Below are 57,671 nucleotides of genomic sequence, written 5' to 3'. Positions count from 1 at the left end.
AGAGCGCCATGCTCGTGGATGTCGCGACTTGGCTCGCACCTTTGCCCGGAGGCGATTTCGTGGCGGTCGGGCCACTCCTGCCGCTGGACGAGACGGCGCTAGCGGAAGCGCTATCTTTCGTTCGGCCGGGCAAGGGACTCGTCAATCCCCGGCGCTGCGCCGCCGCGGTCTACCGCCATGTCGTGCGTCACGGCGGGCTGCGCGTGGAGGGCCTCAACGTCTTTTCGGAGCCGCCCGCGGAGGCCGAGGCTTTCGTGGAGGAGCGGGACGCGCTCGACGCGCTCGCCGCCGCCTTCCTGGCGGCAGAGGGCGAGACGACGCCCGCGCTCGTCCAGGAAGCGCGCGAATTGGCGAGCGTCGACATCATCGTCCACGCGCTGTCGCGTAGCGTGATATCGCAACGGGCCGGCCGCGCCAATGTCGCCGACATCTTCTCCACGCTGGCCTATCTGATGCTGGAGACGCTCGACCGGCGCGACGTCGCCGGCTTCGGCGGCGGACGCATGCTGGAAGAGGTGGAGGCGGACGTCGAGCGCGCCGTCGCGCATGAGCGCGCACATGCCGGAGTCCGCACCCTATTCGAGGAGCTGCGGCGCCGATTGCTCGCGGCGCGCCGGCCGAAGTCGACCGACAGCGAGGCCGACGCCGAGCTCGCACGCGTTCTGCAACGCATACAGGCGCTGCGCGCCAAGACGGTCGAGCAAGGCTGCACCGAGCAGGAGGCGCTGGCCTCGGCGCGCAAAGTGGCCGAGCTGCTCGATCGCTACGGCCTCACGTTGTGCGAGATCGAGATGCGCGAGCGCCCCTGCGAGGGCGTCGGCGTCGACACCGGCCGCAAACGTCGCGCGCCGATCGACGAATGCGCGCCGACTGTCGCGCATTTCTGCGATTGCAAAATGTGGTTCGAGAAGAGCGCCTCCGGCTCGCTGCGCTTCGTGTTCTTCGGCCTGCCCGCGGATGTCGCCGCGGCGCATGTCCTCCACGATCTGATCGTCCTCGCATTCGAGGCCGAGACCGCCGCCTACAAGAAACGCGAGCCGGGCGCATCGGCCCGCTCCTTTCAGATCGGGCTGGCGCATGGGATTTGCCACAAGCTCCATACGATGGAGGCGGAGCGTGACGCCGCCAACCAGGCCTCCGGCGCCCGCGCGCTCGTGCCGATCAAGCGCAGCGTCATAGACGAGGAAATGGAAAAGCTCGGGCTCTCCTTTCATGCGAAACCGCAAGGGCGCCGCCGCAAGGTGACGATCGACGACTATGAGGCGGGCGTCGCCGCCGGACGCCATTTCGAGCCGCATCGGAGCGTCGAAGGAGCGTGAGTCACGCCGTCACAACTCTTCTTGCTCGCCGTCGAGCGGCAGGCGACACGCAATCCATTGCGCTCGTCCGGCGCCACGAGCAGACCGGACGAAGACGCATCCGTCTCATCCGTCGTGAAAGCGCAAATGGTGACGGAGTCCGTTGCGTCGAAACTGTCATCTTGCATGATGAGCACATGGCGCGGCTCGCCTGCGTAGTCCTTGCCTCCGGCAACGGTCCCGGACGTCGGAAGTAGTGGCGCCCACCATGAGCCGAACCTCCAAGGCTTCGCTGCCGGCGCCAATAGTTCGAGCGAATTCGATTCATCTCGGATTGCGATTTCGCTCCGTCGGCCTAATTCAAGGTATGATCCGGTTCGTGAAATCTCCAAAAATTGCTTTAAGGGAGTAGGCCAATGAACATCAGCATCGCGCACCTCCAGCCGATCGTCTCGCTGCTCGCCGGCGTTCTCATTCTGATCATCCCTCGGCTTCTCAACTACATCGTCGCGATCTTTCTGATCGTATCGGGAGTTCTGGGCCTCGGGTGGATCAAATGACAGGACGGCTTTGATCGAGACCGCCGATCGCCGCAAATCGATCGGCGCCACATGAACGGAAGCGTGCGACGACTTGTTCGCGCCAGCTCAGACGTCGCGAGAATGGGGTGGGATGAGTCGTCTTCGCCTGCACGCTGAGAAGCACCTCGTCGATCGCATCGGTTGGCTGAGAGCGGCAGTGCTCGGCGCCAATGACGGGATCGTCTCGACCGCGAGCCTGATCGTCGGCGTAGCCGCGGCGACCGCGACGCGAAACGATATTTTAATCGCGGGCGTCGCCGGACTGGCGGCCGGAGCCATGTCGATGGCTGCTGGCGAATATGTGTCCGTCAGCTCGCAATCCGACACCGAGCGAGCAGATCTCAAGCGTGAACGTAAAGAGTTGAGCGACAACGTCGAGTTGGAACTCGATGAGCTCGCCGACGTCTATGTCACACGCGGCGTCGATCGAGCGCTTGCGCTTCGAGTCGCCGAGCAAATGATGGCGAAAGACGCCCTGACTGCCCACGCGCGCGATGAGCTCGGAATTTCAGAGATCACCACCGCCCGTCCGGTGCAAGCGGCGCTGACATCGGCAGCGACGTTTTCGCTGGGCGCCGCCATGCCCTTGCTCATGGTCGTCGTGGCGCCTGTCGGCGCGCTTGTCCCCATCGTGTCCGTCGCGTCTTTGGCCTTCCTCGCGCTTTTGGGCGCCATCGGGGCAAGAGCAGGCGGCGCCGATGTTCTGCGCGCGACGGCTCGAGTGACATTCTGGGGCGCATTGGCGATGGCCCTCACCGCCGGCATCGGGAAAATTTTCGGCACGATCGTTTGAAGATTGGATTCACGAGAGGGGCATACTTTGTGAAAACCGGAGCGAGCGACGCAAGGCGTCCGCGCGCGACACGGGACGCAACATTCGCGGCAGACCGGCCTCGATCCTGCGATGTTGGATAAGAAGGTCGTCACCGCGGATCGGTTATTAAGTCACGAAGCGAGAATCAGGCGATCACGTCCTCGGCGCCCATCCCCTTCGGACACTTCGCGCTAATCGCCCGGGCACGTACGCCCTTATCGAAAATGCGCACGATCTCCTCGTCTCCGGTCTGCGCGGCGTCAGATTTCGATGCGTCGCTCAGTCCCCGCGGAGGAACTCGGGGAGATCGGCGGCGCCGTCGTCGCCTCTTCCGGCGCCCCCGTCCGGCGCCCCGGACGCCGGAATGTCCAGATTCGACACGAGGCTCTCCGCGGTCGAGGCCTCGGCGTCCTGGGCCGCTCCCTCCGTCACGCGCTCGGCCGGACCATCCTCCTTCAACTCCGCCTTCTGCTCTTCCGGCCCCGCCTTCAACTCACCCTCCGCCTGCTGAGGCGCCGCGGAATGACCACGCAGGGGAGAACTGCGTCCGCGCGTCGGCGCGCCCGAAGAAGCCCTCCCACGCTTGTCCGCGCCATCGAGCGGCGGTCTGTCGGGCTCGGCATCGTGAACGACCTTCGCTTTGGCTTCCTCGCTGACCGGCTCCGACGCGGCCACCGCGGCCGAAGGGGCGGCGGCGCTCGGCTCCGTCTCCTGGTCGTGTGCGCTCGCGTCGTCGCCGCTTTGCGTGGTCTCGGCGCCTTTTCCATTGCCAGCGCCCGAGGAGTCCGCGTCCGGAGTCACCATGACCTGACCGGAAGCTCCGACGATGGCGCGGATAACCGAGGGCGCCGCGACGCCGTGCCAAATCCAGCAGACGATGCCACGTCTCCGTGTATCCGTGTGACGAATGAGCCCCTGCGCCGTGAGCGCCTGCTCGAGCTCCGGCTCTCGCTCGCGAAGAGTCACGAACAGATCGCGAGGCCGCATGTCGGGCGCTTTCGCGAACTCCAACGTCGCAGCGCCTCGCTGATGGAGGATACGGCGCTGATTCGGGTCCGCCAGCAATTCGGCCAGCAGGCTGAACGCGCCATAGAGCATTTCGGGGGTCACACCCGGCCGCGGCTCCGCGAGATGCAATTTGATCCCGCGCTGCAACGTCTGGCGCCAAGCGGTCTTTTCAGCTTTCGTCACCGAGGCGAGCGCAGCGTGATATTCGGTGGACACCTGGGCGAACGTGGCCAAATCGGGGATGATCATCACGCACCTCGCTAAGCTGAACGATTAAGCTATATCACAGGCTCACTCGAGCATTTACATTTGTCAAGCGCATTTTTCATACGACTTTCACAAGGATTTTCCCGGGCCATGAGCGATAATCCCGACGACAATCCCGACATGATTTCGAAATGTGTACGCATGCGCACATAAGAGCTATGGAATTCCACCACCGTTGTTCGAGGTAGCTATCAGAAAGCGCTTGACCCCTCGAATTGCAAGATTCATTCGTTCCTCAAGGCGCCATCTAAATTTACGGACACGCTGAAACTGGAGCGCTCCAAAGGCGCCAAATCGCCAAGATTCGAACCATCCCAGCAATAGCGCTATCGATTACGTGATCGATCTCGCATAACGGCTCTGCTAGGGGATCAGACCTCGAACGAAATTTACAGGATGGTTATGGACACCACTCCACATGGATGTGTCGGTGCCGCGTTACTCCATCGTTATGAAACGGATTTATCCGTTTATGTAACGGAATTGTCCGCGGACAATTCCGTTACATAACATGACTTTTTCTCCTCGATCTCCACGAATCGAGCCACCATCACAACGTTGATTTTTTTGATTTTCACCGGCACAAAGCACAAAACTGAACACAAATTAAACACATTTGATCATATGATATTTAGCATCACTGACTTTATTTTTGGACCGGATCCATGGACGCAACCCCTATTCCCGAACCGCGCCGCGGTCGTCGTCGTAGATCGGATCGCGCCAATGGCGGCGCGACATTGAAATAGGAAAATCGGCGTGGCGATCAGCGAGCAGACTGTCTCCGCATATACGGTCCGCACGTCGCAATTGCGGTGGCAATGCGCCAGCATGCTCATGCTCGACCTCGCCACGCTGACATGGCCGCGTTTCGTCGAGTGGCTCATTGCGCAGCGACCTCGGTGGAGCCGGTCGACATGGCGGACCTACAAGCGCTCGGTCATCGAGGTCATGAAGCGGGCGCACCCGGACGAGTGCGGCGCGATGGCGGAGCTGGGCGCAGCGACACAAACCGGCGCGAGAAAAAAGACCGACCAGACGTCGGCCGCCAAGGCGACGCGCTTCGGAGCTGATGAGCGAGAGCGGATTTTCGCGGCTCTTCGACTCGGGCGATCCAACCGGGCGCTGGAGCTCGTCGACTTTATACGCGCGTCATGCACGACGGGCCTGCGCCCGTCCGAGTGGCGCGGCGCCGATCTGAAGGTGTCCTCGGACGGCTCCGTCAGACTGGTGGTCAAAAATGCAAAGGCCACGAACGGCCGCGCGCATGGCCCACACCGGACGCTCCATTGGCGCCATCTGCCGCCGGAGACATTGGGCGCGATTTCGCGGACCATTGCGATCGCGCGGAAATCCCCTTCCGCGGCCGAATACGAAGCCCATCGCAAAGCCCTGCAAAACGTGCTCGGCTCCGTGAGCCGTCGCCTGTGGCCTGATCGCGCCAAGCATTTCGCGCTCTATTCATGCCGGCGCGAATTCATCGCCCAAGCGAAAAGGGTCTATTCGCCCGTCGAAATCGCGGCGCTCGTCGGCCACAGCGTCGACAGGACGGCGCAGTCCCATTACGGCCGAGTCACGAAATCAGGCGCGCGCGACATCTCGCTGCCGACCCCGGATCCCGGAGACGTGGCTCGTGTGCGCGCGATCGTCGCGCGGCGACTTGCGGCGTTGTCACGGGTGCACGAGAAGGCGGCCAAAGAGAAGGCCGGCAAAGAGGCTCCCTCGCGCGAGCTCGAATGCTTCCATGACGCGACTTCGGCCGCGGAATTCACGGAAACGGCGATCACAGATCACGCGGACGGGGCCGAGGAATCGCCGCAATCGGCCGAGAGCGCCGACGCCGACGCGCCGTCCATCACGCTCGACACGGACCCTGCCGCCTCCATCGAGGGTCCCACGATCGACCTCGTTCCTGAGCCCTCCGCGCAGGTGGACGAAGCGAAAGAGGCTCCCGACGAAAGCGAGCGCCTCCAGATGGCGCTTCGAGAAAAGCCGCCGATCCCGGCTTCTGGGGATGTCGATCACGCCCCCGAGATCGTCGAGCCGCGACCCAAGACCATTTCGCAAACGCAAGAGAGCGCCGACAAACTGGCTCCGTCAATCGTGCTCGAGGGGTCGCAAGAGCCGCCTCCGGCCGCGGCGCCATTCGCCGAATGCACGGCCGCGGATCACGAGGCCACGGTCTCGCCGCGATCGACCGAAGACCCTGACGCCACTGCGCCGTCCGAGGGTCCGACGATCGATGCGTTTCCAGAGCCTCCCGCGAAGCCGGACGGGGCCAAAAAGGCCCGCGACGAAGGCGAACGCCTCTGGCGAGCGTTTCAAGAGGAGCAACGACGATCATTCGACGCCACACCCTCAAAGAACCGTCACAGAAAAAAGGCCTCCGTTCACGAGGCCAGTTCGGTCGACTCTTCGTCGGAGAGCTCGACCGATGTCGAGCCGAAGCCCAAGGATATCCCGTAGAGGCTCGGGCCGCCGAGGAATTCCGCAGAAATTCATCGCGCCAAGCGGCAATTTGCGTGACCAAAGAGCGAACGCCGCGCCCGATCGGCGCGGCGGCGCTTTATTCATTGTGATCGCGAGCGATCACAATTCGCCGCGCAACGTCACCATGAAGTTCCGCGGATCGCCCGGCGTGTTGTAGGTGTTGCTGCCGCCGACGCGGGTATAATATTTCTGGTCGGTGATATTGTTGATATTCACCTGCAAGCTCAGATTTTCATTGATCTTATAGGATGCCATCGCATTGAGAACGGCATAGGCCGACGCATGCCGCGCCTCGTTCAGCGTGTTGACCGAGCCGGAGAGACCGCTCTGCGCGACGACGCCGGCGCCGACAGTCAGGCCTTGAAGAAAACCGTCGAAGTCGTATTTGCCCCAGATCTTGAACAAATGGGTCGGATACCACGAATTGATCGAACGGCCCGGATCGTTCTTATCGACGAGAAAAGCGGTCTTCATGTAGGTGTAGCCGCCGACGATATCGAGCCCGGGCAGCGAGCGCGCGACGAGAGGAACCTCATAGTCGGCGAAAGGCCTGCCCGAGAACTCGACCTCGACGCCGGTCGACTCCGCCAGTCCCGCCTGGAGATAATAGCCTGGATTGGCCGAATCCGCGAAAGAGCGGTTTCTATCGCGAATCTCGAACCAGGCCGCGGACGCGTTCAGCTTCTTGTCGAGGAACTCGCCCTTGACGCCGGCCTCCCATTGTCCGCCCACGCGCGGATCGAGCGTCGTGCCGTCGGCCCTCTGCTGAGTCTGGGGAAGGAATATGTCCGTGTAGCTGCCGTAGAGATTGATCTCATCGGTCAGACGAAAAATACCGGCGACATAGGGCGTGAAGCGATGGTTGGATTTCGCGCCATAGGACCAATTCGCGGGCATGCTCGGAAAGGCCGCGCGATTTTTCGCGAAATAATTGGTGAGCCTGCCGCCGAGCACGAAGGTCAAAGGATCGATCGGCGTGAGGCGAAGCTGGCTGTAAGCGCCATGCTGGAGCGTCTGGTTCTCGCCGCCGGCCGTGTACGGATTGAGATTCGGGCCAATATAATTCGGCCAGAACACGGGGACGGCATTCACCGTCTTGATCGGCGCGCCTTTGTACTCATAGGTGAAGCGGTCGTAATTATAGCCCAGCGTCAACGTGTTCTTGATGGGCAACAAAGGCAGCGTGCCGGAGAGATAGGAGTCGAGACCGGTGCGATGATAGTAATAGATGTAATGGCGGCGCGCATATTGCGTCGACCAGTTGGACGGATTGACGCCGGCATAGGGGAAGGCGTCGTTGAACTCCTGCGTCTGGTCACGTCGATTGAAGTTGATTTTCGCGACCCAGTCGTCGCCGAAGCGATGCTCGAGGCGGACTTTCTTATCTTCCGTGTCCCATTTATATTGGGTCCAATCGGGATAAGGATTCCATGAGCGCGGCACGTTCAAGAAATAGGGGCTCGTATTGCCGAAATAGGAGATCGCCGCAACGGGCTGCCCGCTATAGGCGGGGTCGCTGGTCCGTTGGCGTGTATAGGCGACATTCACCAGCGTGTTCGGCGTGATATCGTAGTCGAGAGAGCCATAGCAGAGCCATTTGTTCTCGGGCTGCGACGGCGTGAAGAAGAAGTGCTTGTCCTGGTGCAGCACGAGCGCGCGATAGCGCAATGTCCGAGCTTCGTTGATCGGCCCGGTGACATCGATCATGCCGCGATAATTGTCCCATGAGCCGGCGTTGAATTCCGTTCGCAGCTTGAATTCGTCCTGGGGCCGCTTGCGGACCACATTGACGCCGCCGCCGGGGTTTCCCGAGCCGGAGAGCAGGCCCGCGGGGCCTTTGAGGACTTCGAGACGGTCATAGACGGCGAGATCGAGCTGCTGATAGCCGACGAGGCCACTATAGGTCGGTACGCCGTCATAGGCGACGTCGAGGAAATAGCCGCGCGACGCCGGCTGCCCCTGCGTGTTTCGTCGGCGCTTCATCTTCACGGAGGCGGAGCCGCTACGACGAGCGACGATGCCACGCGACGGACGCTGGTGGTTTTATGAGGGAATTCGGAGCGGGTTGAAGCCGGGCGAAGGCGACGTGGCTGCGCCTTGTGTCGCTGGACCCAAGGCTTCTCCCGCGTAGCCCCGTGTGAAGACTTCGGGCAATTTTGTAATCCTTTTCGATCGGAGGGTCCGCGCTATGCAGTCCGCGCGCCGAACAAATCGGGAACGTCGGACGCGAGCTTTGCGGGGAGGCTGGTGATCGTTGTGGTATGTCCTTGCGCGGTGCCGGCGCGCCCTCATGGGAGACGGCGCGCTCGACGTCCGCCGCCGCCTTGCGCGACCGAATTTGGGATGCAAGCTGCAAAAATGGACTGCGCCCGCAGCAGCCGAGTCTTGGATAACGCGTCGGCCTTGCCAGATGACCCATAGAGTGGTACACAATCTCATATCGAGGTTGCGGCATGATCGAGAGCTTTCGAGACGCTTGGTTGCGAGCCTTCTTCGTCGACGATGTTCGCTCAAAGAAAGTCCCGCCCGCGCTCGAAAGCCGCCTCTTCCGCAAACTCCAAATCATCGACGATGCGACGACGGATCAGGATTTGCGTGTCCCACCGAGCAATCATTTCGAGAAACTGCGCGGCGATCTGGCCGACTTTCATTCAATCCGAGTGAACGCGAAGTGGCGACTCATCTTTCGATGGGATGGCGCAAAGGGTGAAGCTTCCGGCGTCTATCTGGACGACCACAGTTACCAGTGAGGCAACCATGTTGATGACGAAGCGCAAGCCGGCGACCGTGGCGGAGATTCTGGTCGAAGAATTCATGGAGCCGATGGGGCTGACCCAGGCCGCGCTGGCGGAGGCGATGGGCGTCCAGCGCAAGCATGTCAACGAACTGTGCAACGATCGCAGGAATGTGACAGCGGCCACCGCGCTCATTCTGGCGCGCGTATTCGGCAACAGCGCCGACTTTTGGCTGAACGTGCAGAGGCGTAGCGATTTGTGGGAGGCGATGCATTCACCCCGCGAACGCGAGCGGATCGAACGGGCGAAGCCGTTGAAGGCCGTCGCGTGATGCGCGCCGGCGCTACGAAGGCGAGCGCCAGCGCAGAGTCGGACTCTTTCCTTGTGATTGAACGTCGCGCGAGCATATCGGGATGTCTCGCTCACGCGCTCGCACGGCCAGGCGGTGTCGTGTCGCTCGTGATGAGGGCGAGGCCGGCGGCTCGATCGGCCTGACGCCAACCGGTAGATTCTGAGGCGCGACGCGCTTCATCACATTGAACCACATTGGCGTTGTTACGCGTAGAACAGCACCCGGCCTGCCGGAAGAATTTGATCGAAACCGTCGAAATCCCGGACATTGCGTGTCAGAACCGTCCATCCGTGTTCGAGCGCCTGGAGATAGAGACTCGCGTCGTTCGACAGGAGCATCCGTTCGCTTCGTTCCATGTGCATGAGTCGCGCGACCAGACGCGCCAGCATCCCTGCGTCCGCCGTCTCCGATGGCGACGAGATGCGATGGCTGGGAATATCCTCGATCGTCTGCCGGATCTCGCGTAGCACGCCTTTCGTGGCGGCATGAGTGGGATCCAGGCGGCCGAACAGATGTGCCATCTCCGCCAAACAAACGGTCGAGTGGTTGGTGATACGCGCTTCGAGCAGCTCGTCGACGCTCGCGGGCGTACGCCCTTGCAGCACGTCGATATAGACGCAGGTATCGAGCAGCAACTCGGCTCCCGCGGAAACTGGGGGTTCGACGATCGGCAGCGCCTCGAACGGGCGCATCTGGAACGCGTCCGAATTGCGCTGTGGCTTTATCCGCCGTAGCGAGCGCGCGAGATCAAAGCTCGAGGTCGATATCGTCGGCGATCTGGCCCTTGCGACGGACGAGCTTCGTGCCAAAGTCGTCCTCGAGCGCTACTTTCGCCAGCGCGTATTCGAGCAGCTTGGTGTCGGAGGCTATACCTGATTTTTTCTTCGCGGCCGTGACGAGGTTGCGACGAACTCGCCCGCCGATCCGGCCATTCTCGCCGCCCAACAGGCCGAGCTCTCGCGCCGTATCCATGACCGCGCGCCGCCTGATGCTCCGTTGAACCGGGATATCGGAAGCTTCGTGGATCGGCTTCGGCATGGCCGCGTCTCCTCGTTGGACAATATGAAGATTTTGATCAACGGTCGCAACATTTTTGAGCGCTTCGCAGAATAGCCGAGGTCTCGGCGTTTACGGTTTTTCGGCCGCAATCGACGGGCTTTGATGCGCCCGCGCGCCATCTGGCGCAATGCTCTGCGCCGTCAGCCGGTCATTTTTCGCATCCCTATCCGGTTCGAGACACACCTCTCCCCTCGCGGCGTCATGCCGCCGCTTCGAGAACCCGCGCCCGCTTCATGTTCATCGCCATGACGACGAACTGAAGATGACAATTGTTGCGCGCGAGGCTGCGGTAGCGTACTCGCGCCATCCCATACCAGTTCTTCATCGTCGCGTTGGCGCGCTCGACGCCGACGCGAACGCTCGACGCCGTCTTGTTGAACCATCTCTGCCAGTCCGGCTGTCGCGCTCCGCGCTTCGCCTTATAGGCGATCTTGTCGTCGATCTTCTTGTCGTTCAACGCCTTGCGTAGCGCTGCGCTATCATATGCCTTGTCGCCGTAATAGGCCTCTTCATCGCCCTGGATCATCGCCTCGCCGCGCTGGCTGTCGTGCAGATCGGCGCTCGTCATCTCCGCTTGGCGCACGATGCCGCTTTCTTCGTCGACCGCCAGATGCGCCTTGTAGCCGAAGTAGGTCTCGCCGTTCTTCTTGGTGAAGCTCGCGTCCGGGTCGCGCGGATTGACCTGCCCCTCGTCGTGGGGCGGCGGCTTCACGGCGGCCGCGATGATAGTGGCGTCGACCAGCGTGCCGCGCTTCACGATCAGCCCGCGCGCGTCGAGTTGTCGATTGACCTCGGCAAGTAGTTTCTCGTCGAGGCCGAGCTTGGCGAGCCGCTGACGAAACCGCCAGATCGATGAATGGTCCGGCGTCTCCTCGTCCAGCGGAACCCCGCAAAAGCGCCGAAACGACAGGCGATCGCGCACAGCCTCCTCGGCGGCGGGGTCGGACAGCCCATACCACTGCTGCAACAGCACGATCTTGAACATGGTCAGTGGCGGATAGGCCGGCGCGCCGTCGCTCGAAGAATGCAGCGGACGCAAAATAACGTCGAACGCGCTCCACTCGAACGTCTTGGCGATATCTTCCAGAAACCCACCAGGACGAGAATAGGCTTTCACGAATGCGTCGGCGAGCGAAGGTTGGCTGAAGTTGCGGCGTGACATCGGTGACTCACATCCCTCGGACGCCCCAGAGAATCACGGGTTCGCCGGTTTTGCAAAGCGCTCATTTTTGAATAGGAATCCGCCCCGCTCGGTCGGGCGCGATAGTATATATGCGTCGACGCAATAATCGGCCAATGAGCGGCGCATGGTGCGTTGTCGATGCCGACGAAAATCCGCGCATAGACCGCGCGGTTGCGGGCTTGGCCAGTTCCCGCGCGAGCTTTCGATGAAGGCCGCGTCATTTCCCTTCGACGGCGCGATGCGGCTCGAATTGCCGTCCGGCGGCGACGCCCGCCTCATAGTCGTCGAGTGTCACCTTGCGCCGGCGTCCTTGCGGCTTCGCATGAAAGGAGAGCCCGAGCTTCTCCATTTCCTCCTCTATGACGCTGCGTTTGATCGGCACGAGCTCGCGGGCTCCCGAGGCCTGGTTGGCGGCGTCGCGCTCCGTCTTCATCGTATGGAGCTTGTGGCGAATTCCATGCGCCAGCCCGATCTGGAAGGAGCGAGCGGATGCGCCCGGCTCGCGCTTCCGATGGGCGGCGGTTTCCACCTCGAATGCGAGGACGATCAGATCGTAGAGGAGATGCGCCGCAGCGACATCCGCCGGCAGGCCGAAAAATACGAAGCGCAGCGAGCCCGAGGGGCTCTTCTCGAACCACATTTTGCAATCGCAGAAATGCGCGACTGTGGGCGCGCATTCGTCGATCGGCGCGCGGCGCTTGCGGCCGGTGTCGACGCCGACGCCCTCGCAGGGGCGCTCGCGCATCTCGATCTCGCCCAGCGTGAGGCCGTAGCGATCGAGCAGCTCGGCCACCTTGCGCGCAGAGGCCAGCGCCTCCTGCTCGGTGCAGCCTTGCTCGACCGTCTTGGCGCGCAGCGCCTGTATGCGTTGCAGAACGCGCGCGAGCTCGGCGTCGGCCTCGCTGTCGGTCGCCTTCGGCCGGCGCGCCGCGAGCAAGCGGCGCCGCAGCTCTTCGAACAGGGCGCGAACACTCGCCGGCGCGCCTTCATGGGCGACGGCGCGCTCGACGTCCGCCGCCGCCTCTTCCAGCATGTGTCCGCCGCCGAAGCCCGCGACGTCGCGCCGGTCGAGCGTTTCCAGCATCAGATAGGCGAGCGTGGAAAAGACGTCGGCGACATTGGCGCGGCCGTCCCGACGCGAGATCACGCTGCGCGACAGCGCGTGGACGATGATGTCGACGCTCGCCAATTCGCGCGCTTCCTGGACGAGCGCGGGCGGCGTCTCGCCCTCTGCCGCCAGGAAGGCGGCGGCGAGCGCGTCGAGCGCGTCCCATTCCTCCGAAAGGGCGTCGGCCTGCGCGGACGCGTCCGAAAACACATTGTGGCCTTCCACCCGCAGCCCGCCGTGACGCACGACATGGCGGTAGACCGCGGCGGCGCAGCGCCGAGGGTTGACGAGCCCCTTGCCGGGCCGAATGAAGCTTCGCGCTTCCGCCAGCGCCGCCGCGTCCAGCGGCAGCAGCGGGCCGACCGCGACAAAATCGCCGCCGGGCAAAGGCGCGAGCCAGGCGGCGACATCGACGAGCATGGCGCTTTCCGGCGCCGCGTCGTCCAGGAGGGCGAGGGAGGCGCCGCTCGCCAAGTCCTCCGCGAGCAGGCGGCGCGCGCCCGCGCGGGATTTATATTGCAGCAGGCGGAATTCCGTTCGGACCAGAATGTCGAGCGCCGCGCGCGTCTCGGCGTTCGCGTCCGCGCGGCGCTGTTTCGCATAGCGTTCGATCGGGGCGGCACCCATCAGCGTCGGGGTGAAAAGCGCGAGACAGCTGGCGAGCGCCAGCGCCTCAAGCAGGAACGACGCCGTGCTCGGGTCGTTGGGATCGAGCGGCCCCGTCTTGGCGAGCCATGGCCGGAGGATGTCCTCGACCTTGGAGGGGGACAGGCCGGCGAGCGCGTCGACGCACATGTCCTCGACGAGCGTGGCGACGCTCGCGTCGTCGCTCTCCATTCTCGCGCGAGATTGCTTTTCGGTCTTCCGAGCCGCCGCGCCCCGATGTCCGGCCATGCCGCCTCTCCCTTCCGCTCGAGTTTTCGAGCTTATACCGGCCGAGCGGCCGGGGCCCGGATCGCATGGCTCTGTCCACCGGGATTTCGCGTGCAAGGAGACGGCGCGCGGCGCCGGAGCGTGTCAACGATTTTGAGACAGCGTGATTTGGAATTTACTCACCAGTCGATAATTAAGGAAACATGTCTATTGCAAGGCGCGTCCAATTGTGATTCGATGAGTCATACGGTTTCCGGCTGATTACCTCGGCTTGGCGATTTTCGGCCACCAATGGAAGCCGGCGCGGCTTTTGATGATGTCGCGCTCGCTCGCGAGCGCGGCGCATCTTTCGCCGATGATCGCGTCGAGTTCCTCTATCGTTCCGAGGCGCTTGTTGACGATGGGCTCGTCGACGAGAGCCCATAAGGTCTCGGCGGGTTGCAGCTCCGGCGTATAGGGCGGCAGAAAAACCAGTCGCACGCCATCCGGCACGTTCAGACCAGCCTCGCCGTGCCAGCCGGCGTTGTCGATGACGAGCACGATCGTGCGATCGACGCCGGCCTTGGCTTCACGCGCGAAGGCCTCGAGCAGCGCCGCGAAAAACGGCTTCGAGACGCCGTCGTGCATATACCAGAAGGTCTCGCCGCTCGCCGGCGAGACGAAGGCGGTCACATAGAGCCAGTCGAAGCGATGATGGCCATGCGCGATCGGCCGCTCGCCGACCGGCGCCCAGACGCGCCGCGTGACCGGTTTCAGGCCGAGCCTGTGCTCGTCGCTGGCGAAGACCTCGACCGATCGCTCCGGATGCTTCGCGGCTTCCTCCGCGACGGCCTCTTCGAGGTTTTTTTAAACGCCGCCGCCTCCTCGGGCGAAGCCGACTTCGGATTTTTGGGGCGTGGAGCCTGGATCGACATGCCGCAGGCTTTCAGCGCCTCCCAGCCGCGCTGAACCGCAACTTTCTCCAGTCCCAATTCGCGCGCGAGAAAAGCCGCGACTTTCGCGCTCGTCCACAAGCCTCCGTCGTCGGGCGGCTCCTTCGGCCGAACGCGCAGCTCGTCGAGCAGATCGGGCTTCAACACCGTCGCCGTCGAGCCGTTGCCCCGGCGTAAATCGCCGAGAGCCTCCGGCCCTTCTGCGTTGTAGCGCGCCGCGAGCTGCTCGATCCAGCGCTGGGCAAAGGATGTCATCTCGGCGACTTCGCCGAGCGTGTGGCCCTTGGCGAGCAGCCAGATCGCATGGAAATGCCGCGCCTCGCGCGCGTTCGAACTCGAAACATACCGTTCACGCAACGCATCGACGCTCAAATGCGCAACTATCGTCGCCATGACCCGCCTCCAGCGATTCATGGCGACACAGCTTAACTGCTTCGATTCGCCCCGGGAATCCCTCCGCCGAGTCAATCAGCCGGAAACCGTATCATGAAGAGAGACGGACGAAAACTCGATCACCAGACTTTGGAAACGATCCGGTTCATGGCGGTGGAGCGCGTGCGAGAAGGCGAAGCGCCATCGTCGGTCATCGCGTCCTACGGGTTCAGCCGCACGACGATATACAAGTGGCTAGCGACCGCATCGAAGCGTGGTGTCGGAGTCCGCGCGTTGGCGTCGCGACCGGCCACTGGCCGCCCTCGCAGTCTCACCGCGCGTCAGGAACAGCAGGTGTTTCGCTGGATCAACGGCAACGACCCCCGTCAGTATGGCCTGGATTTCGGCCTATGGACCCGCCGAGTGGTGGCGGAGCTGATAGAGCGCAAATTCGGGGTCGAGCTCGGTTTGACGGCAGTCGGCGAACTGCTGGCCAAGCTCGGTCTGACGCCGCAAAAGCCGTTGCAGCGCGCATATCAACGCGATCCCGCGGCGATCGAGAAATGGCAACTCGAAACATATCCAGCCATTGCGCGGAAGGCCTCGGCCGAAGGCGGCGAGGTGTTTTTCTGGGACGAGTCCGGGTTTCGCGCCGACGCCGTGCATGGACGGACCTGGGGTGTCAAAGGGCAGACGCCTGTCGTCGAACGCCCCGGTCAACGGCAGTCGATCAGCGCCGCCTCGGCGGTGAACGCGAAGGGCGCGTTCTGGTATTGCACCTATGAAGGCGGCCTCACCGCCGAGCTGTTCGTCGAGCTCCTGCAAAAGATGATGCGTCATCGATCGAAGCCTGTGCATTTGGTAGTGGACGGGCTCCCGGCTCACAAGACGAATCTGGTGAAGCGTTACGTGGAATCGACGAACGGACGGCTCACCTTGCATTTCTTGCCGGGCTACGCGCCCGAGCTGAACCCTGACGAATTGGTCTGGAGCCATGTGAAGCGCACAGGCGTCGCCAGAGCGCCTCTCCGCAAGGGCGAGAGATTGCTCGACAAGATCGATGCGCAACTGAACAAAATCAAGAAAACGCCACGGCTCGTCCGATCATTCTTCGGAGCTCCAAGCGTCGCCTATATTACCGACTGGTGAGTAATTGTCGCTGCGCACTCCGGCGATCCCGGCGCGGTTCAATCCGTGGGATTTCGTTTGATCTGTCAGTTGCCGCGAGGAGGTCTGAATGTCGAGCGAGCGACAAGTGACGCCCGACCTGACGAACTCCGCTTCGGGGATCGATCAAGCTTTGGATCATTGTCGCCCGTCGAGAGCCGACGCTGCATGCTCGAAGGCGCGACGCTCACGCTGCGCGTCTCACCCTTCGATGATCGAAACGTTCCGCAAATCCTCGCCGCGCCGCACGACGCGACGCTCATAGCTGGCGCTCTTCGTGCAGACGAGGCTGTAGGGCCTCCCCTGGCGAAAGGTCTCGGCGTCGATGTCCGCCTTCGCGCTCATACTTTTATGAAACCGCGAGTCGCCAGTCTTGTCGCCGCCGATCAGCAGGATCGGCCACTCGGCACGGATCAAAAGCATAGAACACCCGCAAGGACCGCCGTCCGATAGCGCTCCGCCAGCGCCGTCGTCAGTTCCTTTCGCGTCGCCATCGTCAATCGCCTCATCGCAGCCCCCGCGCTCCTTCCAGCTTCGGGAGCAGATTACGTGAGGCAACGGCTCAGCATTCAGGAACATTTCTGGCGAGGCAATGCCGAGTCCAGCGTCAATCAGGATGAGAATCGCGGGGCCGGGCGAATGGTCGGTTTTCCCCTCGGGAGGACCGATTCGTTGCCCGGCCGCCTTGTCACCGACCGCCAGATGAGGCTCTTCATGCAATTTCGAAAAACCGACCGCGCCGCCGTCGCCGCCGCGAAAGCCGGTTTCAGCCCGGTGACCGCCTACCGGCTGGAACACGATCCTCGGCTTCCCTCGCAGAAGAAGGCGCCGCGCGCCCGCCGGCGCCCCGATCCACTGGAGAGCGTCTGGGACAGCGAGGTCGTCCCCATGCTGAAAGCGGCGCCCGGCCTGCGCCCGATCGGCGTGCTCGAGGAGCTGCGCCGCCGGCATCCGGAACTCGGCTCCAGCGTGCGCCGCACGCTGGAGCGGCGCATTCGGAACTGGCGCGCCATCCATGGTCCCGAGCAGGAGGTGATTTTCCGGCAGGAGCATCCTCCGGGCCGCATGGGGCTCTCGGACTTTTGCGACATGCGCGACCTCGAGGTCTCCATCGCCGGAGTTCCGCTCGAGCACCGGATCTATCACTTTCGCTTGCCATTCTCGGGCTTCGAATCCGCCCATGTCGTGCTCGGCGGCGAGAGTTTCGTCGCCCTGGCCGAAGGCTTGCAGAACGCCCTGTGGGCGATAATAGCCCCAACCGGCCCGCGAGAAAAATTCGCGACAGAGCCGGAAGAACCATCTAAAAATGCAAATCCGCCGCTGTGAGCGTCGCCGTAGCGGCGAAACTGGCGATTTTGACTGCGGCCGCGCCCCCGGCTCCGTTCGCGTCCCAATAGAGCGCGTGGCTTGCCGAGTCCCACACGAATTGCGCCGAAGAGCCCACGGTGTTCGCGCCCACCGTGAATTCGCCCGCCGTCAGTACGTGTCCGGTCGAGAACCCATAATCGGCGGCGTTGAATTGCAGCGTGTCTACGCCGCTCGCGAAGTCCAATATGTTGTCGACGCCATTCGCCGCGCCGGCCGCCTGAAACACGAACACATCGGCGCCCGCCCCGCCTGTGAGCGAATCCGCGCCGGCGCCGCCGATCAGCGTGTCCGCTCCCGCGCCGCCGTTGAGTTTGTCGGCGCCGAGGCCGCCGTCCAGCGTATTGGCGCCGGCGTTGCCCGTGAGCGTGTTGTTCAGCTCATTGCCGGTTCCGTTCAGATCGGCGAGCCCGGTCAGAGTGAGATTTTCGACATTGGCGGCGAGGGTGTAACTCACCGACGAGCTGACGGCGTCCACGCCTTCGCCGAACAATTCGATCACCACGTCGCCGATATCGTCGACATTATAGGTGTCGTTTCCGCCGCCGCCGATCAGCGTGTCCGCTCCCGCGCCGCCGTTGAGTTTGTCGGCGCCGAGGCCGCCGTCCAGCGTATTGGCGCCGGCGTTGCCCGTGAGCGTGTTGTTCAGCTCATTGCCGGTTCCGTTCAGATCGGCGAGCCCGGTCAGAGTGAGATTTTCGACATTGGCGGCGAGGGTGTAACTCACCGACGAGCTGACGGCGTCCACGCCTTCGCCGAACAATTCGATCACCACGTCGCCGATATCGTCGACACTATAGGTGTCGTTTCCGCCGCCGCCGATCAGCGTGTCCGCTCCCGCGCCGCCGTTGAGTTTGTCGGCGCCGAGGCCGCCGTCCAGCGTATTGGCGCCGGCGTTGCCCGTGAGCGTGTTGTTCAGCTCATTGCCGGTTCCGTTCAGATCGGCGAGCCCGGTCAGAGTGAGATTTTCGACATTGGCGGCGAGGGTGTAACTCACCGACGAGCTGACGGCGTCCACGCCTTCGCCGAACAATTCGATCACCACGTCGCCGATATCGTCGACATTATAGGTGTCGTTTCCGCCGCCGCCGATCAGCGTGTCCGCTCCCGCGCCGCCGTTGAGTTTGTCGGCGCCGAGGCCGCCGTCCAGCGTATTGGCGCCGGCGTTGCCCGTGAGCGTGTTGTTCAGCTCATTGCCGGTTCCGTTCAGATCGGCGAGCCCGGTCAGAGTGAGATTTTCGACATTGGCGGCGAGGGTGTAACTCACCGACGAGCTGACGACGTCCACGCCTTCGCCGAACAATTCGATCACCACGTCACCGATATCGTCGACATAGTAGATATCGTTGCCGCCGCCGCCGATCAGCGTGTCGGTGCCCTCGCCGCCGTTGAGTTTGTCGGCGCCGAGGCCGCCGCGCAGGGTATTGACTCCGGCGTTGCCGGTGAGCGTGTCGTTGAAGTCCGAGCCGATCAGATTTTCGATCGAGACCAGCGTGTCCTTGCCGGCGCCGCCCGTCGCCTGCGCGGTCGTGACGGCGAGGTTGACACGCACGAGGGCCGTCGACGAAGCATAGCTCGCCGTGTCGTTCCCGACGCCGCCGTCGATGAGATCGTCGCCGAGGCCGCCGTCGATCGCATCGTCGCCACCGAGACCATAGAGCCTGTCATTGCCGGCGAGGCCAGAAATCGTATCCGCGCCCGCGCCGCCGCTCAGCGTGTCGGCGTTCGCCGTGCCCGTTATCGGCGTCTCGTCGGCGCCATTGATGGTGACGGACACCTGCGTCGTTGCCACGCCGCCCTGCGTGTCGTCGACCTGCACTGTGTAGGTTTCGACAATGTGGTCGGCGGAGGACAGCGCCTGCGCCGCCGCATTGTCGAGCGTGTAGGTCCAAAGGCCGGAGGCGTCGACGCCGAACGCCCCATAGGCGCCCGTCGACGCGCCGACGACGCTCCAGACGGCGATGGCGCCGAGATCCGGATCGGTGGCGACAAGCTGGCCGGACGCGGCAAGGATCGAGTCCTCCGTCACGGAGCCGGCGGTGGGACCCGACAGGATCGGCAGATCGTTCACATTGGCGATGGTGATCAGGAAGGTGTCCGTGACGCTTGCGCTGGCCGGATCGGTGGCGATCACGTCGATCGAAACGACGCCCACGTCCGCGTTGCTCGGGGTTCCGCTGAACCTCCCCGTGGCGGCGTCGAAACTCAGCCACGCGGGCAACGCCGCTCCGCCGGTGAGCGTGGCGACGTAGGTCAGCGTGTCGGCGGCGTCGGGATCGACGAAGGACCCGGCCGGAACCACGAACACGAAGTTCGCGCCCTGTTGCGTCGATTGATCCGCGAGCGGCGCGGCGACGATCGGCGGATGGTTGCCGGTGGCGACCAGGGAAACGACGCCATCGGCGAAGCGCAGGGCTTCGACGCCCGTCAGCGTGTCGGTTCCGTCCGGCGAGCCGGCGCGCGTATCGACGACGGTGACGCCCGTCGGCGTCGTCGTGACCGTGTAATCGGCGATCAGGCCGCTAAACACGGCGACGTCTTGGCCCGCGCCGCCCTCGATCGCGTCATTGCCTGCGCCGCCCGTGAGCGTGTCGTCGCCGGCGCCGCCGGCGAGCCGGTTGTCCACCTCATTGCCGGTGAGCGCATCATTGCCGGCGCCGCCCACCGCATCCTCGATCACTGTGTGCGTCGCCTGGGTCAGGCCGGCGGTGATCGCCGAGACGATGTTGGAGCTGTCGGCCGTCAGCGCGACGGTCGCGCCGCGCCCGAGAGACGCCACGAGTGTGGTGTAATAGGAGGTGACGTCGGCCGTGACGGCGAAAATCGGAATGATGTTCGCGCTCTCCAGCGCGGCCTTCAATTGCGCGATCGCCGGATAGTCTTCACCCGTGCCGGGGACGACGCCGTCCAACACCGCGTCGCCATTGTTCGGCGTGGTGATGCCGCCCGCCGCGCCGTCGCCGGCCACATGGAAGGGCGCATCGGTGAACAGGATCACGAAGCGCGCCGCATCGGGGCGGAAGCCGACCTCGCTCGCCGTCAAAGCGAGATGCTGCAGGGATTCGATCTGGGACTCCGGCGCATCCAGGCCGTTCAGCGTGTTTATGCCGTTATACGTCGTTGCGAGCGACGTTGCGTCCGCCGTCAGGGCGAGTTCGAGCTTGTAGACCCATTCTCCCGCCGCCCCGAAGGGCGACACCGCCTTGTCAACGAAGCTCGATACGCCGAAGCGGCTATCGGCCTGAACGGCGCGCAAAGCCGACACGATCGACGGCGCCAGTACGCGCACATTGGCGATGTCGTTGGCGAACGAGCCGGTGAGATCCTGCAGGAATTGCACATCGAGCGGCGCGAAGGTCGTGCCGCCCGTCCCGAGCCGCGTGTCGTGATTTTCGATCGACGAAACGGTTGAGCCGGACAGATCGATGGAGCTGTTTCCCGTCGCCTCGCTCGCGTCGATCGTATCGTGGCCGAGGAAGTCCTCGATATCGACCTGCCCGCCGTGGATGACATAGGTGTCGTCGCCGGAGCCGCCCGACAGCCTGTCGTGCCCGGAAGCGCTCACGAGCGTATCGTTGCCGTCAGCGCCGAGTTCGGTGTCGTCACCCGCTCCACCGTCGAGGGTGTCGTCGCCCGCGCCGCCCGCCAGCGTATTGTTTCCAGCATTGCCGGTGACGATGTGGCCCGTCCCCCTGACCCGGACATTCTCCACATTGGAGCCCGGCGTGAGAGTCCAATTCGCATCGACGACGACGGTGTCCACGCCTCCGGCCGCGTCCTCGACGATAATGTCGCCGCTGTTGTCGATATAATATGTGTCGTCGCCCGCGCCGCCGACGAGCGTGTCGGCTCCCGCGCCGCCGTCGAGCGTGTCGGCGCCGTCGCCGCCCCAGAGCGTATTGTCGAGCGCGTTGCCTATGAGCGTATTGTCGCCCGCGTTGCCGGATCCGCTCACGGCGCCGCCCGAAAGGACGAGCTTTTCGACGTTGGCACCGAGGACATATCCGTTCACGGTGGAGACGACCGTATCCGTTCCCGCGCCGATCGCCTCGACCACCACATCGGCGAGATCGTCGACACGGTAGCTGTCGTCGCCGAGCCCGCCGACGAGCGTATCCGCGCCGCCGGCGCCGTCGAGCGTGTCGTTTCCAGCGCCGCCCGTGATCGTGTTGGCGAGCGAATTGCCCGTGGCGATGTGCGCCGCCCCCGACAAGGTGAGATTCTCGACCTCGGCGCCGAGCGTGTAGCCGTCGACCGTGACGACGACCTCGTCTATCCCCTCGCCGGACGCCTCGACGACGGAGTCGGCGATATTGTCGACCTTGTACACGTCGTCCCCGAGGCCGCCGATCAGCGTGTCCGCGCCGGCGGCTCCGTCGAGCGTGTCCGCGCCCGTCGTTCCCGTGATGACGTTGGCGAGCGCATTGCCGACGCCGACGTGCGCGGTCCCCGTCAATTGCAGATTTTCCACTTCCGCGGCCAGCGTGTAGTCGATGCTGGAGACGACCGTATCGACGCCGCCGCCCGCCGCCTCGACGACGAGATCGCCGGCGTCGTCGACATAATAAGTGTCGTCGCCCCCTGCGCCCACCAGACGATCGGCGCCAAGCCCGCCGTCGAGGACATCGGCGCCGGCGCCGCCGGTGAGCGTATTGGCGGCGGCGTTGCCCGTCGCGTGATGGGCGCCGCCCGTCAGTTGGAGATTTTCCACATTGGCGGCCAGCGTGTAGTCGATGCTGGAGACGACCGTGTCGACGCCGCCGCCCGCGATCTCGACGATCGTGTCGCCCGCGTCGTCGACATGATAGACGTCGGTGCCGGCGCCGCCAATCAGCGTGTCCGCGCCGAGGCCGCCGTCGAGCGTATCGGCGCCGCTCGTGCCCGTGAGCGTGTTGGCGAGAACATTGCCGACTCCCGTCGTACCCGGCGTCGTCAGCACCAGATTTTCGACATTCACGCCGAGCGTGTAGCCGATCGAGGCGTACACCGTGTCGACGCCCTCGCCGAGCGCCTCATTGACGACGTCGCCGGCGTTGTCGACGTAGAATGTATCGTCGCCGAGGCCGCCGGTCAGAATGTCGGCGCCCATGCCGCCGTCGATCACGTCATTGCCGGCGCCGCCGTCGATCGTGTCGGCGCCGCCGAGGCCCAGGATGGAATCCGCGCCCGAGCCGACCTTGTGCAGTCCGCCGAAGCCGGGGCCGATCACATCGGCGCCATTCGTTCCATAGATGTTGTTGTCGGGCTGCCACGAGGCGGAGCCGTAGACGATGCTGACCGACTCGCCGGAGCCGGGGCTTCCGATGAACAGGTCCGGTTCGCCGTCGCCATTGAGATCGCCGAGCACGGCGACGCTCGAGCCGGTCAGGCTGCCGGCCGCGCCGACGATTTTCGCGCCGCCAATCCCCTGCGAGATCAGGGACAGATCGACCGCCCCGCTATTTCCGCCCCAGACGAGATAGACCGCGCCGGCATCGGCGCCGCCCTCGCCGTTGTGCGGCGCGCCGATGATGAAATCTGCGACGCCGTCGTGATTGAAATCGACGCCTCCGGCGACCGAAAGATTGAGCAGATCGCCCGTCGCTTCGCCCGTGATCAGAAATCCGCCCGAACCGAGAGCGACGTCGGACAGTTTCACCTCCGTCGTCGAATTCTTGCCGTAGACGACATAGGCCCGTTTCGTCGCAGAGGCGCCGATCAGCAGGTCGGACACGCCGTCGCCGTTCACATCGCCGATATCCGAAAGACTGGAGCCGATCGCGTCGCCTGCCTGTCCGGTGATGCGGAATCCGCCCGTTCCGACTGCCACGCTGTTGAGATCGACCTGAGAACCGGTCGCCTTGCCGTAGACGACATAGACGGCGCCCGCATTCGAACCGCCTGCGTCATTGCCCGGCGTGCCGACCAGAATTTCGGATTTTCCATCTCCGTTCAAATCGGAAATCTTGCCCAGGGCGTAGCCGGCGCGGTCGCCGGCGGCCTGGCCGATGATCCGGAAACCGCCCGTCCCCGCGGTGACGTTCGACAAATTGATCGCCGCGTCCGAACTCTTGCCCCAGACGACATAGGCCGCTCCCGAATCGGCGCCGTTCGCGTCGCTTCCCGGCGCGCCGACGAGAATCTCGGCCTTTCCGTCACCGTTGAGATCGGCGATCGAATTGAGCGCCGAGCCCGCGCCGTCGCCGGCGGCTTGGCCCTTGATGACATATCCGCCGCCATTGGCGGCGAACGGGTCGGCTAGATCGACTCCCCCGAGCGCGTGCCCCCAAATGACAAAAGCCGCGCCGGCGTCCGTGAGAGCGCCGTTCTCTACGCCGGGCGCGCCGACGAGAACCTCCGCCTTGCCGTCGCCGTTCAGATCGGCGACGGAGCCGACCGCGGCGCCCGCGCGATCGCCCGCGTTGACGCCGTCGATGATGAAGCCCGCGATCGAGTTCGTGACCACTGTGTCGGTCCCGCCCAGCGCGGCGCCATAATTTACATATACGCGACCGGCGTCGACGGCCTTGTCGTCGTCGCCGGGGCCACCGACGATCAGATCGGGAACGAGGTCGCCGTTGATGTCCGCGATGCCCGAGACCCAAGGCGCGGCCGGGTCGGAGCCGACGGTCTGCGCGAAATCGCCCGGGGCGTTCGCGCGCAATCTGAAGCCGCCTCCGACACTCGAAGTGACGACCGAGAGAAGGAGCTTCGTGTAGGGAATCGGCATCGGCGACCTTTCTGACAAAGAAACGTTCACGCTCGAAGTGGGCTTTGTATCAATCGAGCAGCATTTCGCTCAATACAAAGGCGCCGCGCGGGGTGCGGCAAATTGTCTGTCCCCTTCCGACTCTGTCTATGCGCTCGACGACGAAGGAAGGCCTACGCGCAGTCTCAACATCGTATCGCCTTCCAGCGCGAGCCGCGGATTTCCGGCTATGGCCGGAATGGTCAGGCGGTCACGGCGGACAGCCTGACGATCGGATCCTCGCTCAAAGACGCGATGGTTGGTGCCGTCGCGGATCGTGTTGAAATTGGCTGACGCAGCTCCGAGGCAATCGAGGACATCCGATCAGGCGGCAAGATCAATGGGCTGATCGGAGGGCCGCTCGGCGAGGCTCTGCCAGCCGGCGACCTTTCGCATGGTGATCTGACCCGACGCCAGCAGCGCCCAGAACAACATGGCGCCGGTGTCGGCGCTCGGCAGCACGGTCTGTGTCTTGATCCGGCGCTTGATCTCTTCATGCAATCGCTCGATCGCAGTAAGCGTCGTTTTCAGGCCACGGCCTGTTCGGGCGCTTTCTTGATGTAGGCGAAGGGCAGGAGTTCGTCGATGCGGCTCATGGGGTGACGACCGACGATCTTCGAGAGGACGTCGGCGAGATAGGCCTGCGGATCGATTTCATTTCTCTTGCACGTCTCGATGAGTGAAGCGAGAACGGCCCAATGCTCGGCTCCGCCATCCGAAGCGGCTTCATAACGCCCGCAATCTGGGGCGTGAGGTCGAGGTCGCCTATCCGTTCCATCCATTGTCTGGCCGGCGAGCATTCGTGGTCGCCGAGCAAATCCATAACGGTTGTAGTCACTTAAGACTAACTTCCGGCGACAACGGCGAAACATTTCTGGTTCCGGCTTGGATGGTCGAATCGGAAGCGTCGACGATCGGCATCGTCGACCTGGTGAGGTTTCCAGTTGCGCAACTGCTCGAGTTACGAGCGTTCCTCGATTCGGTTTTAGCCTCCGACTTACGGGTTGGTCCCGAAGGAGGCGCCGATGGCAACGCAATTGGAGAACTCGCAGGCAGACTTGTTCGAGGCGACGCCGCCGAAAAGATCACCAACGTTTCCGCCAGCGCAGCGGACGCAACTCTTGGAGCAGATCCAAACCCTATTGAACGAAGCGATGACGCCGGGCGATACGAGGGAGACGGGCGATGAGCAAGATCGGCCCTGATCATCTCGCGCGCAGCGCGATCGTTTACGTTCGGCAATCATCGGCCTTCCAGGTCGCACAGAACCTGGAGAGCCAGCGACGACAATACGGCCTTGCCGCTCGCGCACGCGAACTCGGTTGGTCCGAAGTGGAAGTGATCGACGATGATCTCGGCCGGTCCGGAGCCGGAGGCCGTCGTCCCGGCTTCGAAAAGCTCCTGGCCGCGATTTGCGAAGGTCGCGTCGGCGCCGTGCTCTCTCTGGAGGCGTCGCGACTTGCGCGCAATGGCCGAGACTGGCACACGCTCCTCGAGTTCTGCGGACTGGTCAGCGCATTGATAATCGACGAGGACGGCGTCTATGATGCGGCGTCGCCCAATGACCGCCTCCTGCTCGGCATGAAGGGTACGATGAGCGAGATGGAGCTGTCGGTCTTTCGGCAGCGCTCGGTCGAAGCGATCAAGCAGAAGGCGCGGCGCGGCGAGCTCTTTCTGACTGTGGCGGTCGGCTACGTAAAAGCCCTCGGCGACCGCATCGAAAAGGATTCCGACCGTCGTGTGCAGGAGGCTGTCGCCCTGGTCTTCCGCAAGTTCGCGGAGCTTCAAACGATCCGCCAAGTTTTGGTGTGGTGCCGGGACGAGAAAATCTCGTTGCCGGCTCTGGGTGTGGGACCATCCGCCGAAAGAATCGTCTGGCGGCTGCCGGTGTATCCAACGCTTCACCACATGCTGACCAACCCGGTCTACGCCGGCGCCTACGTGTTCGGCCGCCGAACCGCCCGCGTGACCATCGAGGATGGACGCAAGCGCGTCGTCAGAAGCATGCAACGCGACTGGCGGAGCTGGGAGACTTTGATCCGTGACCATCATGACGGTTATATTAGCTGGGCGGAGTTCGAAAGGAACCAACGACTGATCGCCGACAACGCCAATGGAAAGCGTTTCATGAGTCGAGGCGCCGTCCGGTGCGGCGAGGCGCTGCTACCTGGCATTTTCCGCTGCGCGCGATGCGGAAAGAAGCTTCATGTAAGGTATAGCGGCAGGCAAGGTGCGCAGAGCTATCGATACGAATGCGTGGGAGCCTTCAGTCACCTAGCCGCGGCGCGATGCATCACCTTCGGCGCCATGCGCGTCGATCGCGTCGTCGCAAAGGAAGTGCTGGATCGCCTGCAACCTCTTGGCGTCGAGGCGGCGCTCGCCGCGATCGAGGCGCGTGGCCAACAGAAGTCCGATAAAAAGCACCAGCTGGAGATGGCCTTGCAGCAGGCCCGTTATGAGGCCGCTCGCGCGCAGCGCCAGTATGATTCGGCCGATCCGGAAAATCGGCTGGTCGCCGGGGAGTTGGAGCGTAGATGGAACGAGCGTCTCGTCGCGGCGCGTGATCTGGAAGGCGAACTCGAACGGTTCGACCAAGACAAAGGGCCGGCTCTCACGCCGGAGGATCGCGAGCGACTCATGTCTCTTGGTCGAGATCTCCGGCAGGCGTGGGAAAGCCCGGGAACAACGTCGGAGACACGCAAAAAAATTCTTCGCACCGTCATTTCCGAGATCGTCGTCGATGTCGTCGGCGACAAATTGCAGATGATCGTCCACTGGCAGGGAGGCGACCACACCAATTTGACAGCAAAGAAAAACCGCGCCGGCCACACACGTTGGACGACTGACGGTGACATCGTCGATCTCGTGCGTGCCTTGGCGCGGCAGATTCCAGACGAGACAATCGCAGCTTTGCTGAACCGCTCTGGCAAAAAGACGGGGCATGGCAATAGTTGGACTCGGGAACGCGTCTGCTCGCTGCGCAAACAGCATGGAATCGCAATCTATCGTGAAGGCGAGCGCGCGGAGCGTGGCGAGGTCACGCTCGACGAGGCGGCTGCTTCGTTGGATATCAGCGCGACCACGATGCGCCGACTCATCATGGAAGGAGCTATTCCGGCGACCCATGTTTGCAAAGGCGCGCCGTGGATGATCCGTCGCGCGGACATCGAAAGTGACGCGATCGGCCGTCAGGCCGCAGCGCGCAGATCACGACGTCCGCCGCCTGATGACCGCCAGCATAATTTGCTCGATATTCCAGAGACATGATGAGGTGAGCAGTATGACGCGCCATCGTCTGAACCAGCAAAAAGATGATTTTTCCGCCCGAGCCCAATCGGGCGCATGGCGCGTTCGACGGCGTTGGAGTCGATGTCGACGCGGCCGTCGTCGAGGAAGAGGACGAGCCCGTCCCATCGCGACAAGGCGTAGCGAATGGCGACAGCGAGCGTGGATTTGCCCGAGATCGTCGCCAGTCTGGCCTCCAGCCACGGCTTCATCGCGTCGACGATCGGCTTGGCGCGGGCCTGGCGGGCACTCTTGCGAGTTTCGGCGCTCTTGCCGTGAATGTCGCGCTCGATATCATAGAGTGCGCCGATGCGCGCGAGCATCTCGGCGGCGATCGGCGCGGGCGTCGCCGCCTGGATCTCGAAGAAGCGGCGGCGCACATGCGCCCAGCAGAAGGCGAGCGTGACATCGCCGCCTCTCGCCAAAGCCTCATATGCGCCGTAGCCATCGACCTGCAACAGGCCTTCGAAGCCGGCGAGATGAGCGGCCGGCCGTTCGTGCTTGCGGTCCGGCGCATAGATGTAGGCGACGCCGGGCGGCTCGGGTCCGTTCCACGGGCGATCGTCACGAGCGTAGGCCCAGAATTGGCCGATCTTGGTTCGTCCTCGACCAGGATCGAGCACTGGCGCCGGCGTTTCGTCAGCGAAAAGCCGCGTCGAGCTCTTCAGTGTCTCGAGCAGGCGCTCATGCACGGGCCGCAGCTCAGCCGACCCAATCGGCGAGCGTCGAGCGATCGAGATCGACGCCCTGTCGCGCGTAAATCTGCGCCTGTCGATAGAGCGGCAGATGATCGGTATATTTGGAGACGACGACATGGGCGACGAGCGCCTCTGTGGGAACGCCGCCTTCGATCAGCCGCTCTTGCGCCGGCGCCTGCGCGACCTCGCCCTCGCAGCTCCGGCAGGCGCATTTGGGACGGCGTGTGACGATGACCTTGAAGCGCGCCGGCGTCACGTCGAGCCGCTCGGACACGTCCTCGCCGATCACATGCCGCTGTCCTTTGCAGCAGGGGCAGCTCTTGTCGCCGATGTCGACGACGATCTCTTCACGGGGCAGATGGGCGGGAAGCGCGCCACGATTGACGCGGCGCTTGCGTCGCGCGTCATTCTGCTCGCTGCTCTGCTTCTTCTCGGATTCCGCGGTCGCCGCAGCCAGCGCCTGCTCTGCATCCTCGATGCATCAAGGCGAGCTGATCGGCGTCGATCTTCTCCGAGCGGGCGCCGAAGCGATGGCGCTGCAACTCTTTGATGATGGCGGTCAAGCGCGCGATGTTCTGATCCGCCGCCGCGATCTCCTCGGCATGCTTTTCCCGCTCCGCGAGAAGCAGAGCGCGCAAAGCGTCAGGATCTGTCGGAAGCGGATCGGCGAAGCTCACGAAACGCATGGAAGCACATTCGAAAAAGCTTGTCGCGCGCGATCATGCGACATGCCGCGCATGAGTCGTTTTGTCGCGTTCACAGCACGGCTTTCGGAGCCGCCACGCGAACGGCGCGCACGCGCGTCCAGTCGAGACCTTCGAGCAACGCGGAGAGCTGCCCCGGCGACAAACGCATCACGGCGTCCGAAATCGAGGGCCATCGAAAGGAGCAATGCTCCAAGCGCTTCGTCACCAGCACGAGACCCGTGCCGTCCCAATACAGCAGCTTCAATCTGTCGGCCCGCTTCGAGCGAAACACATAGATGACGCCACCATGGGGGTCGTGAGAAAGCGTCTCTTTCACGATTGCCGAAAGTCCGTCCATCCCTTTGCGGAAATCGACGGGCTTCGTTGCGATCAAGACTTTCACATTGCTCGCCGGGACGATCATGACACAGCCTTCAATATGCGCAAGGCCATCTTCAAGGTCGAGGCGTCCGCATTCGGCGGAACGCGAACCAGCGCCGCGCCTATGACGATCTCGATCATCGCATGATCCGTCGCCACGGCGGTCGTGTTCGCCGCATCGACCACGACGCGCGCGAACGAGGAAACTTCAGGCCCATCGGAGCCTGCCTGCCGCCGCGCCTCCCGCCGCCAACCGAATAGCTGCTGCGGCGTCACTCCATGCCGGCGAGCGACATGCGAAACGATCGCCCGCGGCGCCAGCGTCTCTTCGACAATGCGCGCCTTCTCCTCGTGCGACCAGGCTCGCCGTCGCCCAGTCCCCGTGATCAACTCCAGCCGCCGAATGGCTTTCGGTTCGAGCTTATCATCATGCGTATGCACAAGCCGATCTCCTTATCAGAGACCAAAGCCTCGCAAATCACGCGAAAAATCGGAATGTGGGGTCAAAGCTCTTTCAATTACCCACAAGTGCACTCAGCGCTGCCTCTGCGCCTATCTCGATGTCGGTTAGGCGCGCGAGGCCGCGCCAGATAACAATGCTTCCCGGCGGCGAGTCGCCGGCCCTCGCGAGATAGCCGCCCAACCGAGCGAGCTTTATGAGGTAGAAGCTGAGCGTCCCGTGCTCGGCTCGTCGATTGCCGACATCGCCGACGAGTCGATCGAGCAAGGCGATCTCCTTGTCCGTGAATGCGATCGAGGGCGAGGCCTCAGGCTCGGCCCGCGCCAACATGGTCAGCCAGAGAACGCGCCAACTGACGATACAGAAAACAGCCATCAAGTTCGCGAGCCGTTCCGCAGTGCGCAATTTGGATGCTTCGGCCTGGCAGCCCGACTTCAGGACCTTGTGGAACACCTCGATTTTCCAACGCATCGCATACCAGTTGATCTTCTCGATCGCTTCGGCGCGCCCGCGCACAGGCAGATCTGTGATCAACTTCCAGACGATCGGCTTGCGGCCTTTGGGCGCATCGCGTTCGATGGCGTGGATGACAGTAAGATCGAGCGCAGGATATCGCTTCTGTTTGCCGATGGGTGGCTGAACGATGATGCGCTTAAACCTGATTTCCAGAACGATCTTCTCGATCTCGCCGTCGTCCGTCTGTACTTCAATGCGATGCAGCCCCTTGAGCCTCGTCGCGTCCATTTCGTCGGCGATGGTGTGGTCGCCATCGCCCGCCAGCCGATCCACGCAGGTCCGCACCAAAAAGTGCGAGCCGAGATCACGCGTCAGGCAGTAGAGTTCGAAAATGTCGCTCTCTCGGTCTCCGACATGGATGAAGCGCTCCGGCTGCCCGAGAAGCTCGATCGATTGCCGGAAATTTTCGAGCCACCGAACGCTCTCCTTCTTTTCGATCGGCACGCGCGTCGGGTTCACCTTCTTCTTCAGCGCCTTGGTTCCCCTGAATTTCTTGCGCGTCCAGAATTTCACCGCCGCCAAGCCGAGCGGCAGCCCTTGGGTTGTCACCGCTAAACTCGAATGCATGAGCATTCCGCATACTGTATGATGGCGGATGCGCCCCTGCTTGTCGCGCCCACTGTTGACGCTCTTCGTCACGCCAACGGCGCTCACATTGGCGCGTTGGAACGAGAATTCCGTGGTGTCCTGGAGCAACAAGATCGGGCCTTCGAATTTATCGCAGCGGGCGCGCGTCGCGGCGAAGTGACCGCTGAGAATGTCGCCCTCATCAACGCGCGCGTTCGAAAGAAACCGATAGGCGGCTTTGGTGTTCGCCCAGTCCTGGCAGGCGTACGGGATGCTCTCGCCCATGGCGTCGCCGATCTGCTTCAAAACCTCAGCGCATCGTCGTCCGAGACGGGGATCTTTGAAAGCGGCTTCGTCTACCTCGCGCTCAGTCCAATGCGGCGCCGGCCCTGATCTCCCAGCTCTTGGACGGCAGAAAGTCTTGGAAAAAGCGGTCTTCGAGGACATGGAGCACCTCGCGCAAGCGATTCGGTGCTCGATAACGAATCACAACCGATTCATCCGATTCAACTTTCTTCTTCCACAAATCCGCCCACTGAGTCAGCTACTTGTGGGTAATTGAAAGGTCAAAGCTACGCTTACCGATCGCATTCGAGGTGCGGATCGATTTCCACTGGCTCGGCGGAAACCACGTGAAGGTGAGGAGCTTGTCGCTGGCCTCCTCCAGGCTGTCGGCGTAGATCATATCCTTGTAGGCGTTCGATATTTCGTCATGCAGCCGCTCCGGCGCGTGAGTGGATCGTCGATCCCGAATGACGACGGTGCCCTCGCCAGCCAGGGCTGTGCAGTTCTTAACGAGCCCCTGCCATTTCGAGGGCAGCTCGGATATTGAGAGCGGCGCGCCATCTGGCGTTCTTGATGTTGTCGCAACCATCGGCGCGCAGGAGATTATAGGCGAAGGAGCGGAGCCGCGCGACGATGTCCGGGTTCTTGCGAATGCGCGAAGCGTCCTCCGCGAACGCCACGTCGCGCACATAGTGGCTGCCGTTCTCGATGCGCCAATGGCCTCTGATCCATTCGTTCCAACGCTCGGGCGTCGGGCCGGTCGCCGAGGACACCCAATAGACGGTCTCGATCGTCTGCTTCAAAAGACCGGTCGCCGGATCGCGGCGGTAGATTGTGCGCTCCAGCCGCAGCACGGTCTTTATGAGCGGCTCCCACGCCGTATGGCGGAACCACGCCTTCGCTGGAAAGACAGAAAGCTTTCGCGTCTCCCAGCGGTTGCGGCCTTTCGACTGGCTCGTCGCAGAGCCGCTCGGCTTGCGGCCCGCCGCGCCGAGTTCGAGCCGGCGACGCAGGCCCGGTTGATTGTCCTTCACCTGCGTCAGCAGGTGATTGCCGGACGCGATCACGCGTTCGAACAGTTTTTTTGGCAGTGTTCTGCGTCGAGCGTGAACAGGCAGCGCTTCAATCCCAGCGCTTCGATCAGCTCCGGAGCGGTGGGAATCTCATTGCTCTTTTCGGCGACCATCACATGCGCGAGCACGATCCGATCGGCGTGTCGCAGCGCCGACATCATGTGCGCGGCCTTCCGGTCGCTGAACGCATCGAAGCTGCCGCGCAGAGTCTTCCCGTCGACGGCGATCGCCGTCAGCCCCTGCACGGCGGGCGGCGCCGGCATGCTCGCGGCATGACGTCGAAACGCCGCCTCCAACGCTGCCGGATCGACGCCTTGCAGGATCAGCCGCAGACCGGTGTAGGATGGCGTGTAGGGCAGCTTCAGGCCGAAGGCGTCGTTCAATCGCAGACGATGCGCGCGAATGAACTCATGCATCTGCCGATAAGAATTGGCGCCGCCGACCATGGCGATGATCGCGTAGAGCAGCACCGTCGAAAGATCGAACCGCTTGCCTTCTCGGCGACGATGATCCGGAATGTCCCGCAAAATCTCCAGAAGCGACACCTGCATGCGACAACCTCCGATTCGGGTTGTCGCCTATAGATTCACACATCCGTCGCGACGGGAATCGCCCGTCCGCTATAAAGTATAGAGAACTGAACGGCCCTGCCTCGCCAGCCTCCCATAAAGTTAGAATAGACCGACTCCTCCCTCCAGGAATCGGATATTCCTCATTTCTATCCAGTGAGCGGTCGATCAATATTACTCACCAGTCGGTAATATAGGCGACGCTTGGAGCTCCGAAGAATGATCGGACGAGCCGTGGCGTTTTCTTGATTTTGTTCAGTTGCGCATCGATCTTGTCGAGCAATCTCTCGCCCTTGCGGAGAGGCGCTCTGGCGACGCCTGTGCGCTTCACATGGCTCCAGACCAATTCGTCAGGGTTCAGCTCGGGCGCGTAGCCCGGCAAGAAATGCAAGGTGAGCCGTCCGTTCGTCGATTCCACGTAACGCTTCACCAGATTCGTCTTGTGAGCCGGGAGCCCGTCCACTACCAAATGCACAGGCTTCGATCGATGACGCATCATCTTTTGCAGGAGCTCGACGAACAGCTCGGCGGTGAGGCCGCCTTCATAGGTGCAATACCAGAACGCGCCCTTCGCGTTCACCGCCGAGGCGGCGCTGATCGACTGCCGTTGACCGGGGCGTTCGACGACAGGCGTCTGCCCTTTGACACCCCAGGTCCGTCCATGCACGGCGTCGGCGCGAAACCCGGACTCGTCCCAGAAAAACACCTCGCCGCCTTCGGCCGAGGCCTTCCGCGCAATGGCTGGATATGTTTCGAGTTGCCATTTCTCGATCGCCGCGGGATCGCGTTGATATGCGCGCTGCAACGGCTTTTGCGGCGTCAGACCGAGCTTGGCCAGCAGTTCGCCGACTGCCGTCAAACCGAGCTCGACCCCGAATTTGCGCTCTATCAGCTCCGCCACCACTCGGCGGGTCCATAGGCCGAAATCCAGGCCATACTGACGGGGGTCGTTGCCGTTGATCCAGCGAAACACCCGGTCTTATGTAGCAGGCGCCACCGGCTTCCTCTACTGGCGCGGATTTTGAGGCGCTATGCTGTCGGCTCATCATTGATTGAGCATGGGAACGGCGATGAGCGCGAGGAAAATTATCTCGGCCTTGCGAGACAAGAGATCGGAGCTCGCCGACACCATCGCCCAGCTGGAGCGTCAAGTCGATCGACAGCGCGCCGATCTCGGGCATATCGACGCCACGATACGGCTGTTCGACCCCAGCATCGAAGACGAGGAGACCCGCTCGACCGCGCCACGCGCGCACAACAACTGGTTTCGTCCGGGCGAATGCCGCCGGCGCATCTATGATGTTCTGCGTGAAGTCACCGAGGCGATGACCACGCGCGATGTCGTCGCAGGAGTCATGAAGGCGAAAGGTCTACGGGAAGACGACGCTCGCACGCGTGAGTTGGTTCACAAGACCGTTCTCTGCTCGTTGAACCGGGCGAAGGATACGATCGAACGCAGCGAGGCGGCCGGGACCACGATGTGGCGCGTGATTTAGCCAGCCGTCGCCCGCTGCCAATAGCCGCAAAAGTCGATCGATGGTCCAAGGCCCATCGCCAATCCGATGACGCCTTCCGCTTGGTCGCCATTGCCGATGCGGCGGTGATCTTCGCGCCATGCCGCTTCCTGCGCGTATCTGGCGAAATAGATTCCGGCGATATGGTGATGATGCCCGAGCTCGCCGCGGCGCATCCGCGAAAAGAACGACTCGGCGCCATTGGTGCAGGCGTCGTCGATGCTGTATCCCTCCTGATGATTGATCCGCTTCATCGAGAATTTGGCGTGCAGCGAATTCCAGGCCGGGCTCTCGTCGGCGTGAACCACGGTTCCCTTGGCGACCCGGCTGCGAATGAATGAGGTTGCCGCGTCCTCGGAGTCGAACACGGACGGCAAGGTGCGCCCGTCGCGTTCTCGCACCACGACGACAACTTTGCGTTTCCCCGATTGGTTCTCGGCGAGGCGACGATCGACACGGTCGGCCGCCAGATTCTCCGGGCGGACATGACCGCCGAAATAAGCGCCGTCGATCTCGGCGACTTTTCCCTCGCCGCCGATTTTCAAGCCGCGCAGGCTCGCGGCCATGGCTTCGCGGAGCTTGTGCGCCAGCACGAAGGCCGTCTTATATTGAACGCCGAGATCTCGGGACAGGGCGAGCATGCTCTTGCCCTTCACCTCGTTGCAGAACAAGACAATCGACAAGAGATAGGTTTTCAGTGGCAGCTTATGCGACGAGAACAGCGTGCCCGAGGTCAGAGAAAAGTCGCTGCCGCAGGCCTGGCATCGCCAGCGCAGATGAGCGCTGCGCCGACAGTCATAGCAGGCCGTGCAGCCGCAGTTCGGACATACGGGCTTGCCATCGGTCGTCGGCCAGCGCAGCCGCGCGAAAACATTCGCGACGCCTCGGTCGGACATGCGCATGACCTTGCCGATGCTGAGAGATCGCGCGGCGGCTGACAGGAGGAAATGCTGAGCCATGGCGCCTTCGCCAGAGAGAACATAACAAGAACACTCTCGGCGAGATCGCGACCGATGTCAAGCGACGGTGGCGGTTGCTACATAAGACCGGAAACACCTGCTGTTCCTGACGCGCGGTGAGACTGCGAGGGCGGCCAGTGGCCGGTCGCGACGCCAACGCGCGGACTCCGACACCACGCTTCGATGCGGTCGCTAGCCACTTGTATATCGTCGTGCGGCTGAACCCGTAGGACGCGATGACCGACGATGGCGCTTCGCCTTCTCGCACGCGCTCCACCGCCATGAACCGGATCGTTTCCAAAGTCTGGTGATCGGGTTTTCGTCCGTCTCTCTTCATGACTCATCGAATCACAATTGGACGCGCCTTGCAATAGACATGTTTCCTTAATTATCGACTGGTGAGTAATAAACTGTTTACAAAAAGCCGCCACACGGTGGTATTTTGAAACCTACCCGTCTCTCAAGACGTAAGCTTCAGACAAGCGGCAACCTTTATCCTGAAAACATCGTGACAGATCGGCGATAGCCTTACCAGCCCGTTGACGAAGTCGCGTCTGCCTGATTCCGTTTTGCGGTGAGATTCGGCCGGGGTGTATCGATGTCGATGCGGCGTGAGACGGGGATGCAGGGCGAGTTGATGACGACGTGGGCGGAGCTGCCGCGCTCTCCCGGCCACGCGTTTTACGACGAGCTTCAGAAGGTTCTGCTTGCCGCCGACTTCGATGTTTTCGTCGAGAACGCCTGCAAGCCGTATTACGCGGCCAAGATGGGCGCGCCGTCGCTGCCGCCGGGGCGCTATTTCCGCATGCACATGGTCGGCTACTTCGATGGGCTCGACAGCGAGCGCGGGATCGTATGGCGTTGCGCCGACTCCTTTTCGCTGCGTGACTTTCTCCGGCTTTCGACACGCGAAAAAGTTCCCGATCATTCGTGGCTGTCGAAGACGCGCTCGCGTCTGCCGCACGGATTTCACGAGCAGGTTTTCGGCTTCGTCCTGAAGCTCGTCGCCTCGCGCGGTCTGGTGAAGGGCGAGCGCATCGGCGTCGACGGTTCGACGATGGAGGCCAATGCGGCGCTGCGCAGCATCGTGCGGCGCGACACGGGCGAGACTTATCGCGCGATGCTCGAACGCATGGCGAAGGAAAGCGGTATCGCGACGCCGAGCGCCGAGGATTTGGCGCGTTTCGACAGGAAGCGCAAAGGCAAGAAGCTCTCGAACGAGGATTGGACGAGCGCCACAGACGCCGACGCAAAGATTGCGCGGATGAAGGACGGAACGACGCATCTTGCCTACAAGCCGGAGCATGCGGTCGATCTCGACACGGGCGTGATCATCGCCGCGCCGATCCATGAGGCCGACAAGGGCGATACGGCGACGATCGACGACACGCTCACGACGGCGAAGGCCAATCTCTCGGCGGCCGGCTTGGAGCCGACGCCGGACGATCCTTGCGAGATCATCGCGGACAAAGGCTATCATTCGCGCGAGGTTTTGAAGGGTCTCGACGACGGCGAGTGGAAGAGCCGGATCGCCGAGCCGAAGCCCGCCAACGGCTATTTGCGCTGGCAAGGCGACGAAGCCGCGCGCGATGCGGTCTACGCCAACCGCGCGCGGCTGAAATTGGGCGTCGGACGCGCCGCCATGCGAAAGCGCGGCGAACTGGTCGAGCGCAGCTTCGCCCATGTGCTGGATCGCGGCGGCATGCGCCGGGCCTGGCTTCGCGGTCGCGAGAACATCGCCAAGCGCTATCTGATCCATGTCGCAGGCTTCAATCTTGGCGTCCTGATGCGCGCCCTCGTCGGCTGCGGGACGCCAAGAGAACGCGCCGAGGCGGCCAGACGCGCCTTTTTGTTCGTCATTCGGATGGATAGCGCCATGGGCATCGTTATCATTGCCGACATCGCCGGCGCGCCGGCCATGCTCGCCGTCATCGCCGCTTCGGAACCCGATTAATCGAGCTGCGACTTCGTCACCGCGCTGCTCTAAAGGGTTGTCGTTCGCTGTTTTGTCCGAGATCGAAACGCGTAGCGTCTCGGATGAACCGCTCCTCGGCGACGACGGCGGTTTCTTCTCGCGGCGGCCCGGCACACGCCCCGCCGGCCCCCGAACAGATTTGGTAGGTTCACGAAATCTCCGAACGGAGCTTCTCGCGCTCGGAACGGGCGCCGGCACTGGATGAGACAAAGGAAGATGACGCTCGATCGCCAACATTTCCTTCCCGACTGCCGGGCGCGCCGCTTCCACGCTCCGACACGGCGAGCAGCTCGCAATAAGACGGCTTTCCAGAGCGCCGAGCATAGGCATTCGTTGCGAGCGCACCGCGAATATGTTTCATTTTGGGTCGTGAATACAAAGCTATCGCCCTTCTAACGCTTGAAATGTCAACGCGGTCTCGAGAACCAGATCGAAATTGTCCCTTGCGCTTTCACAGATCGCGGTGTAATATTTATATTAGGAGACGAATTTATGTTTATGGGCCCCAAGATCATCTGTGGGATCTTGACAGCTATTTTTTTTATGCTTGGTCTGAACTCGCTTTGCCACGCCGAAAGCCTGTTCGAGGCGCTGTCGCGCGCCTATTCCGAAAACCTGGACATCAATCATCAGCGCGCCGCGGTCCGCGTTCGCGACGAAGACGTGCCCAAAGCCGCCGCGAGCAGCCGGCCCAAGGTGGGCATCACCGCCAACGTGGGCGCGCAGTCGACGCATGTGCGCTCCGGCGGCATCGACCCGCAGACGGGCGGCCGCGTCTTCGGCAACAGCAACTATTTCGGACAACCTCGCGGCGCGAATCTGACGGTCTCGCAACCGCTCTTCGACGGCTTTCGGACGCAGAACTCGATCCGGCAGGCGGAATCGAACGTCTTCGCCGCGCGGGCGACCTTACGCGCGACGGAACAATCCGTCTTTCTGAAAGCCGCGACCGCCTATATGGGCGTCCTCCGCGACACCGCGATCCTCCGGCTGCGTAACAACAACATCTCGGTCTTGAAAGAACAGCTCCGCGAGACGCGGGCGCGCTATAATCTGGGCGACGCGACGATCACAGACCTGTCGCAGGCCGAGGCCGGCGTCGCACAGGCGCATTCCGATTTCTACGTCGCCGAAGCCAATCTGAAGGTCAGCGCAGCGAGCTATCGTCAGGTCATCGGCGTCGAGCCCGGCCGGCTCGAGCCCCCGCCGTCCGTGAAGAAGCTGCTGCCGCGCTCCATCGAGGAGGCGCTCGAAATCGCGCTGATCGAGCATCCCAATATCCATGCCTACCGATATCAGGAGGATGCGGCGGCGCTGAGCGTGAAGGTGGCCGAGGGCGCGCTGCTGCCGACACTGTCGCTCAACGCCCAGATCATTCAACAATTCGATTATCTGACGGGACAGCCGGGCACCAATGTCTTCTATGCGCAGGGCGCGCTGCAGCTCAACGCACCGCTGTATCAGGGCGGCGGAGAATTTGCGTCGATCCGGCAGGCCAAGGAGCAGCTCGGTCAGGCGCGTCTCGCTACCGACCTGCAACGCGCCGCCATTCGCAAGGAGGTCGTGTCCTCCTACGCCCGTCTGAAAGCGTCGATCACCACGATCCGAGCGGGCCATGAGGTCATCAAGGCGGCGGAGGCCGCGCTGCGCGGCGTGCGCATCGAGTCGCTCGCCGCCCAGAGGACACTACTCGACGTGCTGAGCGCGCAGCAGGCGCTGCTCGACGCGCGCGTCAAGCTCGTCGGCTATCAGCATGATTACGTCGTCGGATGCTTCACGGCACTCTCGGCCGTCGGCCGCCTCGACGCGCAAATACTCAATCTCGAGGTGACGCCGTACAACGCCGCTGTCCATTTCGATCAGGTCAAAGAGTCGTGGCTCGGGGTGTCGACCCCGGGCGGACTATAGGAGATTGCGCGAATCCCGCGTCGGACATGGGCGGCTGCCTGCACGGCCTTAGGCATCGAGGGGGACCTATGAGCGTTATAGAAAACGGAGCCGCCGCGCACGCGCAAGGGGCGAGCTCCTCGCACACCAACGGAAAGAACGGCGCGAACGGCCACAATGGCGGAAACGGCCAAAATGGCGGGAACGGCCACGCCCAGGAAAGCGAGTTCGACACCGGCCTCGCGTCCCTTTGCGGGATCGCCCGCTATTTTCGGATCGCGGCCGACGCCGCCCATCTCAGGCACGAGCTGGCGCTCGGCCCGAAGGCCGCCGAGCCGCGCGACATCGTCCGGGGCGCCATGTCCATCGGATTGAAGGCGCGCGTCGTCGAATTCGTGGACGAGGAAAGGCTCGCCAAGGTCCCCATTCCCGCCATCGGACGATTTCGCGAGGGAAGCTTTTTCGTCTTCGGTGGAACGCTGCCGACCGGCAATCTCCGCATCGTCGAGCCTCTGACGCATACGCAACGCGACATTCCGCCGGCGGAATACGCCGCGCTCGTCGAGCCGACGCTGATCCTCGTAACGCGCCGCATCGGAGGGCCGGGCGTCGATCCGAAGAATTTCGGCTTTAAATGGTTCCTGCCGACCTTCTGGCGCTATCGCAAACCACTCGCCCAGGTGCTCACCGCCTCCTTCTTCGTTCAGATATTCGCGCTGGTCACGCCGCTCTTCTTTCAGGTGGTGATCGACAAGGTGCTCACGCACCGCGGCTATTCGACCCTGTTCGTTCTCGTCGGCGGCCTCGTCATCATCGGCTTCTTCGACGTCGTGCTGCAATATCTGCGCACCTATGCGCTGTCTCATACGACGAATCGCATCGACGTCGAGCTCGGCCGGCGCGTCTTCCATCATCTGCTGCGGCTACCCATCTCCTACGCCGAGACGCGCTCGGCGGGCCAGACCGTCGCGCGCGTGCGCGAGCTTGAGACGATCCGCAACTTCCTCACCGGCCAGGGCCTGTTCTCGGCGCTCGATTTCTTTTTCGCCTTCGTCTTCGTCATCGTGCTCTTCGCCTATTCCTGGAAGCTGACGCTCATCGTCCTCACGACGATCCCTCTCTATATCGCGATCTCCTTTCTCGTCCGTCCGCTGCTGCTAGAGGCGGTGAAGGAGAAGTTCAATCGCGGCGCCGAGAGCCAGCAATTCCTCGTCGAGACCATCGTCGGCATGCAGACGATCAAGGCCGCCGCCGTCGAGCCGATCGTGCAGGCGCAATGGGAGGAGAAGCTCGCCGCCTATGTGAGGTCCTCTTTCGACGCCACGCTTCTCGGCTCGAAGGGACAAGGCGCCATCCAATATGTGAGCAAGCTCTCGACCGCCGCGATCCTCCTGTTCGGCGCCAAGGCCGTGCTCGACGGCGAGATATCGGTCGGCGAGCTCGTCGCCTTCAACATGATCTCCGCGCAGCTCGCGCAGCCGGTGCTGCGCCTCTCGCAGGTGTGGCAGGATTTTCAGCAGATTCAGGTCTCGGTCGACCGCATCGGCGACATTCTCAACTCGCCGCCCGAGCCCGTGCCGCCCTCGCGCGTCATGGCGCCCGCGCCGCGCGGCGCGATCGAGTTCCGCAACGTCACATTCCGCTATCGCCAGGGCTCTCCCGACGTGCTCAAGAACGTCTCGCTGGCGATCCGTCCGGGCGAGGTCATCGGAATCGTCGGGCCGTCGGGCTCGGGTAAATCGACGCTTACGAAACTCGTGCAGCGCTTCTATTCTCCGAACGAAGGCAATGTCCTGCTCGATGGCGGCGACATCTCGCATGTCGATCCGGCCTGGCTGCGCCGACACATCGGCGTCGTCCTCCAGGAGAATCTGCTGTTCAATCGCACCATCCACGAGAACATCGCGCTCGCCGAGCCGACCATGCCGCGCACCCGCGTCCAGGCGCTGGCGCGACTCGCCGGCGCCGACGAGTTCATCATCAAGATGCCGCGCGGCTATGACTCGATGATCGAGGAGCGCGGTGCCAATCTCTCCGGCGGCCAACGTCAGCGCATCGCCATCGCGCGCGCGCTCGCGACAAATCCCTCTATACTGATCTTCGACGAGGCGACCAGCGCGCTCGACTATGTGTCGGAGCGCGTGATTCAAAACAACATGGCTCAGATCGTGAAGAACAGGACCGTGCTCATCATCGCGCATCGACTCGCCGCCGTGCGACCCTGTGATCGCATCGTCGGCATGTTCGACGGCCGCATCGTCGAGGTCGGAACCCATGACGAACTTCTCGCGCGAGAGCGCGGTCTCTATGCGCAGCTCTGGGCGCTGCAGAACGATTCCGCGAGGTCGTGATGTTGGAAGCGATCAAGAACAATCTGTTCCAGTTCAAGGACACTCTGCTCCCGAGGATCAGGGATACGCTTCCCGTCATCCGCGAGGCCGCGTCCTCGACGATCGAGGAGCTTCTGCACGGAAGCTCGAATGACGGTCCGTCGCAGAAGAAAAACAGCGAGAGAAGCCTGGAGGACAGAGAGTTCCTGCCGGCGGCGCTCGCAATCCTGGAGACGCCGCCCTCGCCCATCCATGTTGGCTTCATGCTCACGATCTGCGGTTTCGTGGCCGTGGCGGTGCTCTGGGCCTATTTCGGGCATTTCGACATCGTCGCGATCGCGCAGGGCAAAATTCAGCCCGCCGGACGCGTCAAGCTCATCCAGCCGGTCGAAACGAACAAGGTCGCCGTCATCCATGCGACCAATGGCGCGACGGTGAAGGCGGGCGATCTGCTCGTCGAGCTCGACGCCGCCGACGCGCACGCGGAAGAGGCGGCGGCGCAGGCGGCGTTCCAGTCCTTCACGGCGGAAGCCTTGCGGCGACGCGCGGCGCTCATCGCGGCGGAGGCGGACCGCTACGCCGCCCCGCCGAGCGTGGAATGGCCGGACGAAGTCCCCGCTTTGTATCGGGCTCGCGAGGAACGCGTCCTGAAAGGCGATTTCGCGCAGCTCGCCGCGACGCTCAACAGTCTCACGGCGCAGATCGCGCAAAAGGACAGCGAGCAGGCGCGCCTCGAGCAGACGATCGCCGCGCAGACCATCCTCGTCGAGACGCTGAAGCAGCGCGTCGACATCCGCGAATCCCTGCTGCGCCAGCACGCCGGCACCAAGACGAGCCTCATCGACGCCAAGGAGACGCTCCAGGCCCAGCAAACCACTCTAGCGGCCCAGAAAGGACAATTGGCCGAGACGATCGCGAGCTTGCAGGTGCTCGGTCACGAGCGGCGGAAGGCACGCGAGACATTCGTCTCCGAGAACGGACAGAAGCTCCTCGACGCGGAACGCCAGACGGACGAGGCCGAGCAAAAACTCGCCAAGGCCCGCGTGCGCGTGGCCAATACGCGGCTGACGAGCCCGATCGACGGCGTCATCTTCGGCTCCTCGCTGACGACGACGGGACAGGTCGTCACGGCGGGGGAAGAGATCATGCACATCGTGCCGCAAGGCTCGACGCTCGAGATCGAGTGCTACGTCGAGAACAAGGACATCGGCTTCGTCGCCGTCGGTCAGTCCGCCGCCATAAAGATCGAGTCTTTTCCGTTCATCCGCTACGGCTCGATCGACGGCGAAGTGATCCATGTCTCGCATGACGCCATTCCGGAGCCGGACGTTCAGGCCCAGGAGGGCAATCCGGCGCGACAATCCAAGCTGCAGACCTTCGGCGGCGCGCAACGGGTCCAGAATCTGATGTTTCCCATCACGGTGCGGCCGCTCGCGACGAGCATCAAGGCCGACAATCGGGAATATCCGCTCTCGCCCGGCATGACGGTGATGGTGGAGGTCAAGACCGGCAGCCGGCGCATCCTCGAATATGTGTTCTCGCCGCTGGTCGAGACCGTGTCGAAATCGATGAAGGAGCGCTGAGCCGCCGCGCGGCTCGGCCTCGGGATCAAATTTTGTAAAAATCGCGGTACCAGGCGACGAAGCGGGCGATCCCCTCCTCGATCGGCGTGTCGGGGCTGAAGCCGACGCGCTCGGCGAGATCATGGACATCTGCATAGGTCGCCGGCACGTCGCCGGGCTGCATCGGCAAATGGCGCTTGATCGCCTGCTTGCCGCACGCCTTTTCGATCACCTCGATGAAACGGTCGAGCCGCACCGGCGTATGGTTGCCGATGTTGTAGATGCGATAGGGCGCCGCAGCGATCGCCGGATCGGGCGCGGCGCGGTCGAACGCCGCATCGGGCGCGGGCGGGGTGCCGGCGAGCCGCAGGATCGCGTCTCTGATGTCGTCCACATAAGTGAAGTCCCGGCTCATCTCCGCTTCGGCGTAGACGTCGATGCGCTTGCCCTCGAGAATGGCCTTGGTGAATTTGAAATAGGCCATGTCCGGCCTGCCGAACGGTCCATAGACCGTGAAGAAGCGCAGTCCCGTCGTCGGAATGGCGTAGAGATGCGAATAGCAATGCGCCATGAGCTCGTTGGCGCGCTTGGTCGCGGCGTAGAGCGAGACCGGATGATCGGCCCTGTCGTGCTCGCTGAACGGAACCTTCGCATTGGCGCCATAGACCGAGCTCGACGAGGCGTAGACGAGATGCGCGACCGGATGATGGCGGCACGCCTCGAGCACGGAGAGGAAGCCGTCGAGATTGGAGCGCGCATAGGCGCGCGGATTTTCGAGCGAATAACGCACGCCGGCCTGAGCCGCGAGATGGACGACGACCTGAGGATCGAAAGCGTCATAGGCCGCTTTCAGAGCGTCATATTCGGCGACGTCCAGGTTCTGGAACGAAAATCCAATGCGCGCCGTCAGCAGATCGAGCCGCGCCTGCTTCAGGGCCGGATCGTAATAGGGGACGAGATTGTCGATCCCCGCCACCTCGACGCCGCGGTCGAGTAGAGCCTGCGCGACGTGAAACCCCACGAAGCCGGCGGCTCCGGTCAGCAACACGCGTTGATAGTCGACGGTCGTCATCCTGCCCTGCCCTCGCCTTCAAAGAGATCGCGCCTGCTGAATAGCCGTATTGGTTTCTGCTCGGCGAACGCCACGATCAGCGCTGCTGCGCATCCGCGTCGAGCCGCAGCTTCTGCAGCGCCCGTTCGCGCTGCGCCCGCCGATAGCTCACGAAATTCAAATATTCTCCCAATGCCGGCTTGACCACTTTCCGCCATGCCCAAGAATTCGTCGGCAGCGAGCCGACCGCGAGCAGGAGACGCGAGCGGAGGGACAGACCCTCGTCGCGCGCGGCGCGCAGATAATGCCAGCCGGCCTCGTCGTCCCAGGTGACGCGCCAGCGCACGCCGGAATTCACGAGGCGCAGTCCGAGCCGGCGCGACGGCCGCCTCAGAAAGGCGGCGGCATGGCCGTATTTGTCGAGCAGATCTACGGAGGTCGAGCGGCGGGTGATCGCGAGCTGAACGGCGAAATCCGCGAAATATTCCTGGATCAGCGACTTTTGAAAGTCGTTATTGACGCTGTCGGCGGGCTTGTTTCGCCGATACAAAGTCTCCGGCAGGATATGATAGCCGCCGTGATCGCTCAGCCGGAGCAAGAAATCGCGATCCTGCGCGAAGCGGAAGAACTCGCGATAGCCGCCGACGCGATCATAGAGCTCGCGACGGAACATGACGCAGCCGTGCGTGAACGGGTCATGCCGCAGCAATTGCCTGTAGAGGTCGGGATCGAGGCCGGTCAGCCACTTCTGGACATTGGCGTTGTGGCTTTCTGAATTGTCATAGACACAACCGACGACAGCGACATCCTCGCGCTGGTCGAGAACCTCCGCCTGCTTCACGAGACGTTCCGGATAGGAGACGTCGCCCGATCCATGCACGGCGACATAGGCGCCCGTCGAGGCGCGGACGCCATTGTTGAGCGCTGCCGTGAATCCCTGGTTCGCCTGGCGCAGCAACCGGACGTTCGGCAGATGCGCGAAGGATTGCAGCATCTCCCAGGTGCCGTCCGTCGAGCCGTCGTCGACGATCACGATCTCGAAATTCGGACAGGTCTGTGCGAGGAGACTATGGATCGAGCCGCCTATATGCTGAACTCGGTTGTAATAGACGGTGACGACCGACACGCGAGTCGGCGCTGACAGCTCAACCATACCCAACCCCCGGAAACGACGATGCTCTGGTGCCCGCTATGCCAAACGCGCGCAGTATAGCCGCGTGCGCATCAGGAGCAAGCAGCCGAAAGAGCTGCCTCTTGGACGAGTTCAATTCTCGGCGACGAGACGCCCGCCTCACCGTCCAGATGGTCTCACTCGCGCGCTCCCGAGCGTGGCGTCGAGCAGAGCGGCGTATTGGTCGAGCGTCCGCGAAAGATCGAAGTCCTCCGCGCGACTCGCGGCGCGTTCGGCATAGTGCGCGCGCCGGGCGGGATCGGCCAGCACGCGCATCGCTTCGGCCATCGCCGAGCTGTCTCGCGTCGGGACGAGAACGCCATGCTCCGCCTCGGTCATGGCGACGACCTTCGACGTCGTCGCGCCGCGCAATATCTCGGCAGGACCGGAATCGCAGTCGGTGACAGCCACAGGTACGCCGACCACCATCGCCTCAACGAGCGCATTGGGAAACCCTTCCGCATTGGACGCCGACACATAGGCGTACGCCCTCTTCAGACAGGCGTAGGGATTGTCGACGTGGCCGGGCAAATGCACCCGATCGCCAACGCCCTGCTCGGCCGCCAGCCGGACGAGCATCTCGCGCTCCGGTCCCTCGCCGAGTATGACGAGATCGCCTGCCACGCCGGCCCGTGCGAAGGCCTCGATCAACATCGGGAAGTTCTTGTTCGGCCGCAACCGTCCGATCGCCAGCCAGGTGACCGGCGGCAGCGGAATCGGCGAAGGCTCATGCGCGCGCGAGAGAATAGCCTCGCGCAGGATCGGATTGTAGATCACCGACAACCTGCCGGCGGACGCCCCGTAATTGAGGAGCAAGTCCTGCGCGACGCCGTGAGAAGCGGCGACGATTCGGCTGGCGCGAGGATAGAGCAACCGCACGGCCAGCTTGTTGGCGGCGGCCCCCGCCACGCGGCCGAAATGGCTCGTCGTATGAACCCGCTCGCTGATGACCGTGGGAATGCCGGCGAGCCGTCCGGCGATCACGGCCGCGCAGTTGGAGCGCGTGAGAAAGCTGAACAGCAGGTCCGGCTGCTCGCGCCGGACGAGGCCGGCGAGCTGCGCGATGCTCGTCCCGAAGCTCCGCCGGCAATCGAGCCGATGTCGCGGGACCTCCGTCGGCACGGCGTATTTCTCGGGGAAACGATCGAGAAGCACGAGCTCTACCCGCGCCGAAAGGCGACCGGACAGCTCGCCGACCAAAGTCGCGAACACACGTTCGGCGCCGCCGCCCTCCAGTGAATTGATGACGAAGAACGCTCGCTTGCCGACTGCGCCGTTCACCGATTTTCTCCGCTGCCGGAAGAACCCGAAGAGAATATCAGCGCCAACCGGGCCGGCAGCACGGGCGCGACGTCGGCGATCAGCTCGCGCACATGGCCTCGCGCGACGAGCGCGAGCAGCAACGGATAGAGCGCAGCGCCCGCGAGCGCGGACAACGCGAGCTTGGCCGCCGGCGACAGGCTCTCCAGCGCATATATCCGCAACGCATAGACGGATCCCGCCATCGCCGCGGACGCCAAAAACGCCGCAAACGGCCCCGACGCCAGCTTACGCCAATCGGCCTTCAGGGCCGAGGCCAGCAGCCGAAGCCGGAACGGCAAAGCGACATATTGCTGCGCCGTATTGGCGAAGGCGACCGCCTCGGGACCGTGCCATACGCTCGCGAGAACGGTCGCCGTCGTGATGAAGAACCCGCCTATGGAGGACAGCAGCACGAGTTCCGGCCGGTTGGCCGCCGTGAGCGCCGGCTGCATGAAATAGCCGAGCGTCGAAGCGCCGATCGAGAGCGCGAGCCCCGTCATGATTCCGCCGCTCGGTGCCCATTGCGGCCCGAAGACGATGCCCACGAAATCGGGCGCGATCACCGCCGCGCCAAGATAGACCGGGCAGGCGAAGATCGCGGACGCGCGGGTCACCCGGCCGTAGGCGGCGCCCATCGCCTCTATGTTCGGCATGCGCGCGAAGGCCGAGAGAGCCGCCTGCTGGACAGGCGCTACGGTCAACTGGGAAATGGCCTCCAGTCCGCGCGCGCCCACTCGATAATAGGCGACCGCGGCCGGCCCGAGAACGAGAGCGATGACGAATTCCGCCACGCGGGCCGTGACCACGGTCAGCAATCGCGCCGGCGTCAGATGGAAAATGAAACCCGACAGCTCGCGGAGGATCGGACGCGACAACATCAACCGCGGAGTCCAACGCGCGGCTCGCCAGGAGAGCAGCGTCAGCATCACGGCGTTGAGCAGGCGCTGAACGACGAGCGACCACACGCCGAAACCCTGGAAAGCGAGCCAGACGCCGACGACGCCCGCCGTCGCCGTGGCGATGGACATGCGCGCCGCCAGCGGCTTGTAGCGGAACTCGCGCCGCAATTTCGATTCGTGCACCGCGCGCGCCGCATCGATGAAGCAGATCGCCGCGAGGCTCGCGAGAACGGGCCCCGCCTCCGCGCGGTAATAAGCGGCGACCAGCGGCGCGGCGACGCCGGCGATCAAGATGACGAACACGACAGAGGCGATAAGATTGGCCGTGTAGCAGACGGACGCTACGTCATCGTCCCAATGGCGGCGCTGCACCATCGCCTCCGGCAGGCCCCCGAAGACGACGATCCTGCCGAGATCGATGAAGATCAGCGCAAAGGCGACGAGGCCGATGGTTGAGGCGTCCAGCAGCCGCGCGAGCACGACGAAGATCAGGAAGCTGACGAAATTGTTCGTCGCGTTGCCGAGCACGAACCAGACGGACGACGCCGCGAATTTCTGACGGATCGACATCTAGAGGCGGACGCGCGCGGCGCGTTCGGCCGCGGCGCGTCCATTCTCGAGCGCCGGAACGCATATCATTGTCGCCTCCTCGGGCATTCGACAGATGATCCTGGAGAAAAACGAAGCCGCGCAGTCGCCGACAGCTGAGGGGGCACGCCATTGATAATGGACTTGCAAGTCGAGTTCAAGCATCTCCGCCCTCGGAATTCGTGCACTTGGCGACTCGGCGCCCGAGCACCATGGCCGGAACGCCGGCGACGACATCTCCTGCCGAGACATCCCGGGTCACGACGGCGTTGGCGCCGACGACGGCTCCGTCGCCGATGCACACACGCCCGACGACCACGGCGCCAGCATAGACCACCACCCCATTGCCGAGCGACGGATAACGTTCGCCATAGACGGCGCGCCCGTGCGCTCCCAAAGTCACGTTCTGATAGATCACACAGTCGTCACCGATCACGACTCCGTCGCCGATGACGATTCCGACCGGATGAGGAAACAAACATCGCTTCCCGAGCCGCGCCCGCGGCGAGACATAGCATCCGAAACGCCGATTGAGCCTTCGGCGCAGCGAATCCTGAAACCAGCCGCCGAACGCCGGGCTGCCGCCGCACAAAACCATCAGCTCGTAAATCAACAGAGCTGTGCCGTTATGCGTCCGATGAGTGACAAATATCTTGATGAGAAGCGTCAGGGGAACGAGCACGCCGAGGTTCAACAAAATGTGCCTCACGTCGAAAGTTTTCCTGCAACCCCCGCTTCTTCGGCATTCAAACGCGGCAAAATGTCAGCGTCATGAACGTGACGAGAATGAGAGCGAACGCCGCAGCTTAACACCTTCGCTTCGGATTTGGCCATGCCTATTCTCGACCCATGAATCTCCCCGGCTCTGTCGCGAAATCCCGGTGTCCGCCTCGATCCAGCTACACCACGCGCTGGGGCACGATCCTCCTCGTCGATCTCGACGAAGCGGAATGCCGCAGTTGCTGACCTGCGGACAGCAGACGAAAAGAGGACCGATCGGGTCTCCCGGTGGCCGGCTTCAGTTCGGAATGGTGGCCGACTTCAAATCGGAACGCTGGCCGGGTTCAAATCGGAATACTTGAGGGTTCAAATAGGTCCCGCGCCACGGATGATGCAGCGGCTGGACCGCGGGACCTATTTGAAGCCGGATTGAACGAAGCCGCGGTGACGTTAGCCACGATCTATGGGCGCTCGATGCGCCGGGCCTGATTTAGACGGCGCCATCGGAGATGGGGACAGCTGCGAGGATCGAGCAGCGAACGGCCGAAAGGGCGCCGATGCTCGATGGCGCCGCAGCTTCGGGTGGATCTGCGATCGGCGCTGCGCTCGCGATCTCTGGATGGCGGCGTGGAAACGCGCGCCGCGCCGATCGCTCCCGTTCGGCGCAGGAGTGTGTCCGTCGAAGTCGGCGAGTAAGAACGGGCGGCGATTCATCGGCCTCATGAGGTGTCGCATCTTTGCGTCGAGTGGCGCGGCGGCGAAGGACGCGGCCAAGGGCCGAAATCGACCATGCGGCCGCCGCAGCAGGGGCAGATGTCGATCCTCTTGCCGGTGAGCATGGCGTATCGCTCGCGATAGTCGGTGGGTTCGACGCTCGGCGGCGGTTCGGCCATATCGAGAGCGGCGCGGATATGGGCGAGCTTCTGGGCGCGGCGGGCGTTGGCGAGAAAGCCGAAATGACGAATGCGCCGAAAGCCCTTGGGCAAGACGTGTATGAGGAAGCGGCGCATGAACTCGTCGGCGTCGAGAGTCATCGCCTTGATTTTGTCGTTGGCGCGATAATCTTTCCACCGAAAGCGCACGACGCCGTCGTCGCATGCCAGCAGCCGTCCATTGGCGATCGCGACACGATGCGTGTAGCGGCCGAGATAATCGAGGACCTGTCGCGCGCCGCCGAACGGGCGCTTGGCGTAGACGACCCATTCGATGTCGCGCAACGGGGCGAGATAGCGGGCGAACGCAGCCGGCGCTCGCAGCGCCGCGAGGTCGCCGAAGAACGTCAGATTGCCGGCGTCGAACGCTGCGTTCACGCGCTCGAGAAACAAGCGACGATAAAGCCGGGAGAGAACATGCACGGGCAGGAAGAAGCCGGGTCGGCAGGCGACCCAGCGTCCATCCGGCCCGAGACCGCCGCCCGGCACGATGCAATGGACATGCGGATGATGCGTGAGAGTCTGCCCCCAGGTGTGCAGGACGGCGATCATGCCGGTCTCGGCGCCGAGATGCCTCGGATCGGCGGCGATGACGCGGATCGTCTCGGACGCCGCCTTGAACAGAATATCGTAGACGAGGGCCTTGTTCTGGAGAGCGATCGCAGCGATCGGCGCCGGCACGGTGAAGACGACGTGAAAATACGGAACCGGCAGGAGCTCGGCGCGACGATCGGCGAGCCACTGCGCACGCGCGAGCCCTTGGCACTTGGGGCAATGTCGATTGCGGCAGCTATTATAAGAGACGCGAACTTCTCCACAGTCCTCGCACTGCTCGACATGCCCGCCGAGCGCCGCCGTTCGGCACGCCTCGATGGCCGCCATCGCGCGGCGCTGGTCGATAGACAGTCGGACGCCTTGCGCCGCGCGAAACGCGGCGCCATAGCGGCGGAAAATATCCGCGACCTCGATCTTTTGGCGCATGCGCGCCGACTATTCGGGCGGCATCACCCTGAGCGAGAGACGGTCGAAGGGGCTCGGCGTGGCGGCGATGAGATCAGCGGCGACGCGTGTGTAGCGCGACGTCGAGGACAGATCGGCGTGACCCAGCAGAACCTGGATGACGCGAATGTCGACCCCGCTCTCCAGAAGATGACGCGCGACCTCGCCGACCCGCAGCCCGGCCGCATATGCCGTCGTCAAAGCGACGCGGTTGCGCAGTCCGACGACTGCTTCCAGAAACTGCGCGACTTCTTCCGGCGCGAGGACCGGCGTCAGCTTCTCCGGCTCGCGGCCGAAGACGATCCGCTCCAAGGCGTCCTTTTGACCGAGCGTGACGCCGTAGAAAAACCGCAGTGCGCAGGCGACCTGGTTGATGTGCGTCCAGGAATATTTTTGGGTGACCAGATGTAGCTGATAGGCGCGGACGTGCTCCGTGCCGAGCAGGTCCGGCGAACACTCGAAATGTCGGCTGAAACGCGCTACCGCATAGAGGTAGGATTGCTGCGTCGCCGGCGAGAGATTGCGGATCGTCATGTCTTCGGTCATGCGCTGACGAAGAGGGCTCGTGGCAGCCATCTGGGGCTCCTGTCTCGAGAGGGGTGATGTGGCAATCACATCCTCTCAGACAGGAAGCTTCACTTCACCGATCTCGCCGCCCCTCCCGCGTAGCGGGTTCGTTCAATTCGCAGTCTCGCAGGCCAAGGCCTTCGAGGAATGCATCCGCGCTCCAGCCGGCGACGCCAGCTGCGCGAGCCGGAGCATCCCGAGCTTTCCGATCATCATGCGCTCGATGTCGACGAGCGTTGGCCGGTTTTCGCCTCTGCGATAGGCACGCGGCGTCAGCCGCCTTCGGCGATCGCTCTCGACGCAACGAACTCGCTGTTTCCCGCATGCATGCCGGCTTCGCACAGGCAGTGGACCATGTAGCGTGTAGCGGCCTGTGGCGGCAGCTTCACGCGCGTGAGGCCGTCACGGCACCGCCGACGCGTCCATCCGCTGACGATCGCCGCCTCCCGGGACGCAGCCGCTGTTCTGTTGGTGAAGTCGCCGAGTTCGTCATAGGTGAGCCAAATCTGCGCCATCGAGTCTTTCCTTGCGATGCTCGTGATCTGACCATGATCCTGCGCGGTTGAAGGGAGGTTAATCGCCAGTTGTCATGGCGGTGAAAATCCGCGCATAGATGGCGAGGTCGCCGCCGAGGCCGATCGTGGTCGAGTAGCTCGGCCACGACCCAAGCACATCAATTGCGGCGCGGGTTCGGAAATGTCGATCCGCCAACTCGTAGAAATTGCCGGCGGACTTGCATGCCAGCTCGCGTTTGATACGTCCAGACGGCACTCCGCGGAAGCCTAGCGACTCTAGCCGCATTGGGGCGCTCGGATGGAAACCGGAGATTTCGCTCGAAGAGGGAATCGCGGGCTCCAACAGCTGGTTCCTCAAGAATCAATGCGTCTTTCGCGCGCGGGAACTCGCGATGACCGTGAAATAAAAGCTTCAATACGCCCGCGAGTCTCTGAGCACGATCATCATTGTCCGAAAGATGATGTCGATATCGAGCCACAGCGTCCAATTGTCGATATAATAGATGTCGCAGTCGACGCGGTTCCGGAGCTTCTCTTGAGTGTCGAGCTCCCCGCGAAATCCTTGCACTTGCGCCCAGCCGGTCATGCCGGGCTTCACCCTGTGGCGGACGGCGTAATAATCGATGAGCTCGTCGAGATTGCACCCTTCGGTCCTCGTCGCGAGAGCGTGCGGGCGCGGACCGACGATCGACATATCACCCTGGATCACATTGAAGAGCTGCGGCAGCTCGTCGATGCTCAGGCGACGGATCAGCCGCCCGACCCGAGTCACCCGCGGATCCAGCCGGCTCGTCTGAACCGAAGCGTCCGGATCGGTCTTCTCCACATACATCGAGCGGAACTTCCACACTCTGAATGTCCGGCCGTTGAAACCGACGCGCAACTGCCGAAAGAAGATCGGACCGGGGGAATCGACCCTGATCGCGAGAGCGGTCAGCGCAAACAGAGGGGAGAGGGCAACAAGAGCGCATCCGGCGAGAATGATGTCCTCGAGCCGTTTGAACCAGAGGCTCCACCCCTGGATCGGCTCCTTCATTCCGCAAAACGACACACGGTCGCCGAATTTCGAGACGCCGACGACATCGGCGAGAATGCGACGATCCGCCGGAAGCACGAAAACGCGCGTCGACAAATGTCGCAGAAGTTCGAGATGCCGGAGCACCGTCGGTATTTTATCCCATGGGGCGGCGAGATAGACATGATCGATCTCGTCCTGGACGATGCGATCGGATAGTTCGACGAGCTCCGTCAGCTCATCAAATTTGCCGATGCCGACCACGAACTCCTCGTTGCGGGTCTGCCGCTCGATCTCGCGGGGATGAAGCGGATCGCAGAACACGCCGACCGACAGAGCGCGGTGGACGAAGGTTCGCTCCGCGAGCGAAACGCGAATGCCCCGGAGAACAGTTCCTCGGGCGACGATCGCGGCCATTGTGCTCGCCGCCGCCCAGGAGAAGAACCAGAGACGGGAATAGGTCTCGGCCGATTTCGTCGCCGCGGCGATGCCGATCATGAAACCGAAGGTGCACAGGAACGACAGTGCCATGCGACGCAGAATGTGCCGTCGATCCAGGATTTTCGCCGTTCGATAGACCTCGAAAATATGGGCGAGTCCGAATTGCAGAGCTGCGGCGAAGAGGACCGCCCAGATCTGCCATTCCTGTGGCGACCACACGGAGAACTCCCCCGAGGCTCCAGAGTAGCCCGCGCAGGCAAGGCCGATCAGAACGAGACAGGCGGCGTCGAAAACTGCAAAACCCGCCGCGACATTATACGGCAAAATGCGCTTCGAGCGCCGCGTCGCGCCTCGGGACCGCACAATTCCCCGCGAGTCGCAAAAATCCAACCCCATTTACGTCAACCCTGGAATATTACCGGACTAATCCTACCTAAATTTTCCGTTAATGCAATCCTGCTGCGGAGCAGCATTTTTGAGGAAAGCATCGCGTTGGTCAATTGCTCGGGAACGCGAATTGCCTATGGCCGGCCCCGGCGGCGCGAGCTTTCGTGACGCCGTTGACGAAAGCACGGCAATGATTTAGGAGGCCCGTTCGATAGCCCGTAGAAATCTCGGTGCAGATGCAGCAAGTCATGGAACGCCGCGATGACGTCACGCGCATTGCTGAAGGCCGCCAAGCCTCTCTAACGTCGGTATCCTGACCGCTTCCGATTTCGAAAGCCTGAGTCAAGGCGACGGCGCGCGGCGTCCCCCGCGAGCACCGAACCGACTCGCTATCGGCCGCTTTCAAGAACCTGGACCGCTCCGCACAGCTGTCTGTGCTAACGAGGCGGCCGCTTGGAGTGGCGGAGCTCGGCCTCGTCGTCGAGGATCAAATTGACGGCGACGATCTAACCGTTCTTATTCATGACGGCGCTGTTGGAAGGGTGACGAGCGTAGCATAGGTCACTGAAACGGCGTAGGATTTGGTTGCTGACACCAACCCTTTCCCGCTGCACTGACCTGCGACGCCCGCCATGACAGACGATACTTTTCCCGCCTTCTCCTTTCCAGCGGTCCAGGGCAAGAAAGTCACAGCCGCTTTCGACGGCGGGCGCATCTCCTCGGACGGCGGCGTCATGCTGCTCGCCATGGCGGAGCGCCGGCTCGGCATCGCCGAACGGCTGGCGCGCTGCTTTCCCGATCGCCGTGATCCCGCGCGTATCACCCACACGCTCTCCGATATGATCCGAGCCCGCATCTTCGCGATCGGCTGCGGCTATGAGGACGCCGACGATCTCGATTTTCTGCGCTCGGATCCGGCGTTCAAGCTCGCCTGCGGGCGTCTGCCCGACACGGGCCGCGATCTCGCTTCGCAGCCCACGCTGTCGCGGCTCGAGAACGCGCCGGCCCTGCGCGACGTGATCCGCCTGACCTATGCGCTCGTCGACCAATGGATGGCCTCCTACGACGAGCCGCCGTCCGCCGTCACGCTCGACATCGACGACACCTGCGACATCGCGCATGGCCATCAGCAATTGTCGCTGTTCAACGCCCATTACGACGAGCGCTGCTTTCTGCCGATCCATGTCTACGACACCGAGAAGAGCCGCCCCGTCGCCATGATCCTGCGCCCGGGCAAGACGCCGTCCGGCGTCGAGGTCAGAGCGCATCTGCGCCGGCTGACGCGACATATCCGCAAATCTTGGCCGGCGACCCGCATCCTGTTTCGCGGCGACGGGCATTATGCGCGGCCCGAGGCGATGGCCTGGTGCGAGGATCACGGCGTCGATTACGTCTTCGGCCTTCCCGGAACCAAGCCGCTGTCCAAGAAGGTCGACGCGACGGCCGACGCCGTCCGCGTCGGGCGCGCCATTGGCGACAAGGACGTCGTGCGCGGCTATGCCGAGACGCGCCATCGCGCCAAATCCTGGGCAGAGAGCGCCGCGCGATCGCCCGCATCGAGGCGACGCGGCTCGGCCTCGACATCCGCTTCGTCGTCACCAATCTCGCGCATGGCGCGCCGCAATGGCTCTACGACAGTCTCTATTGCGCGCGAGGACAGGCAGAGAACCTCATCAAGCTTCACAAGGCGCAGCTTTGTTCCGATCGAACCTCATGCCGCTCGGCGCTCGCCAATCAGGTTCGCCTCGTCCTGCACACTGCCACCTATTGGCTGATGCTCGGCGTGCGCGACGCGATCCCGAGCCAGCGCGATCTGGCGAAAGCCGAGTTCTCGACGCTGCGCCTGCGATTGTTGAAGATCGCCGCGCGCGTGATCGAGACCGCGAGCCGCGTGCGCCTCGCCTTTTCCGCCGCCTGCCCTGAGGCCGATCTCTTCTGCTCCCTCCCGGCGGCGCTGCTCATGGCTGGCGGGCCGTGAACGATGGGGCGGCGCGCCCCTCTCGTCTCTTCCATCTCTCAAACGCGTTCCAGAAAGTACGGTCCTCGAAGCGGTGAAAAAGCCGAACGCCTCACTGCGGTCCGTGCGCTGAACCGCCCGAAAACCCATCGTCACGAATAAGAACGGCTAACGGCGGTTAAGCCGCAGTAATTCAAATCGAGCGGCTAGAGTATCCGTTATGGACAAGGGGCTTTTTCGGCCCAAATGCGATCATCGCGCAACAAGGCGTTGGCGAGGACGATCATTCTGCGCATGATGGCGACCTTGGCGGGCTTCCCAGCTTCCACGAGCCTGACATAGCCAGCCTTCTGCGGATTGAAGCGGCAGGCGACGAGCGCTGGCATATAGAGGGCTTGGCGGAGAAAAGCTCTGCCGCCACGAATGAAGGCGCGGCCCCTCCACGAGCCGGATTGTCGTTGGACGGGCGCGAGGCCAGCGAGACTCGCGGCCTGTTCGCCTTCGAGGCAACCGAGCTCCGGCATCTCGATGAGGAGCGCGAAAGCCGTGACTTTGGAGACGCCAGGGATAGAGAGGAGAATTTCGAATCGGCGGGCGAGGAGCAGGTCGTCTTCGATGCGCTGCTCGATGGCGGCGTCGATCTCCTCCATTTTTGCGTCGATGTCGGCGATGCGCTTCTTGTTCTGCTTTTCGAGCAGAGAAAGCGTGATCGCCTTGGCGCGGTTCTTGGCGGCGGTGCGGTCTTTGATGAGCGCAGCTCTCGCCAGATGCAATTCTTTCAGCTCGGCGATGGTCTGGCTGACGCAAGGGCGGGGCGCGAGGTCGAGCACCTCTCCCATGCGAGCCAGCATGGCGGCATCTGCGCGATCGGTTTTGACGAGCTTGCCGGCGGCCTCGGCGAAGCGGCACGCCTGGCGCGGATTGACTTTGGCGATCGGCAGACCGGCTGTGTCGAGCGCGCGCTCGAGCGCGCGATGGTAGGGCGATCTGTCACCTATTTCTTCATCCGATCGCCCTGGCGTCACACTCACGAACGCTTGACGCCGCATTTCGCGCGTATCGAAACGACGACGTGTTGGCAAGCGCCTCGCCGACGCGAGCGTGATCGCTCGTTCGTCGAGCGAGAGCGGCCGCGATAATGCGCAGAACAGCCGCTCTCTCGCGAGCGTTCCAAGTCAGGTTTCGAATGAGCAAAAAGATAGTTGGACCTGCGCATTGTCACGCGATCGATTTTCTGCGATCGCGTTTCATTGTCCCACGTGAAGGTAGTTCTCGGCCGTCTGTAATTCGAAGTAGCGACAATTTTAGCGGATTCCCGCGCCGTTTCTTTACACGGCCGACCTACGCTCATGCTCAAGGCTGAAAAATGCATCCTCATCAAGAAGGATACACCACATGACGACGCTTTACGTTTCGCCGACCGGATCGGGCAAGCGCGATGGCTCGAGCGCCGAAAACGCTGCCAACATCTGGTCCCTCGACAAGATGATCCTGAAGGCCGGCGCTGGGGGCACTGTCCTTCTCGCCGCCGACAAAGGCTCGTACGACATGAGCTATTTCGTGTCGATCACCCATGGCGGCGACGCCGGCAATCCAGTGACCATCAAGGGCGTCGACTCCAGCGGCAATCCGATGAACGTGCAGTTCACCGGCACCAGATCGCCCGACTATTCGCCGACGGGCGCGGTCGGCAACGAACTCTTCCGACTGCTCGGCGGCGCCGATCATCTCGTGTTCGAGAACATGTCGTTCAAGAATGTGAGAAACGCCTTCCGCGTGGGCGACGATATCTCCGGTCTCACGATTTCGAACATGTCGGCGGACAACGTCCAGCGATTCTTCGAGGACTACGCCGCGACCGCCTCCAAATCGGCGACGATCTCCGGCCTGACGATCGAGAATGTGGAGATCGACGGCTATTCGAAAGGCGCCATCAGGCTGCAATACGACACGCATGACGTCGTCATCCGGGACGTCCGCGGCGACAGCGAGCGGCAGGACGGCGACAACTTCGCGATCGGCATTCATTTCGGAGGAACAGTGCACGAC

The 57,671-nt window shown here is 63.1% G+C and carries 40 protein-coding genes and 11 pseudogenes (2 of these 51 only partly in view); 17 read left to right on the top strand and 34 right to left on the bottom strand.

Annotated elements, in window-relative coordinates; translation table 11 throughout:
• On the top strand, positions 1-1,319 hold the 3' portion of the coding sequence (locus K369_RS24995; RefSeq protein WP_051949497.1) for a DUF2786 domain-containing protein. Its footprint begins 466 nt before the window's first position; only the last 1,319 of its 1,785 coding nucleotides appear in the window; its start codon lies off the left edge, out of view; the stop codon is at positions 1,317-1,319.
• Here the strand turns inward: K369_RS24995 and K369_RS28325 are convergent.
• Positions 1,256-1,537 (bottom strand): annotated as a pseudogene (locus K369_RS28325) (hypothetical protein); the annotation flags it as partial. The gene K369_RS24995 and the pseudogene K369_RS28325 overlap by 64 nt on opposite strands.
• A 177-nt stretch (positions 1,538-1,714) precedes the next feature.
• Between K369_RS28325 and K369_RS25820 the strand changes: the two are divergent.
• Both K369_RS25820 and K369_RS22910 read left to right on the top strand, forming a co-directional pair.
• Positions 1,715-1,858, top strand: coding sequence for a DUF3096 domain-containing protein (locus tag K369_RS25820; RefSeq protein WP_084570792.1), 144 nt, complete (start codon positions 1,715-1,717; stop codon positions 1,856-1,858).
• A gap of 112 nt (positions 1,859-1,970) precedes the next feature.
• A complete protein-coding gene (locus tag K369_RS22910) occupies positions 1,971-2,672 on the top strand; it encodes a VIT family protein (protein WP_036294547.1) in 702 nt (233 codons plus the stop codon).
• Positions 2,673-2,972: 300 nt separating this feature from the next.
• On the opposite strand, the gene K369_RS22905 is transcribed toward K369_RS22910, so the two are convergent.
• Complete coding sequence (locus K369_RS22905; RefSeq protein ID WP_036294544.1) at positions 2,973-3,950, bottom strand: hypothetical protein; 978 nt, start codon at positions 3,948-3,950, stop codon at positions 2,973-2,975.
• Between the two features lie 777 nt (positions 3,951-4,727).
• Between K369_RS22905 and K369_RS22900 the strand changes: the two genes are divergently transcribed.
• Positions 4,728-6,434: a hypothetical protein gene (locus tag K369_RS22900; RefSeq protein WP_156968026.1), complete on the top strand. Its 1,707-nt coding sequence runs from the start codon at positions 4,728-4,730 to the stop codon at positions 6,432-6,434.
• 123 nt (positions 6,435-6,557) lie between these two features.
• Here the strand turns inward: K369_RS22900 and K369_RS22895 are convergent, their stop codons facing one another.
• Entirely contained in the window at positions 6,558-8,441 is a 1,884-nt protein-coding gene (locus tag K369_RS22895; protein ID WP_051949496.1) for a TonB-dependent siderophore receptor, read from the bottom strand.
• 470 nt (positions 8,442-8,911) lie between these two features.
• Between K369_RS22895 and K369_RS22890 the strand changes: the two genes are divergently transcribed.
• Positions 8,912-9,208, top strand: a complete 297-nt coding sequence (locus K369_RS22890; RefSeq protein WP_036294536.1) for a type II toxin-antitoxin system RelE/ParE family toxin — start codon at positions 8,912-8,914, stop codon at positions 9,206-9,208.
• A 7-nt stretch (positions 9,209-9,215) separates the two neighbouring features.
• Complete coding sequence (locus K369_RS22885) at positions 9,216-9,524, top strand: HigA family addiction module antitoxin (protein ID WP_036294533.1); 309 nt, start codon at positions 9,216-9,218, stop codon at positions 9,522-9,524.
• 224 nt (positions 9,525-9,748) lie between these two features.
• Here the strand turns inward: K369_RS22885 and K369_RS22880 are convergent, their stop codons facing one another.
• The 6 genes and pseudogenes from K369_RS22880 to K369_RS22855 form a co-directional block, all read right to left on the bottom strand.
• Positions 9,749-10,237: a type II toxin-antitoxin system VapC family toxin gene (locus K369_RS22880; RefSeq protein WP_245278275.1), complete on the bottom strand. Its 489-nt coding sequence runs from the start codon at positions 10,235-10,237 to the stop codon at positions 9,749-9,751.
• A 55-nt stretch (positions 10,238-10,292) separates the two neighbouring features.
• On the bottom strand, positions 10,293-10,583 hold the full coding sequence (locus K369_RS22875) for a hypothetical protein (protein WP_051949495.1): 291 nt from the start codon (positions 10,581-10,583) through the stop codon (positions 10,293-10,295).
• A 220-nt stretch (positions 10,584-10,803) separates the two neighbouring features.
• Positions 10,804-11,766, bottom strand: a complete 963-nt coding sequence (locus tag K369_RS22870; protein WP_051948759.1) for an IS5 family transposase — start codon at positions 11,764-11,766, stop codon at positions 10,804-10,806.
• A 238-nt stretch (positions 11,767-12,004) separates the two neighbouring features.
• Positions 12,005-13,789: a DUF2786 domain-containing protein gene (locus K369_RS24990; RefSeq protein ID WP_051949494.1), complete on the bottom strand. Its 1,785-nt coding sequence runs from the start codon at positions 13,787-13,789 to the stop codon at positions 12,005-12,007.
• A gap of 240 nt (positions 13,790-14,029) precedes the next feature.
• Positions 14,030-14,545: pseudogene (locus K369_RS22860) on the bottom strand (IS630 family transposase); the annotation flags it as partial.
• On the bottom strand, positions 14,521-14,955 hold the full coding sequence (locus tag K369_RS22855; RefSeq protein ID WP_371033331.1) for a winged helix-turn-helix domain-containing protein: 435 nt from the start codon (positions 14,953-14,955) through the stop codon (positions 14,521-14,523). The pseudogene K369_RS22860 and the gene K369_RS22855, both read right to left, overlap by 25 nt.
• Positions 14,956-15,186: 231 nt before the next feature.
• On the opposite strand from K369_RS22855, the gene K369_RS22850 reads away from it, so the two are divergent.
• A complete protein-coding gene (locus K369_RS22850; RefSeq protein ID WP_036294527.1) occupies positions 15,187-16,221 on the top strand; it encodes an IS630 family transposase in 1,035 nt (344 codons plus the stop codon).
• A 219-nt stretch (positions 16,222-16,440) separates the two neighbouring features.
• Here the strand turns inward: K369_RS22850 and K369_RS27840 are convergent, their stop codons facing one another.
• The gene (locus K369_RS27840) at positions 16,441-17,037 is read right to left on the bottom strand and encodes a hypothetical protein (RefSeq protein ID WP_245278306.1); all 597 of its coding nucleotides are present in this window, start codon (positions 17,035-17,037) and stop codon (positions 16,441-16,443) included.
• Here K369_RS27840 and K369_RS22840 point away from each other — a divergent pair.
• Positions 16,942-17,487: pseudogene (locus K369_RS22840) on the top strand (IS21 family transposase); the annotation flags it as partial. The gene K369_RS27840 and the pseudogene K369_RS22840 overlap by 96 nt on opposite strands.
• Positions 17,488-17,539: 52 nt before the next feature.
• Here K369_RS22840 and K369_RS27835 read toward each other — a convergent pair.
• The 3 genes and pseudogenes from K369_RS27835 to K369_RS26765 form a co-directional block, all read right to left on the bottom strand.
• Positions 17,540-24,247 carry a putative Ig domain-containing protein gene (locus tag K369_RS27835; protein WP_245278274.1) on the bottom strand — a complete coding sequence of 2,236 codons (6,708 nt, stop codon included), beginning with the start codon at positions 24,245-24,247 and terminating at the stop codon, positions 17,540-17,542.
• Positions 24,248-24,655: 408 nt separating this feature from the next.
• Positions 24,656-24,853: pseudogene (locus K369_RS25785) on the bottom strand (IS256 family transposase); the annotation flags it as partial.
• Positions 24,854-24,858: 5 nt separating this feature from the next.
• Positions 24,859-25,056: pseudogene (locus K369_RS26765) on the bottom strand (transposase domain-containing protein); the annotation flags it as partial.
• Between the two features lie 77 nt (positions 25,057-25,133).
• Here K369_RS26765 and K369_RS26760 point away from each other — a divergent pair.
• Positions 25,134-25,520 carry a hypothetical protein gene (locus K369_RS26760; RefSeq protein WP_156968022.1) on the top strand — a complete coding sequence of 129 codons (387 nt, stop codon included), beginning with the start codon at positions 25,134-25,136 and terminating at the stop codon, positions 25,518-25,520.
• Complete coding sequence (locus tag K369_RS22815) at positions 25,517-27,598, top strand: recombinase family protein (protein WP_051948924.1); 2,082 nt, start codon at positions 25,517-25,519, stop codon at positions 27,596-27,598. The genes K369_RS26760 and K369_RS22815 overlap by 4 nt, the downstream gene beginning before the upstream one ends.
• Before the next feature lie 11 nt (positions 27,599-27,609).
• On the opposite strand, the pseudogene K369_RS27830 reads toward K369_RS22815, so the two are convergent.
• The 7 genes and pseudogenes from K369_RS27830 to K369_RS22780 form a co-directional block, all read right to left on the bottom strand.
• Positions 27,610-29,000, bottom strand: a pseudogene (locus K369_RS27830) (IS66 family transposase); the annotation flags it as partial.
• Positions 29,001-29,070: 70 nt separating this feature from the next.
• The gene (gene tnpB / locus K369_RS22805; protein ID WP_024880798.1) at positions 29,071-29,424 is read right to left on the bottom strand and encodes an IS66 family insertion sequence element accessory protein TnpB; all 354 of its coding nucleotides are present in this window, start codon (positions 29,422-29,424) and stop codon (positions 29,071-29,073) included.
• Positions 29,421-29,822: a transposase gene (locus K369_RS28020; protein ID WP_036294520.1), complete on the bottom strand. Its 402-nt coding sequence runs from the start codon at positions 29,820-29,822 to the stop codon at positions 29,421-29,423. The genes tnpB and K369_RS28020 overlap by 4 nt, the downstream gene beginning before the upstream one ends.
• A 73-nt stretch (positions 29,823-29,895) precedes the next feature.
• The gene (locus K369_RS22795; RefSeq protein ID WP_245278129.1) at positions 29,896-31,371 is read right to left on the bottom strand and encodes an IS4 family transposase; all 1,476 of its coding nucleotides are present in this window, start codon (positions 31,369-31,371) and stop codon (positions 29,896-29,898) included.
• 136 nt (positions 31,372-31,507) lie between these two features.
• Positions 31,508-31,657, bottom strand: a pseudogene (locus tag K369_RS26745) (IS256 family transposase); the annotation flags it as partial.
• Between the two features lie 58 nt (positions 31,658-31,715).
• Positions 31,716-32,833: pseudogene (locus K369_RS27820) on the bottom strand (ISAs1 family transposase).
• Positions 32,834-33,029: 196 nt separating this feature from the next.
• Positions 33,030-33,827 (bottom strand): annotated as a pseudogene (locus K369_RS22780) (IS630 family transposase); the annotation flags it as partial.
• Between the two features lie 94 nt (positions 33,828-33,921).
• On the opposite strand from K369_RS22780, the gene K369_RS22775 reads away from it, so the two are divergent.
• Positions 33,922-34,347, top strand: coding sequence for a hypothetical protein (locus K369_RS22775; protein WP_198033182.1), 426 nt, complete (start codon positions 33,922-33,924; stop codon positions 34,345-34,347).
• On the opposite strand, the gene K369_RS22770 is transcribed toward K369_RS22775, so the two are convergent.
• Together K369_RS22770 and K369_RS26740 are read right to left on the bottom strand one after the other, a co-directional pair.
• Entirely contained in the window at positions 34,344-35,324 is a 981-nt protein-coding gene (locus tag K369_RS22770; RefSeq protein WP_036294514.1) for an IS1595 family transposase, read from the bottom strand. The two genes, K369_RS22775 and K369_RS22770, sit on opposite strands and share 4 nt — an antisense overlap.
• Positions 35,325-35,418: 94 nt before the next feature.
• Positions 35,419-35,661, bottom strand: a pseudogene (locus K369_RS26740) (helix-turn-helix domain-containing protein); the annotation flags it as partial.
• Between the two features lie 261 nt (positions 35,662-35,922).
• Between K369_RS26740 and K369_RS22765 the strand changes: the two are divergent.
• The 4 genes from K369_RS22765 (at position 35,923) to K369_RS22750 (ending at position 43,099) form a co-directional block, all read left to right on the top strand.
• A complete protein-coding gene (locus K369_RS22765; RefSeq protein WP_051949490.1) occupies positions 35,923-37,278 on the top strand; it encodes a transposase in 1,356 nt (451 codons plus the stop codon).
• A gap of 564 nt (positions 37,279-37,842) precedes the next feature.
• Positions 37,843-39,207, top strand: coding sequence for a TolC family outer membrane protein (locus tag K369_RS22760; RefSeq protein WP_051949489.1), 1,365 nt, complete (start codon positions 37,843-37,845; stop codon positions 39,205-39,207).
• A 68-nt stretch (positions 39,208-39,275) separates the two neighbouring features.
• Positions 39,276-41,537, top strand: coding sequence for a type I secretion system permease/ATPase (locus K369_RS22755; protein WP_084570787.1), 2,262 nt, complete (start codon positions 39,276-39,278; stop codon positions 41,535-41,537).
• Positions 41,537-43,099, top strand: coding sequence for an HlyD family type I secretion periplasmic adaptor subunit (locus K369_RS22750; protein ID WP_084570786.1), 1,563 nt, complete (start codon positions 41,537-41,539; stop codon positions 43,097-43,099). The genes K369_RS22755 and K369_RS22750 overlap by 1 nt, the downstream gene beginning before the upstream one ends.
• Positions 43,100-43,124: 25 nt before the next feature.
• On the opposite strand, the gene K369_RS22745 is transcribed toward K369_RS22750, so the two are convergent.
• The 11 genes from K369_RS22745 to K369_RS22700 form a co-directional block, all read right to left on the bottom strand.
• Positions 43,125-44,150, bottom strand: coding sequence for an NAD-dependent epimerase (locus tag K369_RS22745; protein WP_036294511.1), 1,026 nt, complete (start codon positions 44,148-44,150; stop codon positions 43,125-43,127).
• A 76-nt stretch (positions 44,151-44,226) separates the two neighbouring features.
• Positions 44,227-45,282 carry a glycosyltransferase gene (locus K369_RS22740; RefSeq protein WP_084570785.1) on the bottom strand — a complete coding sequence of 352 codons (1,056 nt, stop codon included), beginning with the start codon at positions 45,280-45,282 and terminating at the stop codon, positions 44,227-44,229.
• A 138-nt stretch (positions 45,283-45,420) separates the two neighbouring features.
• Positions 45,421-46,581 (bottom strand): glycosyltransferase, encoded by a 1,161-nt coding sequence (locus K369_RS22735; RefSeq protein WP_051949487.1) that lies wholly within the window; start codon positions 46,579-46,581, stop codon positions 45,421-45,423.
• Positions 46,578-48,071, bottom strand: a complete 1,494-nt coding sequence (locus tag K369_RS22730) for a lipopolysaccharide biosynthesis protein (RefSeq protein ID WP_036294508.1) — start codon at positions 48,069-48,071, stop codon at positions 46,578-46,580. Before K369_RS22730 ends, K369_RS22735 begins: the two co-directional genes overlap by 4 nt.
• A gap of 175 nt (positions 48,072-48,246) precedes the next feature.
• Positions 48,247-48,783 carry a serine O-acetyltransferase gene (locus K369_RS22725; RefSeq protein ID WP_051949486.1) on the bottom strand — a complete coding sequence of 179 codons (537 nt, stop codon included), beginning with the start codon at positions 48,781-48,783 and terminating at the stop codon, positions 48,247-48,249.
• Between the two features lie 11 nt (positions 48,784-48,794).
• Positions 48,795-48,923 carry a hypothetical protein gene (locus tag K369_RS28015; protein ID WP_256381003.1) on the bottom strand — a complete coding sequence of 43 codons (129 nt, stop codon included), beginning with the start codon at positions 48,921-48,923 and terminating at the stop codon, positions 48,795-48,797.
• A gap of 605 nt (positions 48,924-49,528) precedes the next feature.
• Positions 49,529-50,722, bottom strand: coding sequence for an IS91 family transposase (locus tag K369_RS22720; protein ID WP_036289122.1), 1,194 nt, complete (start codon positions 50,720-50,722; stop codon positions 49,529-49,531).
• Positions 50,723-50,731: 9 nt separating this feature from the next.
• Positions 50,732-51,316 carry a site-specific integrase gene (locus K369_RS22715; protein ID WP_036289128.1) on the bottom strand — a complete coding sequence of 195 codons (585 nt, stop codon included), beginning with the start codon at positions 51,314-51,316 and terminating at the stop codon, positions 50,732-50,734.
• A gap of 263 nt (positions 51,317-51,579) precedes the next feature.
• Positions 51,580-51,822 carry a hypothetical protein gene (locus K369_RS26735; protein ID WP_156968018.1) on the bottom strand — a complete coding sequence of 81 codons (243 nt, stop codon included), beginning with the start codon at positions 51,820-51,822 and terminating at the stop codon, positions 51,580-51,582.
• A gap of 58 nt (positions 51,823-51,880) precedes the next feature.
• Positions 51,881-52,165, bottom strand: a complete 285-nt coding sequence (locus K369_RS22705; protein ID WP_156968017.1) for a hypothetical protein — start codon at positions 52,163-52,165, stop codon at positions 51,881-51,883.
• A 69-nt stretch (positions 52,166-52,234) separates the two neighbouring features.
• Positions 52,235-53,674: an exopolysaccharide biosynthesis polyprenyl glycosylphosphotransferase gene (locus K369_RS22700; RefSeq protein ID WP_036294500.1), complete on the bottom strand. Its 1,440-nt coding sequence runs from the start codon at positions 53,672-53,674 to the stop codon at positions 52,235-52,237.
• Between the two features lie 623 nt (positions 53,675-54,297).
• On the opposite strand from K369_RS22700, the pseudogene K369_RS28320 reads away from it, so the two are divergent.
• Positions 54,298-55,643 (top strand): annotated as a pseudogene (locus K369_RS28320) (IS1380 family transposase).
• Positions 55,644-55,840: 197 nt separating this feature from the next.
• Here K369_RS28320 and K369_RS22685 read toward each other — a convergent pair.
• Positions 55,841-56,671 carry an IS110 family transposase gene (locus K369_RS22685; protein WP_210165059.1) on the bottom strand — a complete coding sequence of 277 codons (831 nt, stop codon included), beginning with the start codon at positions 56,669-56,671 and terminating at the stop codon, positions 55,841-55,843.
• A gap of 346 nt (positions 56,672-57,017) precedes the next feature.
• On the opposite strand from K369_RS22685, the gene K369_RS22680 reads away from it, so the two are divergent.
• Positions 57,018-57,671 carry the 5' portion of a Calx-beta domain-containing protein gene (locus K369_RS22680; RefSeq protein WP_036294497.1) on the top strand. Its footprint extends 1,722 nt past the window's final position, so the window shows 654 of its 2,376 coding nt (coding positions 1-654); it begins with the start codon at positions 57,018-57,020; the stop codon falls past the right edge of the window.

The organism is Methylosinus sp. PW1, from assembly GCF_000745215.1.
Lineage (GTDB): Bacteria > Pseudomonadota > Alphaproteobacteria > Rhizobiales > Beijerinckiaceae > Methylosinus.
This window is presented reverse-complemented; position numbering and strand designations above follow the sequence as displayed.

What these genes read in the sequence shown, in the direction of transcription:
- K369_RS22895 (WP_051949496.1), bottom strand. Translation starts at nt 8,441, where the DNA reads ATGAAGCGCCGACGAAACACGCAGGGGCAGCCGGCGTCGCGCGGCTAT.
- K369_RS22885 (WP_036294533.1), top strand. Translation starts at nt 9,216, where the DNA reads ATGTTGATGACGAAGCGCAAGCCGGCGACCGTGGCGGAGATTCTGGTC.
- K369_RS22890 (WP_036294536.1), top strand. Translation starts at nt 8,912, where the DNA reads ATGATCGAGAGCTTTCGAGACGCTTGGTTGCGAGCCTTCTTCGTCGAC.
- K369_RS22730 (WP_036294508.1), bottom strand. Translation starts at nt 48,071, where the DNA reads ATGTCGATCCGTCAGAAATTCGCGGCGTCGTCCGTCTGGTTCGTGCTC.
- K369_RS22910 (WP_036294547.1), top strand. Translation starts at nt 1,971, where the DNA reads ATGAGTCGTCTTCGCCTGCACGCTGAGAAGCACCTCGTCGATCGCATC.
- tnpB (WP_024880798.1), bottom strand. Translation starts at nt 29,424, where the DNA reads ATGATCGTCCCGGCGAGCAATGTGAAAGTCTTGATCGCAACGAAGCCC.
- K369_RS22745 (WP_036294511.1), bottom strand. Translation starts at nt 44,150, where the DNA reads ATGACGACCGTCGACTATCAACGCGTGTTGCTGACCGGAGCCGCCGGC.
- K369_RS22720 (WP_036289122.1), bottom strand. Translation starts at nt 50,722, where the DNA reads ATGCGCCAAAAGATCGAGGTCGCGGATATTTTCCGCCGCTATGGCGCC.
- K369_RS22795 (WP_245278129.1), bottom strand. Translation starts at nt 31,371, where the DNA reads ATGTCCTCGAAGACCGCTTTTTCCAAGACTTTCTGCCGTCCAAGAGCT.
- K369_RS22750 (WP_084570786.1), top strand. Translation starts at nt 41,537, where the DNA reads ATGTTGGAAGCGATCAAGAACAATCTGTTCCAGTTCAAGGACACTCTG.
- K369_RS22880 (WP_245278275.1), bottom strand. Translation starts at nt 10,237, where the DNA reads ATGCGCCCGTTCGAGGCGCTGCCGATCGTCGAACCCCCAGTTTCCGCG.
- K369_RS22770 (WP_036294514.1), bottom strand. Translation starts at nt 35,324, where the DNA reads ATGGCTCAGCATTTCCTCCTGTCAGCCGCCGCGCGATCTCTCAGCATC.
- K369_RS22765 (WP_051949490.1), top strand. Translation starts at nt 35,923, where the DNA reads ATGTCGATGCGGCGTGAGACGGGGATGCAGGGCGAGTTGATGACGACG.
- K369_RS22855 (WP_371033331.1), bottom strand. Translation starts at nt 14,955, where the DNA reads ATGACATCCTTTGCCCAGCGCTGGATCGAGCAGCTCGCGGCGCGCTAC.
- K369_RS22760 (WP_051949489.1), top strand. Translation starts at nt 37,843, where the DNA reads ATGCTTGGTCTGAACTCGCTTTGCCACGCCGAAAGCCTGTTCGAGGCG.
- K369_RS22685 (WP_210165059.1), bottom strand. Translation starts at nt 56,671, where the DNA reads ATGCGGCGTCAAGCGTTCGTGAGTGTGACGCCAGGGCGATCGGATGAA.
- K369_RS28015 (WP_256381003.1), bottom strand. Translation starts at nt 48,923, where the DNA reads ATGGCCAAATCCGAAGCGAAGGTGTTAAGCTGCGGCGTTCGCTCTCAT.
- K369_RS22875 (WP_051949495.1), bottom strand. Translation starts at nt 10,583, where the DNA reads ATGCCGAAGCCGATCCACGAAGCTTCCGATATCCCGGTTCAACGGAGC.
- K369_RS22755 (WP_084570787.1), top strand. Translation starts at nt 39,276, where the DNA reads ATGAGCGTTATAGAAAACGGAGCCGCCGCGCACGCGCAAGGGGCGAGC.
- K369_RS24990 (WP_051949494.1), bottom strand. Translation starts at nt 13,789, where the DNA reads ATGGCCGGACATCGGGGCGCGGCGGCTCGGAAGACCGAAAAGCAATCT.
- K369_RS22715 (WP_036289128.1), bottom strand. Translation starts at nt 51,316, where the DNA reads ATGGCTGCCACGAGCCCTCTTCGTCAGCGCATGACCGAAGACATGACG.
- K369_RS22740 (WP_084570785.1), bottom strand. Translation starts at nt 45,282, where the DNA reads ATGGTTGAGCTGTCAGCGCCGACTCGCGTGTCGGTCGTCACCGTCTAT.
- K369_RS25820 (WP_084570792.1), top strand. Translation starts at nt 1,715, where the DNA reads ATGAACATCAGCATCGCGCACCTCCAGCCGATCGTCTCGCTGCTCGCC.
- K369_RS26735 (WP_156968018.1), bottom strand. Translation starts at nt 51,822, where the DNA reads ATGGCGCAGATTTGGCTCACCTATGACGAACTCGGCGACTTCACCAAC.
- K369_RS22870 (WP_051948759.1), bottom strand. Translation starts at nt 11,766, where the DNA reads ATGTCACGCCGCAACTTCAGCCAACCTTCGCTCGCCGACGCATTCGTG.
- K369_RS22815 (WP_051948924.1), top strand. Translation starts at nt 25,517, where the DNA reads ATGAGCAAGATCGGCCCTGATCATCTCGCGCGCAGCGCGATCGTTTAC.
- K369_RS22905 (WP_036294544.1), bottom strand. Translation starts at nt 3,950, where the DNA reads ATGATCATCCCCGATTTGGCCACGTTCGCCCAGGTGTCCACCGAATAT.
- K369_RS22775 (WP_198033182.1), top strand. Translation starts at nt 33,922, where the DNA reads ATGAGCGCGAGGAAAATTATCTCGGCCTTGCGAGACAAGAGATCGGAG.
- K369_RS22850 (WP_036294527.1), top strand. Translation starts at nt 15,187, where the DNA reads ATGAAGAGAGACGGACGAAAACTCGATCACCAGACTTTGGAAACGATC.
- K369_RS22700 (WP_036294500.1), bottom strand. Translation starts at nt 53,674, where the DNA reads ATGGGGTTGGATTTTTGCGACTCGCGGGGAATTGTGCGGTCCCGAGGC.